Here is a 56,961-nt window from a genome sequence, read left to right as displayed (position 1 = left end):
GGACTGGCTTGGACCCAAACGACCTCGTAAAGCGCGACCCGGCGTGGCGGCGCGTCTACTCCTGCGACTTCCACGGAAGCCAGTCACCAAATTTGCTCCTGCGCTACACGCGCGGCGTCAGCATCTACGTGTGGGAGGGGTCGCTCAGCCGTCTCGCGCAGCTGGCTCAGGCGGCGATCCCCTTGCCTGAGGCGTTGTCCATGCTGCCGCGGGCGCGCGACCTCACCGGACGCGAGTAAGCCCGCTCGATGGGATTAGCTCGCGGGCAAGACGACGTTGTAGTTGCATTTGTCACGACTGTCACTGCGCTGGCGGCGTGTGGAGGCTCGCGGCGAGCATCGCGGTCGGCGGAGATGGACGGAGTCAGCTTCCCAATGGAATTTGCAAGGGCCACTTGAAGTCCTCCGCACCGGAAGGCGGGGCGTTTCGTCGTTCTACGACGAGCCCGAAACGGTCCCGAGAAGACTTCCCGCCCCCTGCATGAGTAGGCCCAAGACCAGGAACGCGACGCCCACGAGGGCGAGGCCGCCGCCGGTCAGAGCCTCCCGGAGAGACGCCTTCACTTTGTCCAGCTCGATACCGCTGAGCTGGTGGAGGTCCTCGGCGTGCCGCTTCGCGTCCGCCCCGGCGTTGTACGCGGCCATTTTGACTTCACGCTGCCACCGCTTGGGGTAGCTCTGCACTGCGTACTCCAGGAGCGCGACGCGCTCCTCCAGCGTCGGCTCGTGGTCGCGGGGGACGACGAGGTCTCCGACCTCTATCCCCACGCCGACGCCGGCGTTAGCGAAGGATGCCTTGGATTTCTGTGCCTCATCGAAGGCGGCTAGGTTGCGGCTGCGACCTCGGACCTCGCGGACAGTGATGCCGATACCGGCCAGCTCGAAGGTGATGCCCGCCACCTGGAGCCACACCGAAAGTGTCTGCATGAGCTCACCCTCTCGTGGCGCCCCTGCGGGCCCGTGCGTGCCGCGCCGTGCGTTCGCAGCCATGGACGGTACCTAACACAGTTCGACACGCCGCTATTGAGGGTGATGAGCAGGTCGAGACTCTCCTCCTGCCGCACCTCGCCGACGATGATGCGCGCGCGCTCCGGTCGAGCGGGCGGTGCGCCCGAGCGGGAGCGTCCCCAGCAGCAACGCGGCCTGCTTCTTCGTGGAGCAGCCCTGGGGGCAACGCAGTCCACCGCTCGGCGCTCTCGGGAAGGCGTCGCGGTTGTAGGGACATGGGAACGGGCCCTCCCTCCTGAGCTGGCCGCTTGCCGGACGGGTGTTGACCGAGCACGCCATCGACTCGACCTGTGAATCGCCGAAAAGCGCCGCGCGCCGGTGCGCGCGACGCGAATCATGGCGGCCTCGATGCGCGACAAACGGGGTTTCGCGACGGGCCAGGACGCGTGAAAGGGAGGACACCATCAGATCGGGTTGGTACTACCAGGCGGGGCAGGGCCGGCTCCGCTACCACGACGGCGAGGGCTGGACGGAGCAGTACCGCAGCGCGGATCGGCCGGAGGCAAACGTGGTGCCATCGCCGCCGGTCGTTGAGCCGACGGATCCCGCACCTACGGCTGGGCAACCGAGGAACCGGTCAGCAGCACTCACCAAGGTCGGAGCGGCCTGTGCCGCGTTGCTCATGACGAGCGGAGCCGGCGTTGCCGTCGGCGCCTACCTTGCCGACGGATCAGCGCCCGAGACGGTCGCCACAACGCGTCCTAACGGAGGGCTCGGCCCTACACCGACGACGGAGCAGGGCCCGACCGCCGCCGCAACCGGGCGGGTCGTAATCCCGTCGGCCCAAACGGCGGTGCGACCAAGCATCGCCGAGGCCCCCGCCCCGCCTGCCACGCCAACCCAGGGGCCCATGCCGACACCGGCAACCATGCCAGCGCGCGATCCGGATCCGCCAGAAGCCAGTTCGTTCGACCTTGAGTACGCCCGACTGGTCGTGCGGTACATCGTGGAGGACATCGCCACCGCCGATGCACGCATGGTTGATCCCAGCACCACCACGACCGCGACGATGACCTTCCTTGCCGAAGACATGGACAAACTGCAGGACGCTGGCATCCCGCCGGTCAGCGACCCCGCCCGCTATCTGGCTCGAGTGCAGGTTCTCGGCCAGTTCTATGCGAAGGCCGCAGTCCTCCTACCCGACGATGCCATCGGCGCTGTCGCCGCGTATATGGTGGCCCGGGAAGATACCTCGAAACTGCTCGCGGTGCTGAACCCGATCCTGGGTACCCACCACAAGCTGCCACCCTGGAAGTTCATGTAACGCGTCAACTCGCGTGGCCCCGGGTTGTCCGGACTAGCAGCGACTGGTCGACCCCAGAACACCTGCCGGTCGACACGGTCGCACAACGCGTGAGGTCAACGAGGCCCGCGCCCATGCGACCGTCCCTACCGTGGGTAAGAATGGGCTCCATGAGCCCAACAGCTGCTCTCCCGCCGGTCAGGGGCAGGCATAGGAACCGAGCGCTGGCGGCCGCCCGGCGTGCCCGCGCCGTCGAGCTGCGGACCCAGGGTTGGACCTACCAGGCCATCGCCGACGAGCTCGGATACGCCGGCCGTGCCCCGGTCTGGCGACTGGTCCAATCGGCCCTGCAGTCCCGCACCGCCGAGGCGGTGGACGGCCTGCGCCAGCAGGAGTTCACTCGGCTCGAAGCCCTGCTGGCCGCGTACTGGGATGCCGCGACGACGGGAGATCTCGGTGCCGCTCGTACCGTGCTCGACGTCATCCGAGGCGAAACACGACTGCTCGGCCTCGCACAACCGCGTCAGGAGCCCAACGACGCGCCACGCAAAGTCGTTGTTCCGCCACGACCCTGAGCCCGTTACCTGCTCAGCGTTACCGTTCGAGGCGGTGAAAGCCCGCGGCGCCTACCGCTGCCGGGCCCGCCGTCTCAGCCCCGAACAGGTTGAGGCTTCTCTACGACTCGCTACGGCTCTGAAACCACAATCAGTTCGGCTCGATCGACCAGCGGAGTCCGCCCCACTCTTGAGATCTCAAGGCGGACCGCCTTTCCTTCGGTCGAGACGCCCAATTCAGAAGCAAGCGCATGAACACCCAGCGCTTGGTCGTTCAAAGCGTCGATAAGTCCTGCGCCCGGCACCTTCTTGCCCAGTTCTCCAGCCTGGCGAGCCAGCCACAGACCCTTGCCCTGCTTGGCCAGCAGTGGCGCAAGGGGTGAGACTAGTGCTGCGGTGACGAGGGCCAGGGCCCCCGCACCGACGGTGACCGCAACCACGGTCCCGATTGCAGTGGCACCCGCACCAGTTGCGGTGCCCGCCGCTATCACCACACCTGGGGATGGCGTCCACCCCGATTGCTTGGAAACGGTCGAGCCCGGGACGCGTCCCGTCGCTCGTGCCGCATCCTCCGCGCGACGGTAGATGCCACGAAGGGCAGCGTCGTAGTGGTCAACGGCGCGGCGGGTCCAGTGAAGCGCGGCACCCGAGTCACCCTCACGCGCAGCCAACGCAGCGTTCACTGCAGCGGCGAAGCCACGGTGATGGTGGTAGAGCCGATCCTGAGACTCGGCGCGCCTGAACTCAGCAGCGGCCTCTTTGAGGGCACGCTCGCGGGCGCTATCGGAAGTGCTGGCCCGAGCGACCTCCAGAGCACTCCGAGCTGACTTGAAATCGTTCTCGAGGATCGCACGGATCTCCCCGTGAGTCTGAGCCAGCAGGCGATCAGCCTCTGTCGTGATCAACCCGCAGGCCCGGGCAACGGTCGTCCCTGTGCGGACAAGACCGAGGAAAGTCATGACTGGGTCCACGCCCTCATGATGCCAATAGGCCGCGGACTTCGCGTTTCGAACGGCGCGGGTTTTCGTCTACAAGGCGCATAGGTAGGCGGGTCAACAACGGGCGGGCGACGATCCCGACGAATACCGGTTCGAGTGCGACGACTGCGAGGGCACCGGCACGGTGCGCGTCCCGGTCGACGACGACGAGACCGTGTTCGAGGAGGGCACCTGCCCCGACTGTGGGGGAAGGGCTACTACGAGGGCGAGGGCAGACGTCGACGGCGACTACTGAGGACCTCAACTGTCGCGTCGTCGGCCGAACCAGCGCCGCTTGGGGGGGCGGAGGATGTCCATGTGAGAATCGGGCCGTCCTTGGTCACGTGCATCAGGTCGGAGATCGCGGCCCCCGTGCCGTCGGGCTTGGCTGACCGGAGGGCGTCAGCGTCGTGGTCGAGGGCAGCGGTCCAGGCCGCTTGGTCCTCGGCTGGCAGCGGGCCCTGCCCGATGACCTGCCTCGCGACCTGACTCATGTCGAGTGCCGCCTCCCACTGCTCCTCGTTCAAGGTCACCATGAACAACTCGGGCTCTTGCTGCACCCGAGGTGCGTCAAGCACGTGGTCAAGGACCGGGAGGGGACGAGTCTCCGCATTGGTCAGATCGCGACAGAGACTCCAAACGTCTCGCGTCGCCCTGTTGAAGACCCAAACCCTGTTGTCCGCCATGCGGCCCAGTCTGCCTCGGCGACACGTTCTGTGTCGCTCCAGAGGCGGGACGTGGACCCGATCCTCAATTCCCCTGACGAAAGAGCAGCCTGCGAGTTCGCTCGGGGTTCATGAGAACGTCGAGCAGGTAGAGATAGCCGAGGAGCCCGACATCGTGCGGGACGTGACCTGGTCTGGCGCGGTGCAGTCGCGCGGCATGGCGCAGCACCCCCGGCGGCCGCTGAGGCGTCAGCCTCGACCTCGACGACGAACGGCGCCACGACCGTCACCTGGGTGGGGGCGGCTGACCCCCAGGCGAAGGTGCGCTCGAAGGTTTCGCCGGTCGGGTGCAGCAAGGGCGAGAGTGATCTGCCGACGGCCTTCGAGAGCGAGGTCGTCGAACCGGCCGTGACCGGTTGGCCGTCGTCGTCGACCTTGCCGGGGAAGGCCAGCACCAGCGCCGTGGGCGCTGTCCCGTCACCGGTGAACCCGATCGCGATCATGTCCAGCGTCTGCTTGGCCTTGACCTTCCACCACACGTTGACCGGGTTCGGTGGGTAGGTATCGCCAGCGTCCTTGATGACCAGTCCTTCGATGCCGCCAGCCGTGAGCGTGTGGAACCACTCCTTGGCGAGGGCCAGGTCGTCGGTCTGCTGGCACAGCACGATGGGAGAGGCGATGCCGGCCAACGCTTGCTCGAGCACCGCTCGGCGCTCCCGCAAGGGCCGACCTCGCAGGTCCTCGGAGCCGGCGGCAAGCACGTCGAAGACCACGAGCTGCGCTGGCCGTCGGGAGGCGAGGGCGCGGATCGGCCGACCGGCCGTCATCCGGGCCTGCAGCCCCTCGAAGTCGAGCCGGCCGGCAGCTGGGTCCCACGCGATGACCTCACCGTCCAGCACGAGGTCGTCCGGCAGCCGCGACGTCAGCACCGGCGCCAGGTCCGGGAACAGTGGCGTGAGGTCGGTGCCGTTGCGCGATAAGATCCGTCCGCTACCGACGAGCGCGCGGTACCCGTCCCACTTCGGCTCCCACACCATCTTCTTGACTCCGGAGGGCGTGAGGTCATCGACGGCCCGCACTAACGCGACGGGCGCATGCAACGACACCACAGCCATGTCCTCCACTCTTCACCATCCCGCCCGGTCGAAGCAGTCGAGTCGCTCAAGAGGCGGACACCATGAAGGCGTCCGGCCGGGCCCGTCGTGTCCGCACGTCAGCGCAGGTCAGCGCCATGCGGACAGTGCGGGACGGCTTGGGACGCCTACGACGAAACGTCGAGTCGCATCCTTGACTGCCGCAGCCAGCGCGCCGCGATGTGCTACGCCCTCAAGGGGCTCGGCAAAGGCGTCCGGACCCGTCCCATGCCGTGTGCGCGTCGCTGACCTGCCCAAATGCCCGGACACCCCCGCGCGACCCGGACACCTTGCACGGTGTCCGGGTCGCGCTTGTTTGCGGCGATGCAGGGTCAGGGGTCGGGTGGGCTCTGGTGCTCATCCTCACTAGTTCGTGGGCTCGGTAGGTACCGCTCCCAAGCGTCCTCGAAGTCCTCCCGGTGGTAGACCCGCTTGCGCTTGTCGGGAGTGTGCCCCGTGCGGATGCCGTAGCGCGCGAGATGCTTCCCCAGCTTTGACGGGTTGAACTTCATGTCGAACCATGGGGCAGCAGCGTCCTCCTCCAAGGCAGTCACCAGATCCTGAGAGCCGATGAACGGGTGGCCAAGCTTGTCGAAGGCGCCACGGATGTCACCAAGCAGCTGCACCCCGAGCGACTGGGCCTGTTCGTCTTCTGCGGTCGCCAGGACGAAGTACGTGGCTGCGGCGCGGGCCCGCACGGGCCAGTCGCCCCCCACGCAGTCCGCGACCGCAAGCAGCGGCTCCCAGGTGTCCGCTGCCCGGTCGTCGACCCCCGGCGGCATCGTCGGCTCGGCACCTTCGAGCAGACCGACAGCCACTTCGCCCCAGTCGTGAAGCCTGTCCTTCAGCATCGCGAGCGCCGGGCCGTCGCGCTTCTGACGGAAGGTGGAGACGACCTCACTCTCCTTGCGCCGTCGCATGGCGAGAACGACCGCTCGGTCCTCGATCGTGTCGGGCATGTTCCCGATGCCCGCCACGAGGGCCATCGCGAATGTCGAAAATGTGGTCGGCGTATGGCTAGGCCCTTCGACGCGGCCGTACGTGAGGCCGCGCTGGTGTCCGGCGTTGAGCAGGCCCCGCAGGTCCTCGTTCTGCTCGGCCTTCATCCTGGTGCCGAACAAGACGTCCGCCTCGTCTAGCAGGATGGTTGGAGGGTGCTCGTTTCCCAAGGACCGGAAGATGAACGCGACGGACGCGTTCACCGTGCGTATGGGCTCGCGGACAAGGCCGTAGACGACCTCGACAAGGCGAGACTTGCCGGACCGCTTCTCCGCGGACCGGGCCACGAGTCGAGGCGCGTAGTCGAAGGCGGGCAGCACGTGCGTCGTAGCGACCCAGAGGGCGACCGCGACGTAAGCGTGCTCGGATGGCAGGACACAGTACGTGCGCAGGCACTCTTCGACCGACAGGAGCATCTCGGCTGGATCCTCTGAGGGCTCCTGCAGCCCGCGGAGATCTGGGACGGCACTCATGCTGACCTCGCCTTTTGCGCGCTGGCCACGGTCCGTCTCGCGGCCACCTCGGCCTCCCCTGCTCGCACGGCGGCGTTCACGAAGTCCTCGACTGTCTGTTCGAGAACCCCGAGGTCCAGCGCCCTGCGGCTGGCCCAGTAGAGGGCCGCGTTGCGGTTGCCGGGCGCCTGGGAGGCCACGAAGTCAACCAGGTGCCGCGCGGAGCCCGACGACGGTATGACTCTTGGCGCAGGCCTGCTGGGGACTAGCGGCCGCAGAACTTCGCGTAGCCAGCTCGGAAGCGTGGCTATGGGGCCGTTCTGCCACGCGTACGGCCTTCCGGTGACAGGGTGCACGCTCGGCGGGAGCACGCAGTGCCCGTTCGTCTTGAGGTCAATGCCCGGTGGGAGGCCATACCGGCTGAGCTGGCCGGCGGGGCGGTGGAAGTAGAGATGCCGCCCACCGTCTCCACGGCCCGAGAGGGTCGTCAAGGTCGCCGGAACCGGGCGGCCTTCTACCAGTTCGTCCCAGCCGCGGTCGCCCCCGTTGCGGGGGTCGATGTCCAACACGATGAGCGAACGCGGGACTGCACCTCCGATGTTGGCGGAGGGCCAACGGCGCCACCACTTCTCAATTTGGAGATGACAGCTGCTCGCGTCATGGCACCCGTGCCGAGTCAGGGGAGCCTTGCCCTGCAGGGGCATGACTTCCCAGCCGTTCGCAGCCAGGGCTTGCGCGGCAGTCAGGAGCCCCATGACAGTCTCCCCGCTGGCTCAGGCACGAGCCGGACCAAGGTCATCTCCGCCCACTCCCCGCGCGCTCGCGCTCGGGCGACTACGTTCTCGGCGCCCGCCAGGGTGGTGAAAACCCTTGTACGAGAGCGCGTGCCGCGAACGAGTACCGCGTAGCCCCTAAGCTCGGTACGCCGACTCTTGTGGTGACGGATGTCAGCTGTATCGTCAGACCTGAACATGGTTTCTACCTTCCTGTTCATTCCGGGCCGGCCTTGGCAGAGGTCGGCCCGGCTGTGGATGTGGATGACACTTACTTGCTCGACGGCGTGGATGCGGTGCGGTCACAAGCCGCCTGATGCTCGATCCATCTCTCGACCACGCTTCGCAGGTAGAGGACTCGTCTACCTGCCCGGAAGCTAGAGGGGCCCTGGCCGGTGTGACGCCACCACCTGAGAGTGGCTTCGGGAGTTTTCAGCAACTCGGCGACTTGGCCCAGGGTCATCAGTTCATCCATGTCTCAACGCCTTTCGATCATCGGCTCCGGTCGAAGCCTCTTGACCAACCTTGGGCGAGACTGACACTGTTGTCGAGCGATCACCGGTTAGTTGGCGGTTACATCCGCGGTTATCTGGTGGTTACTCGATGCATGGAGGTGGATGTGGACTTGTTCAGCGTGGGACTCTGGCGCTACCCGAAGGCGGACGCCCAACGCTTCGGCGATGACTGGTGGGTCGTGCTCCCGGGTCAGGCAACCTTGGCGTTACCCGAGGGGGTGATGAGGGACTACGAGGACGACAACGAGCCCGAACTTCTCGACGTGACACTGCACGAGGTCAGGTCCGACCTGGACATGCTGGAGTCGCTAGACAACGAGGAACAGGCCGCCGCGCACGCGGCCGTGCACTGCCGAAGGTTTGGGACGCCCGACCTGTGTGGGCCACACGGCCTCCCGGTCTGGCACGACCCTCCTCGCGCCCGGCCAGGCGGCGCTCCGCGAACGAGGGTGGTCAGTCCGTCGTGCATCTACGGAGAGGCGCCGGACGGCCATCTGGGCCTCAAGGTTGCGGCCGTGGTGAACTTCGTCAAGCACCTTCGCGGCCTGGAGCAGATCGCTGACCACCTCACGCTGCGACAGGACCCAACGCCGGCCTGGATGATCGACGAGGTCCTCAACGGTGACTTCATCGAGCCTCAATATGTCCGTAGGGTCCGCGGCTTGCAGCAGGCAAACGAGTTCACCCGGAATGAAACCCGGCGCCTCCTGACCCATGCCGTTGACCGCGCCATGGCATCTAGCCGGCTTGTCGCCACGGTGCGCTGGCCAGAAGAGCGGCGTCCTGAACTGGCGCTGGTGGCCGACACTGCATGTGCCCTATACGTGGCGGATCTTCTCGCCCACGTGGGCTCCACGGACCCAGACCGAACATACCTGTGCTCGGTGTGTGGCCAGCCCTACACACCGCGGCGCCGGCTCAAGCCGAACGAGGGGCGGTACTGCACGAGACCGGAGTGCCGAAACGAGCGCAACCGAATGAAGCAAGTTCGTCGACGAGCAAGAGAGGGGGCCACGGATGGCGAGCATCACGAAGAGACCTGATGGCCAATGGAGAGCTAGGTATCGGGACGTACATGGACGCGAGCACGCCAAGCACTTCGCCCGCAAGATCGACGGCCAGCGATGGCTTGATGAGATCACCGCGTCGACCGTCACCGGCCAGTATGTAGACCCCAAAGCGGGTCGGGTCACCTTCGACGCGTACTTCACCCGCTGGGCAGGCCGACAGGTCTGGGCCCCCATGACTGAAGTGCAAAATGACCTGGTCCGCCGCTCGGTGCCCTTCGGCACTGTGCGCATGGCCGACCTGCGCCGCTCGCATCTGGAGGAGTGGGTGAAGGCCATGTCTGCGACGGGCTACGCGGCAACGACGATCACGACCCGCGTGAACGTCGTTCGCGCTGCCCTGAAGGCGGCCGTTTCCGACCGAGTCATATCATCGGACCCCTCCCCTGGTCTTAGGTTGCCCCGCCGTAGGCGAGCTGAGGCTTCAATGAGCCTCCCCAGCGCTGAAGCCATCGCCGCCCTGCTGGCCGCTACCGACGATCGGATGCGGGCGTATATCGCCCTCTGCGCTTTCGCTGGCCTGCGTCTTGGCGAAGCCTCGGGCCTGAAGCTGTCTGATGTGAACTTCCTCGGGCGAACGCTCCGAGTTGAGCGCCAGGTCCAGCGCCGACGCGGCGGGTCTGCCGAAATTCGGCCGCCGAAGTACGGCTCAGAGCGCACCGTCTTCCTTCCTGATGAGCTGCTCCAGATGCTTACCGGTCATGTACAGGGCCACGGCACCTTGCCCGACGGCTGGCTGTTCCCCACAGCGGATGGTCGCCCCATCCCGCCAACCACAGTGAATGCCTGGTGGCACAGGACGTTGAAGACCGCTGGTGTCGAAGGCGTCCACATCCACGGTCTCCGACACTTCTACGCCAGCGGGCTGATCGCCGCCGGCTGTGACGTGGTGACAGTGCAGCGAGCGCTCGGACACAAGTCCGCGTCGGTCACGCTGAACACCTATGCACACCTCTGGCCCTCGGCAGAAGACCGGACCAGGGCTGCCGCATCGGGCTTGGCGGCGTCCGTGCTTGCGACTCGTGCGGACTCAACGCGGACCGGAGCAAGCTCATAGCCGTCTGACCTGCGGCGACGTCGTTCTGAGGTCGTTGATCCAGATCTCCTCGACCGTCGGGTCGTCGAAGTACTGCTGGAGCGGGCCGTAGCCGGCGACGACCGCGAGGATGGAGTGCACCGCGAGGCGCTGGTCACCCAGGGAGGGCAGGCCGCCGTGGAGCGAGCGCTCGTCGTAGTCCTGGACGGCGTCCTGGACGAGACGGCGTACGGCCTTGGCGTCGCTCGCGGGGTCGAGCCCCGAGCGGCGGATGAGCTCGCGGACCTCGCCCTCGACGTGGCGGACCGCTTCCTGTGTCGACATGCGTTCCCCTGAAACCCTGTGAGTTGCTTCGCGGCCATCCTGCCCGGAGTCTCCGGATCTGGCGCGTCCAAGCTAGGCGACCCGTGCGCGCAGCCGCTCCGGTCATCCACAGCCAAGGCCAGCGCGCCGGCCCGGCCCGGCGGCCTGGCGCTCGGCGGACCGGACACCGTAGCGCCCACGCCGAGTGCGTGGCCGGCGTCGTCCACAGCTGTGCATGACGGACCGGGCACCAGCCGCGGTAGCGGTGTCATGGGTGCCGACACGAGGAGGCACACGTGCACCTGACGGTCACCGTCATCGATCCCGAGCAGCTCGACGTGGCACCACGCCACGTCACGATCGAGGCTGCCGAGGGCACCCCTTTCGCCGAGGTGCGCGGTCCGCTCGTCGCGGCCGCCGGCTTCGGGCCGGCGTGCGAGCAGGGGTCGTTCAGCATCGAGGGGGTCGCCGTCTCCGACCACGACCGGGTCGGAGACCTCCCGCTCGTCCGCGGAGCGCTGATCACCGTCCGCAGGAACAACGGAACGGGCCCGAACCCGAGGCGGGAGAGCCGCGCGGTCGAGCTCCGGGTCGTCGGCGGCAACGGCGCCGGTCGGCTCATCCGTCTCGGCCGAGGGGAGCACGTGGTGGGGCGAGCCGCCTCGGCGCACGTCCGCCTCGACGACCCCGGCATCTCGCGGGCCCACGCCGTCATCGACGTGCGCGCCGAGGGCATCGTGGTGCGCGACCTCGGCACGACGAACCCCTCCCGGCTCGACGGGGTCCTGCTCCCACCGGAGGGCGCCACTCTCGGCGCGGGCCAGCACCTGCGCCTCGGCTCGACCACGCTTGCGCTGGGACCGGTCGAGGTCCGCGCAGGCCACCACGAGCTGTCCGGGGGCCAGGTTCGGATCCATCGCCGGCCCCGGTTCGTCGACACGCGACCTGCCGCCAGGGTCGCGTTCCCCACGGCGCCCACCCGGCCCGACCACGGCCGACTGCCGCTCCTGGCCTCGTTCGCGCCCTTGGCGCTGTCAGCAGTGCTGGCGCTGGCCCTCTCCTCTCCCGCGCTGCTCCTCTTCGCACTCATGTCGCCAGTGCTGCTGCTCGGCCAGTGGTGGAGCGACCGCCGGGCCGGGCGCACCTCGTACCGCCGCCAGGTCCGCGAGCACGCCGCCGCGCTCGAGCACGCACGACGCGCCGTCGAGGTGGCGGCGCGCGAGGACGTCCTGCGGCGGCGACGGGAGCATCCCGACCTCGGTCACGTGGAGGCGTCGGTGCGCCGGCGTGCCACCCGGCTCTGGGAGCGTCGGCCCGGCGATCCCGATCACCTCGTGGTGCGTCTCGGGTCGGCACGACAGCCTGCACGGGTCGAGCTCGAGGGCGAGGTCGTGGACGTCCTTCCAGAGGTGGAGGACGTGCCGGTCCTCGTCGACCTCGGCCGGTCGGGGGTGCTGGGCATCGCCGGACCCCGCGAGCACGCCCTCGCCCTGGTCGGGGGCCTTGCGGTGCAGCTCGCCGCCTGGCACACGCCGCGACAGCTCGCCCTGCACGTGCTGGCTGCTTCACCTCAGGCGGCTCGCGACTGGGAGTGGGCCGCCCAGCTGCCGCACGTGTCCGACGCCGACGAGGCGGCGCCGCGGATCACCGGCGACGCCCACGGCCTGACCCAGCACGTCGAGGCCCTTCGGCTCGTCGTCGAGAGCCGTCGAACGGCTCGCGACGGGCAGCGGTCGCCCGACAACCGCACCACGGACATCGTGGTCGTGCTCGACGGCGCCAGCGCGCTGCGTTCCGAACCGGGCGTCTCGGACCTGCTCACGGAGGGGCCCGGCTGTGGGCTCGCTTCATCTGCCTGGACGACGACCCGACCTCCTTGCCGACCGAGTCGCGGGTCACGGTCGAGGTCGACAGGACAGGGCTTCGTGCCACCGTCCGCGACGACTGCGGGGGTGTCGATGGGGTCGTGCCCGACCTGCCGTCCCTCGGCTGGCTCGAGACGGTGTGCGGCGCGATGGCGCCACTCGTGGATGCGACGCCGGATGCGGGGGTGGCCGCGTTGCCGCGCGAGGTGTCCTTCGTCGAGCTCCACCGTGAGGCAGGTGTGGACACCCTGAGCAGCACGGGTCTCGCCGCCTCGTGGGCTGGTGACCGAGGGCGCCCCGAGGCCCTGGTGGGCAGCGCCCCGCAAGGACCGTTCCGCATCGACCTCGCGACCGACGGACCACACGTGCTCGTCGGGGGCACCACGGGATCGGGCAAGTCCGAGCTGCTCCAGGCGCTTGTCACCGGTCTGGCCGTGTCGAACCGGCCCGACGACCTCGCCTTCGTGCTCGTCGACTACAAGGGCGGGTCCGCGTTCAGCGACTGCGCCCGCCTCCCGCACACGGTCGGTCTGGTGACGGATCTCGACGCCGTCCTCACCGCTCGGGCCCTCACCTCCCTCGATGCCGAGATGAAGCGCCGCGAGCGCCTGCTCGCCGAGGCCGGGGCCAAGGACCTCGACGGCTATCGCCGTGCCGCTTCCGTACGCCGGCAGCTGCCTTCGCTGGGGCGCCTGGTCATCGTCGTCGACGAGTTCAAGGCACTCGCCGACGAGTTCCCCGACTTCGTCAGCGGCCTCGTGCGGGTCGCGGCACTGGGGCGATCGCTGGGGCTGCACCTGGTCCTCGCGACCCAGCGACCGGCCGGCATCGTGTCCGCCGACATGCGGGCCAACATCTCGTTGCGCGTCGCCTTGCGGGTGCGCGACCGCAGCGACAGCACCGACGTCATCGACAGCCCCGACGCTGCGGGCCTCGACCCTCGGGCCCCCGGGCGGGCCTGCGTCAGGGCCGGCGACCATGCCCTGACGACGGTGCAGGCTGCTCATCTCGGCCGGCCGCTCCGTCACCTGAGCTCGTCACCCGAGCGCACGCGTGCGGTCCGTCGCGACCTGCTCGCCGAGGCGTGCTTTCCCCCTCCCGGCGACCGGACAGCGGGCAGCACCACCGCGACCGAGCTCGAGGCGGTCGTCGACGCCGTGATCGCGACGGCGCGCACACTCGACATCACGCCGGTACCTGCGCCGTGGCTGCCGCCGCTCCCGCTGACGCTGCCCGCCGCCGAGCTCGTCGACGACGCGGTCGGTGGCGACCTCCCCGGCTCGACCGGCGTGCCGATCGGGCTCGTCGACCTGCCCGCCGACCAACGCCGCGAGCAGTACGTCTGGCGGCTCGGTGACGGGCAGCACCTGGGCCTCGCGGGCGGCCCCCGCAGCGGGAGGTCGACGACGCTCGTCTCCTTGGCACTCGGCCTCGCGCAGCGGGTCTCGCCGGCAGACGTCCATGTCCACGTGCTCCAGGGCGTGGCCGGCCCGTGCTCGGCCCTGCACCATCTGCCACACGTCGGCACGGTCACCGACGCGACCGACCCGGCGGTATGCCGTCGGCTCATCGACCGCCTGGGCCGCCTCGTCGACGGTCACGAGGCGAGGCCTCGACACACGGTCGTGCTGGTCGACGGTTGGGAATCGCTCGAGGAAGCCCTCTCGGTGGTCGACCACGGCGCCACCGTCGACGCCCTCCACCGGCTGCTGCGCGACGGCGCGTCTGCCGGGGTGCAGTTCGTCGCGGCCGGCGGACGGGCCGTGGTCTCGGGTCGCCTCCCGGGTCTGCTCGCCCGACGGCTCGTCCTGCACCTGCCCGACCCGCTCGACCTCACGCTGGCCGGCGTGTCCCCGGCGCAGGCGGCAGCCGCTCGCCCCACAGGCCGAGCGGTCGACGTGCTCACCGGTCACGAGGTGCAGCTGGCCCACCCGGGCCCGGACCCGTCGCCGCGTGAGACGACGGACGCCGTCGTGCGGGCCGCCGACGGGATGGAACGGGGCGGCTCCGCATCGGCTCGCCCCTGGCGCATCAGGGCGCTGCCCGACCGCGTCGAGGCGGCCCCCTCGCTCGGTGGCAGGGACGACCTCGTCATCGGTGTCGGCGGCGACGAGTCGGGGCCGCTGTCTGTCCCGCTCAGCTCGGTCGACCGTCTGCTCGTCGCCGGACCGAGCCGCTCCGGGCGATCGTCTGCGCTGGTCACCATCGGCGAGGCGCTGCGCGCCCGCGGGCGGTCGGTGCTGACCGTCTGCCCGCGCCGGTCCCCGGTGTCGATCTGGGCCCTGACCCACGGGCTGCCCGCCCTGTCGCACCATGACGCCGCCGAGCTGGTGGCGGCCCGCAGGCTCGACCCCGACCTCTGCATCCTGGTCGACGACGCCGAGTCGGTCGATGGCAGCCCCGTCGAGCCCGCGCTCCTCGAGGCCGCTCGCCTCGTCGAGAACACCGACGGGTTCATCGCCGTCAGCGCAGACCTGGCCCGGGCCAACGCGGCCTTCCGGGGCCTCGTCCCCGAGATCTCGCGGACGGGGTGCGCCGTGCTGCTCCAGCCGGCGTCCCCCACCGACGGCGACGTCGTCGGTGCTCGCCTCGACGTGCCCGTCGGGCGCCGACCGGGTCGCGGCTACCTCGTGCTCGACGGGGTCGCCGAGCCCGTGCAGGTCGGCCTGGTCGGCGCGCTCGGTACGCCCAGCACGGCCAGCACGGTCAGCACGGTCAGCGCAGGCGGCTCCGACATCCCGGCAGCCGCCCTCGCATCGACGACACCCACCTAGCGACGCCAGGCCGGCCCCGCCACCACCGGCTCGGAGCGCGGAATGGCTCACCGGCGGTCGTCGCGCTCTGCCAGTGTGTGCCCAACACCCGGCTCGAGGAGGACCACCATGGCGCGCCGTGCCCGAGAGATCACCCTGCGCTTCCTCGCCGCCCCCACTGACGCCGGCTACTCGGGCACCGTGGGCGGCGGTCGCGTGCTCGAGTGGATCGACAAGGCCGGCTACGCGGCGGCCGCGGGGTGGAGCGGCACCTACAGCGTCACGGCATACGTCGGCAACGTGCGCTTCGCTCGACCGGTGGACGTCGGCGACCTCGTCGAGGCCACGGCGCGGGTGGTCCACACCGGCACCACGAGCATGCACATCCTCGTGACGGTCGCAGCCGGCAACCCGAAGGACGTCGACCTGCAGCCGACGACCGACTGCATCATGGTCTTCGTCGCAGTGGATGAGCACGGCAAGCCCACGCCGGTGCCGCAGCTCGTGGCCGAGGACGACCACGACCGCGAGTGGCAGGAGAGCGCGGTCACGCGCATCGGTCTGCGCAACGAGATCGCGGCCGCCATGGCCGCCCAGACCTACAGCGACGTCGGCACCGCGCCACGTGCCGTGCTGCGGTTCCTCGCTGCCCCCACCGACGTCAACTGGGGTGGCAAGGTGCACGGCGGCATCGTCATGCGCTGGATCGACGAGGCCGCCCACGTGCTCGCCACGCAGTGGACCGGCTCGGCGGCCAACGTCGCGGTCTACGCCGGCGGGGTGCGCTTCTACCGCCCGCTCCGCATCGGCCACGTCGTCGAGGTCGAGGCCCGGCTGCTGCTGACCGGCACCTCGAGCATGCACATCAGCGTGCACGTGCGGTCGGGCGACCCGGCCACGGGCGAGCTGGCGCTGACCACGCACTCGCTCATCGTCTTCGTGCCCCTCGACGGTGCGGGCAACGCTGTGCCGGCGAAGCCCTGGACTCCCGTCAGCGACGAGGACGTCGCCCTGCGCGACCACGCCCTGGCGCTGGTGGAGATGCGCAACCGGGTCGACGCCGAGCGCCACATCCCCTGACGACCTGGGGGCACCCCCGCGGCGATCGCCGACATCGTCGTGCCGAAGCCGCCGTGGCCGACCATCGTCGCGGCGAGCTGCATGACGTCGTCCTGGATCCGCTTGCAGCGCAATGCCACTCGCAACACCACGGCTGAGGACGGCCCCGTCGGGTATGCCGACGAGCGAGGCCGGGACGCACGTGAAGTTCGGTGCGCCGGCCATCCCCTGCGCACGGGCTGCGCAGGCGCGGGCGAACTGAACCCTCGGCGTGAAGTGACCGGTGCCCGCCGTCGTCGTGAAGAGCAGACACGTGGAGTTCACCGGATGGCCACCGGAGCAGCACCAGCGGGCGCCCCGGGCCCGCCTAGCGTCACGAGCGGTCGACGCGGTGCCGAACCCGCGTCCCTCGATCCACCTGCTGAAGGAGCACTCACATGACCCCCAGGCTTCTGCCCCTGGTCGCGACGCCACGCCACGGCTCGCGCAGCCGCATGACCTGTCACTACCGCTGCAACGACGCGTGCGACGCGCCGGTGCCCAACGAGTCCGACAACCCCGCCATGCGCGACCTCGTCCAGGGCGCCCTCGCGCGCCGGTCGGTCCTCCGGGGCGGCATCGGCGCCGGCGCCCTCGTCGTCGGCGGTCTCGCGGGTGGCGCCGCCGCGGCCCCGGCCGCGGCGGCGCCCGACACCACAGGCCCGGGCGCCGGAGCTTCCGCCGGCGGCTCGGCGGCTCGCTCGCGCGACGTCGGCCGCGCCGCCTTCACCCCGGTCGCGCCGAACCGCGCCGACGCGATCACCAACGCGCCCGAGTTCACGCACAACGTCGTGATCCGCTGGGGCGACCCGGTCGAGGCGGGCGCACCGCGCTTCGACGTGCACGCCCAGACCCCGGAGGCGCAGGCCGCGCAGTTCGGCTACAACAACGACTACGTCGGTGTGCTCCCGCTCAGCGGCCGCAGCGCCCTGCTCGTGACGAACCACGAGTACACCGACGAGAACCTGATGTTCCCCACCGGCGAGTACGACGACGCGACGGTCAAGAAGATCGCGATGGCCGCGCACGGCATGGCCGTCGTCACCATCGAGCGCGGCCGCGCCAAGGGCTCGTGGATCCGTGCGGACCACCGCCGCGCCAGGCACAACCGTCGCATCACCGTGCACACCGAGTTCGCCTTCCACGGCCCGGCCGCCGGCCACGAGCTGCTCCGCACGGCCGCCGACCCTTCCGGCACCCGCGTCAACGGCACATTCGGCAACTGCGCCGGCGGCACCACCCCCTGGGGCACGGTCCTGTCGGGCGAGGAGAACTTCAACGGCTACTTCGACGCCTCCGGCCCCGTCGACGCCGCGAACGCGACCTCCTTCAAGCGCTACGGCCTCGCGACCGCGGCCGCCACGAACCGCGGTTGGTCGACCGTCGACGAGCGCTTCGACCTCGCCAAGCACCCGCACGAGGCGTACCGCTTCGGCTGGGTCGTCGAGATCGACCCCTACGAGCCCCACTCGACACCGGTCAAGCAGACGATGCTCGGCCGTTTCAAGCACGAGGGCGCCAACGTCACGATCTCCAAGGACGGTCGCGCGGTCGCGTACATGGGTGACGACGAGCGCGGCGACTACCTCTACAAGTTCGTCTCGGCCGACCGCTTCCGCAAGGGTGAGTCGCGATCCGCCCGCACGCACAACAAGACGCTGCTGACCAAGGGCACGCTCTACGTCGCGAAGTTCACCGGCGACGGCACCGCCGACGGTGAGTTCGACGGCGCCGGCACCTGGGTGGCCCTCACGTCCGACACGACGTCGTTCGTCCCCGGCATGAGCGTCGCCGAGGTGCTCGTCAACACGCGCCTCGCCGCCGACACCGTCGGCCCGACGAAGATGGACCGCCCCGAGGACGTCGAGCCCAACCCGGTCAACGGCAAGATCTACGCCGCCCTGACGAACAACTCCGACCGCGGCGTCAAGTACCCGACGGACGAGACGAACCCGCTCGCCTCGAGCATGGTCCGGTCTGCCCTCGGCGCGCCGCTCACGAGCAAGTCGGGCAACCGCAACGGCTACGTGCTCGAGCTCACCGAGCGCCGGGACGACCACACCGCAACGACGTTCACCTGGGACCTCTTCCTCGTCTGCGGCGACCCCGAGGCCCCCGAAACCTACTTCGCGGGCTACGACAAGGCGAAGGTCAGCCCGATCAGCTGCCCGGACAACGTCGCGTTCGACGGCGTCGGCAACCTCTGGATCTCGACGGACGGCAACGTGCTCGGCTCCAACGACGGCCTCTTCCGCGTGCCCGTCACCGGCCCGCACCGCGGCAAGGTCGAGCAGTTCCTCACGGTGCCGTTCGGCGCCGAGACGTGCGGCCCGCTCGTCACCGAGGACCAGCTGTCCGTTTTCACCGCGGTCCAGCACCCCGGCGAGACCGACGGCGCCACGTTCGAGACCCCGTCGAGCACTTGGCCGCACACCGACGGCTTCCCGCGCCCGAGCGTCGTCGTCTCCTACCGCAGGTGAGCCACCGCTCCCGGTTCGCCTGACTGCGGAGGCCCGGCACCTCAGGGGGTGCCGGGTCTTCGCACGCCCGGGGCGTATGCCGCCTCGCTCAGCGGGTGCGCGTCGGCAGGTGGGTGCGCGGGGCCATGCGCGGTCCGCGCCGTGGCCGGTGGTGACCGGCCATCCCGAGCAGCTGCTGCACCCGGTAGCGGTGCCCGCGGTACGGCTCGAGCAGCTCGGCCAGACCGTCGTCGTCGACCGGCGAACCGGTGAGGGCCCAGCCGATGTCCTTGGCCACGTGGTAGTCGCCGAACGAGACCGAGTCGGGGTCGCCGAGCGCGCGCTGCGACACCTCGGCGCACGTCCAGACACCGATGCCCGGCAGGGCCCGGAGGCGCCGGTGCGCCTCGGCGACGGACGTTCGCGCGCCCTCCTCGAGCCGGCCGGCATACCCGGCGGCCCGGACGACGGTGCGGGAGCGTGCCCCGTCGACCGACGCCTGCAGCCACGCCCACGACGGGATCGCCGCCCATCCGGCCGGCGTCGGCGGAGCCATCAGCCCCGGGAACGGGCCCGGCGCCACCTCGCCGAAGCGCAGCACGAGGGCCCGGTAGCCGGCGAAGGCCTCCTGCCCGGTGACCTTCTGCTCGATGACGGCGGGAGCCAGCGCGTCGAAGACCAGACCCGAACGCGGCACGCGCCAGTGCGGGAACCGGCGCCACGCCTGCGCGACGAGGTCGTGGTGCGGGACGAACCCCGACGGGTCGTCCTCCTCGCCGAGGAGGGCCGGCACCGACTCGAGCAGCCAGGGGCCGCCCGGACCCCAGGCCCGGGCGTGGACCTCGGAGTCGCCGGGGTGGCACACGAGGTGGATGGTGCCCACGCCCTGCGGCGTCTGGACGGCCCGGGTCGCGGAGCCCTCGCGGCCGAAGCGCGACGTCGGGTCGCCGCCCCCGCGACGGAACGCACCGAGCTGGCCGCGCAGGGCGATCTCACGCTCGCTGCGCCAGACTCGGGTGACGGGGTCGGTCACGGGTGCGGGCACCACAACATCCTCGCTTACACTCGGCTCGGTCGTTGAACGCGACGACACCGGCGCCACAGACGGCCCGTCGGCACCCGCAACTCACTCCTGCACCGCCCGACCTCAGCCCCGCGCCGGCTGGCCGAGACCAGCAGACCGAGAGCCCACAGGAAGAGGAACGATGGCCCGCGAGACGAGCCGTGACCGCCGCGAGCGCGTCGCCCAGATGCAGGCAGCCCAGAAGAAGTCCGAGCGGCGCCGGCTGTTCATCGTGATCGGCGCCTGCATCGCCGTCATCGCCATCATCGGAGGCGCGGTCGCGTGGGCGATCGTCGGCGAGCAGAACAAGAAGGCCGAGGCCCTCCAGAGCATCAGCGGCGACGTCGCCGCGGCGTCCTGCGACCCGGTGACCGACGACGCGGCGAGCGGCTCCAGCGACCACGTCGGGCCGGGCACCAACAAGGCCGATGTGACGAAGATCCAGTACTCCACCGTGCCGCCGTCGAGCGGCCAGCACTTCGCCGTCCCGGCCGTCGACAAGCGCCGCGTCTACACGGTGGCCGACGCCCCCAGGATCGAGACGCTCGTGCACAACCTCGAGCACGGCTACACGATTCTCTGGTACGACCGCTCGGTCGAGAAGGAGCAGGCAGCCAGCTTCGAGGCCCTCGCCACCCGGATCAACGCGATCAAGGAGTCGGCGAACAAGTTCATCATCAGCCCCTGGGACCCCGCCTACGGCGCGTTCCCCGCGGGCAAGAAGTACGCCCTGTCGCACTGGTCGGCCGACTACGACCAGGCGAGCGGCAAGGTCGCGAACCAGAAGGGTCACCGCCAGCTGTGCGGCGGCCTCAACACGGCCGTCGTCGAGGACTTCGTCAAGGCGCACCCGTGGAGCTCGGCCCCCGAGCCCGGTGCTGCCTGACGGGTCCCGTCCGTCGTCGCAGCGCAGGCCCCCGGTCCCCGACCGGGGGCCTGCGGCGTACCACCGGTCCGGGAACACCCACGACCAGCACGTGGTTGTCGCCCACATGACCATCACCGGCGACTACGTCCCGAGCCCGAGCGACTGGGTGCGCAAGCAGGTCGAGGAGATCGAGCGCACCGGCACCACCGACTCCGTGCACATCATGAACCTCCCCGTCGTGCTGCTGACCATGCGCGGCAAGAAGAGCGGGAAGGTGCGCAAGGTGCCGCTCATGCGGGTCGAGCACGACGGAGACTTCGCCGCGGTCGCGAGCAAGGGCGGTGCGCCGGAGCACCCGAAGTGGTACCGCAACCTGCAGGCCCACCCCGACATCGACCTGCAGGCCGGCACCGAGACGTGGGCGGCGCGGGCCCGCGAGCTGTCCGGCGAGGAGCGCGAGCAGTGGTGGGAGCGGTGCGTCGCGGCCTACCCGCCGTACGCCGAGTACCAGACGAAGACCGACCGGCTCATCCCCGTCTTCGTCCTCGAGCGCGTCTGAGGCCTGCTCTCACACCGACAGGTCGTCGACCTGCTCGGTCTCTGACTGGCGCGCCCGGAGCAGGTGGTGCGACCGGGCGTACAGCCAGCCGCCGAGGGCGGCGAGCACGTCGACCACGGTGACGATGAAGCGCGACATGATCGCGACGGCAGCCGCGGCGGGCGTCGGGATCGCGGTCGAGAGGATCAGCGTCAGCAGGCCCTCGCGGGCACCCAGCCCCGCGGGCAGCACGACCGTGAGCATGCCGAGCGAGACCGACAGGGCGTAGCCGGTCATCGCCGCCGTCGTGAGATCGGGGTGTGCGCCGTCGCCGGCGACGGCCCGCGCGAGCAGCAGAGTGTGGACGCCGAAGGCGACCCAGACCAGGACGAAGATCACGACGGCGCGCAGCACGGCGCCTGCGGACAGGTCGTGCTCGAGCGGCTCTCGTCGCAGTGTCCTCAGCATCCTGGCGATGAGGGCGTTGAGCAGCCGCGGTACGCAGAGCACCACGAGGATCGGGATGCCGAGCAGCAGCCACCAGTCGAAGCCCGTCGACGTGCGCGTCAGCAGGTACGAGGCCGCCGGCAGCCCGACGAGGAAGCCCGTGGCGAGCGCGAGTCCCAGGGCGAGCAGCCCGGTGACGGCGGTGCGCCGGCGCGGCACCTTGAGCGAGCTCGCCATGTCGGCCTGCACGAGCACCGACCAGAGTGATCCCGGCAGGTACTTGCCGAGCTGGCCGACGAAGTAGACGCCGGACGCGGGCGCGAGGTGCAGGTCGGAGCCGAGGTCTCGCAGCAGCGTCTTCCAGCCGATCATCGTCAGCCACGTGCCGGCACCGGCCGCGAGGGTCGACCAGGCGAAGGTCGACCACGAGATCTTGTCGAGGTGGACCGACATGTCGGCCCAGTTGCGCACGACGGCGTAGACGACGGCGGCGAGGGTGATGACGGCGATGCCGACACGCAGGACGGTGAGGATCTTCTGTCGGGTCATGTCGTCACCATCATCGCAGTGTCCGCAGGCCTCTCAGCGCCGACGCAGGGTCAGGCGCACGAGGCCGTATGCCGCGTCGTCGGCCCGGGCGCGCGCCGCGGCGTCGCGCATGCGGGCGTTGACGTCCCCGTCGAGGTCGCCGATGAGCACGAAGCCGAGGTCGTGGGCGCGTGCCAGGATGCCGCGCACGTCGGCCGGGCCGACCGCCCCTTCGGCCGCTCGCGGGCCGATCGGGATCGTCACGACGAGCAGTCCGCCGGAGCGTAGCGCCCAAGACGCCTGCTCGAGCACGTGGTCCACGTCGCTTCCGTCGCAGCCGTCGGGGTGTATCCGCACGATGACGTCGAGCGAGCCGGTGTCGACGTCGAGCGCTGCGACGCTGGGGTGGCTGCCGGTGAAGTCGATCTCGACCGGAGCGAACCCGACCGCGCGTGCCCAGCGGGACAGGAGCGAGCGCGTGCCGCCCTCGTCGACGATGACGGCGCTGCGACGGCCGTCGTCGCGCACCCGCAGGATCGCTGCCAGCGCACCGAGCGCCGCCCACGCCGAGACGCTGTCGAGCGAGCGGGGCAGCCCGAGGATGCGGGCGAGGCGACGGGCGTCGTCGGCCTCGTCGGGCGCGCCGAGCACGTCGGTGGCGAGCACCCAGTCGGGCAGGTCGTCGGGCCGCAGCGCCACGAGGGGTCGACGGGCGACCACGGCCCGGGAGGCGGTGTGCCGCACCCTCCGGACGAGATCTGCAGCCCGGCCGCCGACGCGGAGGGCGGCTCTCCGGGCCGTCGAGGAGCGGCCTGCCGCTCCTCCCCCGTCGGTCTCGTCGGGCCCTTCGAGCCCGTCCAGCTCGTCGAGCCCGTCGTCCGGCGGGTCGCCGACGCTGTCGTCGGTCACTCCCGGCGTGACGGCATACGGGTCCGGCTCGCCGAGCAGGGCGGCCTCGTCGACCGAGAGCGCCTCGACGGTGCCGAGGTAGTGCGCCCACGGGCCGGAGAGGTCGGGCGTCTGGACGCCCTCGGCCAGCCGACGGCGTACGTCGGGGTCGCCGAGGCGCCGGAGCGCGCCGGCGAGCGCCCGCTCGTCCTCCGGGGGCACGAGGATGCCGTTGACGCCGTCGTCGACCTGCTGCGAGAAGGGCGAGATGTCGGAGGCGAGCACGGGCAGCCCGTGCGCGTGACCGAGGATGACGTTCTGCGAGGCGGTCGCCGAGCGGTACGGCAGGGCGAGCACGTCGTGGTCGGCGAGGAGCGAGGCGAGGGCGTCGGCCGGGACGTAGCCGTCGCGGATCTCGACGCGGCCCGCGAGCGCAGGGTCCGAGGCGAGCCGCCCGATGACACCGCGGTTGGCACCCCAGATCTCGCCGGCGATCGTCAGCGTCACCTCCGGCACCGTGCGCATGGCGCGCAGCAGGACGTCGATGCCCTTGTACTCGCGGATCAGTCCGAGGGCGAGCAGCCGGGTGGGACCGGTGCGCGGGTCGCGCGAGATCGGGTCGCCGCCGGGCAGGTGCGGGGGGAGGTCGGCGACCGAGACCCGGCGGGCACCCAGGTCGTGGGCCACGCGGGCCTGGTCGGTGCTGTGCACCAGCACCGAGTCGACACGGGCGAGGAGCAGCGACATCAGGCGGGCGTCGCCGGCGTGCGCCTCGTGCGGCAGCACGTTGTGGCACACCACGACAGACTGCGGCCGCGGCCGGGCCGCGCCGGGCACCGCCCCCGCCGCCCGCAGCAGGGCCAGGTGGGCAGGGACCACGGCCGGCATGACGTGCACCACGAGGATCGCGTCGACGTCGCGCAGCCGGCGACCCGCCCGCACCCACGTGTCGGGCCTGGCCCAGCTGAGCGCCCGGATGGTGCGCGGGAACGGCGGCACCTCCGGCACGCCGTCGGGCACGGTGGCGTCGGCATGGTGCAGCTTCGAGGGGTAGAGGTGCGCCCACGACACGAGCGTCACGTCGTGGCCGGCATCGGCCAGGTGGTGCGCGAGCATCGTGGTGTGGGCGGCGACCCCACCCTTGTGCGGGTGGCTCGGGCCGACGATCGCGATGCGCAGTGCAGCCGACCCCGTCGTTCCGACAGCCTCGTCCGAAGCCTGGCCGGCCCCCGGCTGGGAGCCCTGTGACAACGCATCCGTCATGGTCCCCCGACTCTAGTTCCACGCGTACGCCCTCGTGTGTGCTCCACGCCCATGTCGCGTGTCCGGTGGGGCACGCCGACCGCTCTACGCTGGACGCATGCAGAACGAGGACGTGTGGCTGGTGGTGCCGCTCTACGAGGAGGCCGCCGTCATCGCCGAGGTGGTGGGCGAGGCCCGCGCCGTCTTCCCCAAGATCGTCTGCGTCGACGACGGCTCCCGCGACGCGTCGGCCGACCGCGCCGAGCAGGCGGGCGCCGCCGTCGTGCGCCACCCGGTCAACCTCGGTCAGGGCGCCGCCCTGCAGACCGGCTTCGAGTACGCCCTGGGCGACCCGGCGATGCGCTACGTCGTCACCTACGACGCCGACGGCCAGCACCAGCTGCACGACGTCGAGGTCATGCTCGAGCGCATCCGCCGGGGCGACGTGAGCGTGGTCTTCGGCTCGCGCTTCCTCGACGAGCGCACCGACGCGTCCGCCCTCAAGAAGCTCGTCCTGCGCGCGGCGGTGGCCTACACCAACCTGACGACCGGGACCCGCCTGACCGATGCCCACAACGGGCTGCGCGTGCTGCACCGCGACATCGTCGAGCGGCTCGACATCACCCAGAACCGGATGGCCCACGCCTCCGAGATCGTCGCCCAGATCGGCTCGATGCGCTTCGACGGCGCCCGGGTCGCCTATGCGGAGGAACCCGTGCACATCCTCTACACCGACTACTCCAGGGCCAAGGGCCAGTCGCTCTGGAACGCGGTCAACATCCTCGCGGAGCTGATCTGGCGATGAGTCGACAGAGCGCCATCCAGATCCTGCTCATCGCAGCCGTGCTCGTCATCGCCTGGCGGCTGCTCATCGGCTCGGGGCAGCGCACCCAGGCCCTCCGCCGGCTGGGGCTGCTCTTCCTGCTCGGCCTCGTCATCTACTCGATCATCGACCCGAGCAAGACGTGGACCAACCTCGCCAACGCCCTGGGAATCGGCCGTGGGGCCGACCTCATCCTCTACGGGCTCGTCGTCGCCTTCCTCGGGTTCGTCGTGACGACCTACAAGCGGTTCCGGGCGATGGAGACCCGGTACACGCGCCTGGCCCGCCGCATCGCCCTCGACGAGGCACGGCCCGTGTCGGCACACGGTGGTTCGACAGGAACTCCTGACACACTGACCGGCGACGTTCCCCCGACCCCGAGCGTGAAGGCAGCCGATGCCGACTGATCCGACCACTCCCCGCCGCCCGGCGCGCGACGACGCCTACACCGTCGACACCCGTCGTCGCCCCAAGCGCAGCGGCGGCGGAGCCATCGCCTCCTCGCACGTCGACGACCGGCAGGCCGACGTCGTCGACACCCGTGGGCGCGGCGGAGCCCCGGGCGGCTCCGGCGGTCCCCGTGGGCCGCGCTACCGCTGGCGCAAGGGTCGCATCGCGCTCATCGTGCTGCTCGTGCTGCTCCTCGCCTGGGTCGGCTTCCTCATGTGGGTGCCCATGCAGGCGTGGGGCGCGGTCAACAAGGTCGACAACATCCCGTCCGGCGAGCGGCCCACCGACACGTCGGGCTACAACTACCTCCTCGTCGGATCCGACAGCCGTGAGGGCCTCACCCAGGCGCAGAAGAAGAAGTACGCGACGGGCAGCGCCGAGGGCAACCGCACCGACACGATCATGCTCGTGCACGTCTCCGAGAGCGGTGGCAAGCCGGTCATGGTCTCGCTGCCGCGCGACTCCTTCGTGCCCATCCCGGGCCACGGCTCCAACAAGATCAACGCGGCGTACGCCTTCGGTGGTCCCAAGCTGCTGACGAACACCGTCGAGCAGGTCACCGGCATCCACGTCGACGGCTACATAGAGATCGGCCTCGGCGGTTTCGCCGGCGTCGTCGACAGCGTCGGCGGCGTCGACCTGTGCGTCGCTCGCGACATGAAGGACAAGCTGGCCGGGATCGACCTCAAGAAGGGCTGCCAGACCCTCGACGGCGGCAACGCCCTCGGCTACGTCCGTTCCCGCCACGAGGACCCCCTCGGTGACATCGGCCGCGCCGCCCGACAGCGCCAGTTCCTCGGTGCGCTCATGAAGAAGGCCGTCACGCCCTCGACGATCCTCAACCCTTGGCGCTACAAGGGTTTCGCCGACGCCTCGGCCGCCGGCCTGGCGGTCGGTCGCGAGACCGGCATCATGGACGCCGTCCGCGTGCTGCAGGCGATGCGCTCCGTCAGCAACGACCAGGGCCTGTCGCTGACGGTGCCGACCTCCGACCTCTCCTACCGCACCAGCGGCGGGGCGCTCGCCATCAAGTGGGACACCGAGCGGGCCAAGGCCCTCTTCAAGTCGCTCAAGGACGACGAGCCGTTGACCCAGGCGCCGGCCGGCACCACGGTCGAGGGCGCGAAGAACAGCTGATGGCCGCTCCCCTGCTGCCGGCCGACGTGCTCGCCCGGATGCTCGCGGCCGACCCCGGCCGGCCCCGCCTCACCTGGTACGACGACGAACCGGGCCCCACCGCGGGCGAACGCATCGAGCTGAGCGCCCGGGTGCTGGCCAACTGGGTCTCCAAGGCCGCGAACCTGCTCCAGGACGACGCTGCCGCCGGTCCCGGCACCACCGTGGGCCTCGACCTGCCCGCACACTGGCGCTCGCTCTACTGGGCGCTCGCGGCGTGGTCGGTCGGGGCGACCGTCGTGGTCGACGCCGAGGCTGCCGGCGCCGACGTCCTCGTGACCGGGTCGCCGACCGCCGCGGCCGAGCACGGGGGCGACACGGTGCTCGTGGCCCTGCCGGCCCTCGCCCGCAGCCACCCCGAAGCGGGCAGCGCGCCCGGCGCGGTCGACGAGGCGCGTGAGCTGTCGACCCACGGCGACCTCTTCTCCCCCATGGCCGACCCCGAGCCGGGCGACGTCGCGCTGGTCGGCCCGGGCTCGCAACCCCGCGAGACGGCATACGGCGACGTCGTCGGCGGCGAGCCGTCCTGGGGCGCCGCCCCACGCGTCGTCGTCGGAGGCGCGCTCGAGCGGGTGCTCCGCCAGAGCCTCGCGGCATGGTCCGCCGACGGCTCGGTCGTGCTGGTGCGGGGCTCGCGCGACGACCTCGCCGACCGCTTCGCGTCGGAGGGCGTCACGCACGACGCGCGCGAGGACGCCTGAGCCACGAGCGACTACGCAGACAGCCGGTCGAAGAGCGACCACGTGCGTGAGGCGACGACCCCGGTGCTGGCCAGGCCAGCGCGTGCCTGCGCCGACTTGACGGCCTCACGCGTGGCGAGGTCGAAGACCCCGGTCTGGTCCACTCCGAGCAGGCGCTGCACCGCGACGACCTGCGGCCCTGTGTCGCCGGCGCGCAGCACGGTCGAGCGGTCAGCGACGAACGGGAAGTCGCGTGCCTCGAGCACGTCCCACAGCTCGGGCGTCACAACTCCGGTCTGCGGCATCGCGAGCGAACGCTGGAGCGAGACGACCTTGTCGCGCGTGACCGAGCCGAAGACGCCGTCGACCGCCAGGCCGCCCAGCGCCCGCTGCAGCACCCGCACCGCGGCGCCACGGGACCCGGTCGCGATCGTGAGGCTCTTGTACGCGGTGTAGCTGGTCGCGACGTCGACCCGCGCGATGCCGGGGCTGGCCTTCGACGTGCTGGCCTTGGGGGTGCTGGCGTAGGCGGTCATGGCGGTGTCCCTCCCTGAGGCGGTGCGGGTGGTGCGCAGCTCGGCAGTGGCGAAGGCGGGTGTCGCCGGGCCGGTCGGCTGGGTCAGCGCGACCGGGCGCGCCGATGCCGACCAGCCGTGCGTGAAGAGCGACTGCTGCGTGTGCGCGTCGGCGACGCCCGTCTGCGGCAGGCCGGCGAACTTCTGGTAGGCCGTGACCCTCGCTCGCGTGAGGGGGCCGAAGTACCCGGTGACGGGCAGCGCCCCCAGCCGGGTCTGGAGCGTGCTGACGGCCGCAGAGGTCGTGCCGAACCTCAGCGTCGCGTAGGCGGTCGTGCCCGGGGTGCCGGACGTGCCTGTCGTGCCGGGCTGGCCCGTCGCGGCAACGGCGCCGGTCCAGCCGCGCACCCACAGCCTCGCCTGGGTGACGGGGTCGGCGACGCCGGTCTGCGGCAGCCCGGCGTACTTCTGGTAGGCCGTGACCCTCGCGCGCGTCAGGGTGCCGTAGTAGCCCGTGGTCGGCAGCGAGCCGAGCTTGCCCTGGAGGGTGCGCACGGCGGCCGAGGTCATGCCGAACGACAGGGTCGGGTAGGCGGCCGTGACGCTCTTCCAGCCTCGCGTCGCGAGCAGCTCCTGCGTGCGCAGGTCGGCGACGCCGGTCCGGGGCAGCCCGACGAAAGCCTGGTACGCGATGACGCGGGCCTTGGTCTGGTCGCCGAAGAAGCCGGTGGTCGGCAGGTTGCCCAGCCGGGCCTGCAGCCGGCGCACCGCCTCCGAGCGCATGCCGGTGGAGAGCGACACAGGAGTGGTCGGCACGGGCGTCGTCGGTGCCGGTGCCGGCGGGGTGGCCGGCGTCGTCGGGAGCGTCGTCCCGGCCCGCGGCAGCGCGGTGAGGTAGCTGCGCGTCGGCACGCCGGTCCACCACGAGGTGCGACCGGCAGCACCGTCGTAGTTGAAGCTGAAGTGGATGTGGTCCGTGTGCGGCGAGACGCCTGAGTAGGGCGACCAGCCGCGCTCGGTCGCGTAGGCGCGCCACATCTTCCGGTTGTGGATGATGTACATGATCCCGAAGCGCCGGGCCATGGCGCCCTCGACCCCGTTGGCGTCGGGTGCCGTCAGCCACGTGAGCACCGACTGCGCGACTGCCTCCTGGGCCGGGTTGTTGACGTTGAGCATCCAGTCCCAGGCCCGACCGTCGTAGTGCTCCGAGGGTCCGCTGCCACAGGTGCGGCCGATGAGACCGGTCGAGCCCATCCCGTAGTGCGAGGTCATCAGGTGCGCGAACGCCAGGACCCCGGGACGGGCGACCGGGTCACAGACCGTCTGGCCCTGATAGGGCACGTACACGTCCAGGCCGATGGGGAGCGGACGGGTCGGAGGCGCCTGCACCGCCGCCGCGGGGGTTGCGGCCATCGGCATCGTGAGGGCCGGGAGGGCCAGGACGAGGCCCAGCGGGCGTCTGCGCAGGGCCATGGAGAACCTCTTGTCGTGAGGGGAAATGAGGAGGAATTACTTAACTCCCGCACCATTTAGACACTCCAGTCACACACCTCACAAGTTGGTTGGTCGAATTACAAGACTGTTCTTTTCGGGGCGAGGAAATGACACGAATGTCATTTCCTCGACCACGGCGGCTGGCCCACCCAGCGATCTCGAAGGACCGGTCGTGACCGGGCTCACGTGGGCGGGGACCACTCGTCGTCCGGTCGTGTGGGCCGACCCCACGCCACCGGCGCCGGGCGGCGCGGATAGAGTCCGACGCATGGACAAAGTCGTCTCCTCTCCCCAGGACGCCATCGCCGGCATCAGTGACGGAATGTCGCTGTCAGTCGGCGGTTTCGGCCTCTGCGGCATTCCCTCCGTTCTCATCGCAGCGATCCACGACGCCGGGATCAGCGACCTCGAGGCCGTCTCGAACAACTGCGGCGTCGACGACTGGGGCCTCGGGATCCTGCTGCGCGACAAGCGGATCCGACGCATGGTCAGCTCCTACGTCGGTGAGAACAAGGAGTTCGAGCGGCAGTACCTCTCCGGCGAGCTCGAGGTCGAGCTGACGCCGCAGGGCACGCTCGCCGAGCGCCTGCGCGCCGGCGGCTCGGGCATCGGCGCCTTCTTCACGATGACCGGCGTCGGCACCCAGATCGCCGAGGGCGGTCTGCCCTGGCGCTACGACGACGCCGGCGCCATCGCGGTCGCCTCGCCCCCGAAGCAGACCCAGGACTTCGAGTGGATGGGCGAGACGAGGACCTTCGTGCTCGAGCAGGCAATCACCACCGACTTCGGCCTCGTGCGCGCCGCGAAGGGCGACCGCCACGGCAACCTCGTCTTCAACCAGTCGGCCCGCAACTTCAACCCGCTCTGCGCCATGGCCGGGCGCGTCACCGTCGCCGAGGTCGAGGAGCTCGTCGAGCCCGGTGCGCTCGACCCCGACCAGATCCACCTGCCCGGCATCTTCGTCCAGCGTGTCCTGCCCCTCTCCGCCGAGCAGGCCGCCGAGAAGCGCATCGAGCGTCGCACCGTCCGCCCTCGCCCCGAGACCGCGGCCACGGGCGACCAGAGCAAGGAGGCCTGAGATGGCACTGACCCGTGAGCAGATGGCGGCCCGGGCCGCGGCCGAGCTCTCCGACGGCGCCTACGTCAACCTCGGCATCGGCCTGCCGACCCTCGTGCCCAACTACGTACCCGACGACGTCGAGATCGTGCTCCAGTCCGAGAACGGCATCCTCGGGGTCGGCGCCTACCCGTTGGACGGCGAGGAGGACCCCGACCTCATCAACGCCGGCAAGGAGACCGTGACCCTGCGCAAGGGCGCCGCGTTCTTCGACTCCGCCACGAGCTTCGGCATGATCCGCGGCGGCAAGGTCGACGCGGCCATCCTCGGTGCCATGCAGGTCTCGCAGGGCGGCGACATCGCCAACTGGATGATCCCCGGCAAGATGGTCAAGGGCATGGGCGGCGCGATGGACCTCGTCCACGGCGCCAAGAAGGTCATCGTCCTGATGGAGCACAACGCCAAGGACGGCTCCTACAAGATCGTCAAGGAGTGCTCGCTGCCCTACACCGGCCGCGGCGTCGTCCAGCGCATCATCACCGACCTCTGCGTGCTGGATGTCACCGAGTCCGGCCTCGTGCTGCGTGAGCTCGCACCCGGCGTCACCGAGGACGAGGTGCGCGAGAAGACCGAGCCCGAGATCACGGTCGACCTCACCGCCTGAGCACCGCCTGAGCCCCGTCCGAGCGCGCAGGACATCGCAGCGGGGCGCCGGTCCGGGTCTGGACCGGCGCCCCGCTGGCGTCGTCATCGGGCTGTCGTCACTGCCCGAGGCGGGTCGTCCACAGGTGGGTGCCGGCAGGGATCGCGGCACCGATGACGAACCGAGCGGTCACCGGCTCGATGAGGAGTGCACCGTCGCTCGCGCGTCGCACGAGCAGGTCGTGGCGGCCGTCGCCCGTGAGGTCTCCCACCGACTTGAGCTCGCTGAAGCCGCGCCAGTCGGTCGTGCCGATGACCTGGCTGGACTGCAGGGCCCCACCGCCGAGACCGGCGTAGAAGTAGAGGCGCCCGTCGCTCGACCGCACGCCCGCCACGTCGACGCGGCCGTCACCGTCGAAGTCCCCCGCCGTGATCTGGCTGAACATCTGCCACCCGGTCGTGATCTGCCGCGAGCCGGTGAAGCCACCCGCCCCGTTGCCGAGGTAGAGCACGAGGGTGCCGCTGGTGGTGCGCGCCAGCAGGTCGGTGTGGCCGTCGCCGCTGAGGTCGCCGGCGGGCACGAGCAGGTCGAACCCGCCCCAGCCCGTCCCGATTCGCACCGGTGCGCGGTCTAGCACGCCGGTGGCGCTGCCGGACCACAGCCACAGCGAGCCGTCACTGCGGCGCGCGACGACGTCGGCGATGTTGTCGGAGTCGAACGGACCGACACCCGTCAGCAGGCTCGTGCCCGAGAAGCCCGTCGTCGTGAGGGTCCTCAGGCTGAAGCCCTTGTTGCCGGAGTACGCGAGCGCTGCCGCCCCCGATCCGCTCGGGGTCAGTGCGTCACCGAGCGAGTCCGCCGTGAGGTCGCGCGGCAGCGTCCGGCTGGACACGGCAGGTGCGGACGTCACCGTCCACCAGGTGCTGCGCAGCCCCATGGCGCTGCGGAACGTGTCGCCGCCGACGGTCACCGAACCGGTCGACCCGGTGACCCGCACCGACACGACGCGCCCGCCCCAGTCACCGCCGCCGGAACGGCTGAGGACGGCCAGTGACGAGAGGGTGCCGGTGGTCGGGTAGGCAGCCTCGATGCGCGAGATCGCGAGGGTCCCGGTCCACGAGTGGGTGTTGCCCGTCACCGCGACCTCGTCGTAGGGGTCGGCCTTGGCCACCTGGTAGGGCAGGGACGACGCCACGGTCATGCCGCCGTTCGAGGCGCCGAACTCGGTGAGAGCGGGCGACCCGGCGTAGCGCACCACGGACCCGGCGGTGGCGGAGGTCGCCGCGGTCGAGCGCGAGTCGAGCCGCGCGGTGCGCAGGGTGCCCGCGGCATCGTAGTCGGCGATGCCTCGGTAGACCTGGCAGCTCGAGGAGTCGCACGTGTCGTAGGAGGCCGAGAGGGGGTGCGCACGGGCGTATGCCGCGTAGCTGCGTGCCGCGATCGCCTGCGCCTGCAGGGCTGCAGCAGGCCAGGACGGCGACATCTCGTTGGGCACGACGGCGCGCGCGTGCGCCTCGGCGGTGGTCGTGTTGACCGAGCGCGCGGCCGTGCCCCAGACGTGCGTGGTCACCGAACCGGCGTAGTCGCGCTGCAGGCCGGAGGGCAGCACGACGCGCAGCACCCCGGTGGAGGGCCGGGAGAGCACCAGCGGCGCCGTCTTCCACGCCTTCCAGTAGCCGCTCGACGTCCAGGTGGACCCCGTGCGCCACTGCAGCGTGAGGCCCCCGGCCTCGGGCACGATCCGCCAGGAGGTCGCCGCGCTGAGGACGCTCGTGGCCTTTCCGTCGAAGAACGTGAGTCCCGGCTGTGGCGACACCGTGGTGCCACCCGAGCCGAGGTCCGACAGGTAGGTGCGCAACAGGGGGTCACCCTGCGAGGCCAGCGTCGTGCCCGGGTAGTAGAAGGCCGTGATCTGCGTGCCCGTCAGGCCGGCGCGGGCGGCGCCGTAGGCGCCGTACTGTGACATGCCTCGACCGTGCCCGGAACCGTGGCCCGACAGCGAGAAGGACGTGCCCGCGGGGCGCGTGAAGGTCTCGACCACCGGGCTCGGCGACATCGCCGAGAAGGACTGCTGCCCGGCCGACCAGGTGCTCGCGGCGGAGCTTCGGATCGCGGCGAGCTGGGCGTATCCCGCGTCGCCGGGGCAGTCGGTCTGGCCGTAGTCGCGGTGCGCGCTGACCCGGCTCCTGGTGACCACGGTGCCGGCGGCGTACTTCGTGTTGCCCGCCGACGTGAAGGTGGTGCTGGTGGCCGGGTCGAAGCGGGCACGGTCGGCCAGCCAGGCGATGACCGCGGCGACCGACGACGTCGTGGCCGAGCTGAACGGCACGCTCTGGTGGTCGCCGATGACCGAGACCCCCACGGTCTCGGTGTTGAAGCCTGCCGTCTGGGCGCCCTGCACGAACGAGGTGAGGCTGCCGTAACGACCCTCGTAGACCGTGCCGAAGCGGTCCACAAGGAACTGGTAGCCGATGTCGCACCAACCGTTCGACTGGACGTGGTACGCGTAGATGCCCCGCACGAGCGATGCTGCCTGCGCCTGCGTGTAGGTGTTGGCGTTGACCGTGTGGTGCACGACGGCTCCCTTGACGCCGGTGATCGTCTCGGGCGTGCACGTCCTGATGCTCTCGTCGGCGCCCCACTCGGCGCGCGTGACGATGGTCGGCTGGCGAACGGCCGCCGCGGCCGAGGCCGCGCCCAACCCGAGCCGGCCGTCGGCGGACGAGGACCCGGCGTCGACGAGCGACGCGGTCAGCCCCGCCGGCGCCGCCGTGCCGTCCGTCGCCACCCTGACCTCCAGGCCGGTGGCACCGGCGGCGGTGATCGGCTGGGTGCCCTTGCGTGCCCCCTTGGCATCCGCGGAGCCGGCGTCGGGACCGTCGGCGTCGTCGACCGCGAACTCGAGCCACGGGCTCCATCCCGCACTCGTGCGGGTGCGTGCCTCGACCGTCATGCCGGCCGGCGTCGCACCGGTGAACGTCACACCGGCGACGTCGAACGGCGTCCCCGTGGTCGTGAGGGCTGCCACGACCCGTCTGTCGGCGCCCCGGGCGGCGGTCGACCTCGGCGCCGTCCCGGCCAGGGTCCGCTGCTGTGCCACCGGCACGCTGGGGACCGAGACGCGGACGAGCTTCGGCGTCACGGGGGCGGGTTCGGCGCTCACCTCGACAGTCGGGAGCACGACGGACGCACCGGTCAGGCCGAGCACGGCGACGAGCGTGAAGAGGCGATTTCTGGCAGCCAAAGGTCACTCCTTGTTACTGGAGTGACAAATGTCGCAAATGTCGAGGCGTTCGGCAAACAGATCGGAAAAAGTGTTCGCAACGTGACCTTGGCGGTCATTTTTTACGGGCCCTGAGTCAGCCTCGGGAAAGCAGCGCCACAACCTTTTCCGAAAGAGTCTGCACCGGAACCGGCTCGGGCAGAAAGGTGTCGAGAAGCGTGCGCTGGCGATGCGTCAGCGCCGTCTCGAGAGGAATGAGCTCGGGCGCCGTCACCCGCAGCCCCGGGGTGCCGTGCACCGCCGAGAGGTTGAGCAGGGCGGTGCTGTTGGAGCCGATGACCACGCGAGAGCCCACGACTTCGCGCGCGAGCTCAGCGGGGGCGACGCCGGGGACGACCTCGAAGCCGCCATAGCGTGCGAGGTCCTCGCTGGGGTGTGGCCGGAGCACCAGCCCGATGCCGGCGGCGGCACACTGCTCGCGCACCGCCTCGAGGTGGTCGAGGTAGCTCGCCTCCGACATCACCCCGAGGTCGGGCCAGGGCTGCGTCAGGTAGACGGCCCGCGCCCTCGACGGGGCGGTGCCCGAGAGCCGGCGGCGGAACTCGGCGGCCACGACCTCGCGCACGACCCACCGCGAGCCCTGTGGCTCGTAGAGCGACCAATGCAGGTCGGTGAGCACCGTGCCCGCCGCGCTGACCACACCGGCCCGCACCAGCGTGCGCAGGGCACCACCGCCTTGACGGAGGTACGCGTCACGCCGGCTGCGCAGGTTGCCGAAGGACCCGATGCCCTCGTCGACCACGACGACGCGCGGCCGCCGGCCGCGGCCGGCCAGGACCAGGCGGGTCCACGCGCGGGTGCCGGGCAGCCCGATGGACAGCAGCGTGAGGTCGACCTGTCGCGGCACCCGCCAGTGGTCCTCGCGCACGACGGTCTCCACCCGCAGCCGAGGGTCGTCCGGGAGGTACGCGCGAACCTCCGGCTCCCCCACCCGGGCGTGGCCGAAGCCGGCGCCGACATCGAGGACGACCACCTCCACCACGCCGTCGACCTGCTCCACGTGGTGACGCAGCCAGGAGGCGGCATACACGAGGTGGGTGACGCTGCGGACGCCGGTGAGGACGACCCGCGACGCGGGCGCGAGATCGGTCATGACCCTCAGACGATCGGCGGCCGGCCGGCGCGCGAGAGCTTCGCCACGGTCGACCACGTCATCGGCCGGCGGGCGCCGGCGTCCTCGCGAACGCCCTCGCGCAGCCCTCGGAACCACACGCCGAGCTTCTGGCGGTCACGCACCCGGGCCACCGTGATCGCCGACCAGACGGCGACGTAGAGCTCGGCCACGGGATGCGGGAGGTTGCGCTTGGCCACCCAGACGCGGTTGCGGGCGTTCATCCGGTAGTACACGGCGTGGCGCGTCGGCTGTGTCGCGGGATGGTTGACCACGACGTCGGGGCGGTAGCGCAGGCGCCAGCCGGCGTCGAGCAGGCGGTAGGCGAGGTCGATGCCCTCGTGGCCGTACCAGAAGTGCCCCGGCCAGCCGCCGACCTCCTCGAAGGCCGAGCGACGGATCGTGCACACGCCCTCCCAGAAGACGACGACGTCGCCGCTGGCTCCTCCGCCGCCCGTCTTGAGGTGCGGCACCCAGCGGCGGGGCGTGGGCAGCCCGGTCGGGTCGGCGCCCCGCGGCTGCACGACGGCGATCCGGTCGTCGACGGCATACTCGGCCGCGAGGCGGGCCAGCACGTCAGTGGTCGGCAAGAAGGCGTCGTCGTCGTAGAAGAAGAGGATGTCGCCGCGGGCCTCACGGGCACCGATGTTGCGTCCCTCGGGGATGCCGACGTTCTCCTCGAGGTGCACCGTGCGCACGGCCTCGGGGACACCCTCGGGGCGCCAGCCGTTGCCGACCAGCACGACGTCGAGCTCCACGCCCTGCTGCGCCAGCAGCGTGTCGAGCGCCTTCTCCAGCTCGCCCGGGCGGTTGCCCATCGACAGGACCACGGCGGCCACCTTGGTCAGCGCGGGCATCGATGCTCCTTGCAGGCGTCAGGCACCTCAGGGGTGCGGGAGTCGGGGGCGCGCCCGCTCCCGGACGGCATCGCTATTGTAGTCGGGTCATCCGGACGGCCCCGCGGCCGCCGGAGACCCACCACGAGAGGACCATGTGTGACCGCCCACCTGAGCGAAAAAGACATCCAGCGCGACGCCATCTCGGGGGCCCGGATCCTCGTCGGCGACATGCTGATGTGGTCCGACCTCGACTCGCTCGACGTCCCGCTCGCGGCCCGCGAGGTCGTCCGCGCCGCCATCGCGTCCCAGCGCCCTCGCCGCGTGCTGTTGGCCGGCCCGCGTGCCGGCCTGCTCGTCGACGCCGTCCCGACCGACGTGCCCGTCGACCTGCTCGTGCGCGCCCTCCCCGACGCCCGCGTCCTCGGTGACCGCGCCGGGCTGCACAAGTCGGCCGACCTCTACTGCGGCGGCCTCGACGTGTTCGAGCCCGCACACACCTACGACCTCGTCGTCGCGCTCGGCGGCCCCGAGCGGCTGCTCGGCCCCGACTCCGAGGGGCTCACCGACGCCCAGGCCGTGGCCCGTCTCTCGGCGCTGCTCGACGACGGCGGCCGCCTCGTGGTCGACCTCGCCAACGAGCTCGGCTTCACCGACCTCGTCTCGGCCGTGCCCGACGAGACCCTCGAGTCGGACGCGGGGTGGCACATCGGGGCGCAGGGCTTCGCCACGCGCCACCTCTTCGCCCGCGAGCGCGCCGCGATCCTCGAGGGCGAGGGCCTCCGGGTCGAGGCGACCTTCGCCGCGATGCCCTCGGTCGACCAGCACCGGGTCCTCGTGCACGATGCCGCCCTGGGCGACGGCGCGCTGCGCGACCAGGTCGGCTTCCACGCCGGCAAGGCCATGGACGAGCACTTCGCGACGACGCCGATGCTGCGCGAGCCCCGCAACGTGGTGGAACGCGCCGTGGAGGCCGGGATGCTCGACGAGCTGGCCCCCGGCTGGCTCGTCGTCGCGACCAAGGGCACGTCTGCGGACGAGGCCGGTGGGGTCGCGAAGGGCAGCGCCGAGAGCGGTGCGAAGAGCACGGCCAAGGGCGCCGCCCCGGCCGCGCCGGCCTACCCGGCGCTCGTCGTCGCCGAGGCCGACGCCGCGAGCCCGTGGAGCACCGTGGCCGTCATCGCCCCCGACGCCTCGCAGTCGGTGTCGTGGGCCGGCTCGCGCACCGACGCCGAGACGAGCGAGGGCACCGTGTCGCGCAGCCTGGCGCCCCTCGCTCCGGGCCGCTCGTTCGAGCTCGACCTCCGTCGTGCCTGCGCGACGCGACGCCACGCCGCCATCCGGTCGCGCGTGCGCCAGTACGCCGCGTGGCTCGCCGACGGCAAGGTGTGGACCACTCAGTCCGCTGAGCAGCGCTTCTTCGCGACGCCGGCCAACACCCTCGTCGACGGCGATCGGCTGCGCCTGGCCGACCCGTCGTGGCGACGCACCGGCGTCGTGTCCGCCGACGACGCCCTCGTTCGGGGCCTGCGTGACTTCGCGCGTCGACTGCTCGCCTCCGGCTCGGCGCACCCGTGGCGCGTCACCGTCACCCCCGACGAGCTCACCATCACGCTCGCCTCGATGGCCGGCCTGACGGTCACCGAGCCGATGATCGCCCGGGTGGCTCGCATCGAGGCCGAGGTCGCCTCCACCGTCGCAGGTCGCCCCGAGGAGAAGGGCGAGATGCTCGAGCACAACCTCGAGCTGGGACAGTTCGCCCGCGACCTGCCCGCTCCGGACGAGATCGGCTTCCGTGAGCTGCTGACGCACCACCGCGTCATCTCCCGTGAGCTGCGCGAGAAGCAGGGCCAGGTCAAGTGGCTGGAGGGCACCCTTCGCCACCGAGACCGCTACATCCGCACTCTCGAGCGGGTCATCGAGCGCTACGAGGACACGTTGACCTACCGCGCTGTCGAGGCCATGCGGGCACCGCGGCGCATCGCCACCGAGAAGGCCGTGGCGGCCGCCAAGTCGACGGCCCAGGACGCCCTGCCGCCCGGCGCGCTGAGCAAGGCACGCCAGCTGGCCGCTCGAGTGCTCAAGTAGCGCGGGACCGGTCGACGACGGTGGCCCACGAGAGTCCGTGGGCCACCACCACGTCGTCGACCCGGCGCACGAGCCAGTGCACCTCGACCCCACCCCGGCTCACCGGGCTCGCGGTCACCGGCGCCCGGTGGACGAGCATGACCATCGGCTCGTCCGCGAGCTTGGCGAGCACCTCGGTCGCGCACCACAGCGCCCAGAACCGGTCCGTGCCCCCCTCGAGGGCCTCGGACCAGCGCGCCCGCAGGCGCGGCGGAACCGGCTGCGTCGCGAGCTCGGCGTCGACGGCGTGGGCCTGCGCGGGCTCGTCGGTGGACGGCCGCGCAGGCAGCACCCAGCAGACCACCCGCCCGTCTGCGAGGTAGGAGTGGGCTCCTGCGACACACCGGTGGTCGGTGCGCTCCTCGATGACGAGCGGGTGGTCACGGACGGCCCTGGCGAGCCGGTCCGCGCGGGTGTCCATCAGATGCTGTTGCCGCCGTCGACGGTGATGACCTGACCGTTGATGTTGGTGTCCTGGAAGAGCAGCGTGTGCACGACCGGCACGATGTTGTCAGGCTCGACGAGACGCCCCGAAGGGGTGCGGCGGGTGATCGTGTCGAGCTGCGTCTGGCCGAGCACCGAGCTCATCTCGGAGGCGAAGAAGCCCGGGGCGACGCTGTTGACCAGGGCGCGCCCGTGCATCTCGCGCGCGAGGGTGCGCATGGCGCTGTCGAGCCCGCCCTTGGTGGCGGAGTAGGCGACGAGCCCGGAGTAGCCGCGCTGCGCGCAGACCGAGGTCACCATGACGATGCGGCCACGATTGCCCTTGGCCATGATCCGGCGCAGCACCGCACGGGCCAGCAGCAGCGGAGCGGTGAGGTTCGTCTCGATGATCTTGGCGATCTGCTCGGGCGAGGTGTGCACGTGGAGGCTGTCCTGGCCCATCGCGGCGTTGTTCACGAGCGCGTCGATGGGGCCGAGACGGCTCTCGGCGTCCTTGAGGAAGGCGTTGATGGCCTTGACGTCGGTGACGTCCACCGAGGCGGCGACGACGCGGTCGGGGTGAGCGGCGGCGACAGCCTCGAGCTCAGGGGTGACCGTGCGGGCGAACGCCGCGACCTTGGCTCCCTGCGCGAGGACGTCCTCGACGATGGCCAGGCCGAGACCGCGGGAGCCGCCCGAGACGACGACCACCGTTGCGGGGCCGATGGGTTCGGTCTTGTCAGACATCGCTCTTCAGGGTCTCCTTGATCGGGATCTGGTCCAGGAACCGCACCCGCCGGGGCACGGAGTAGTCGGGAAGGCGCGCGGCGCACCAGGCGGTGAGCTCGGCGTCGGTGACCTCGCCCGACAGCACGACCTCGGCCGTCACGATGCTGCCGACGATCGGGGCCTTGCGGCCGCGGACGGAGGCCCACGCCACCGCCGGGTGGGCCTGCAGGACGTCGCGCACCGCGGAGGCGGACGCCTTGGCGCCGCCGACGTTGATCTCGTCGGACGCGATGCGACCGGTGATGAGGACACGGCCGTCGACCACCTCGACCCGGTCGCCGGTGCGCAGCACCTTGTCGATGCCCTCGCCGCGCTTGGGTGAAGCGATGAGCAGCTCGCCGTCGTCGACGGTGAGGGTGGCCCGGCCGTCCATCTCGCGGCCCAGCCACTGCTCGGGGAACCCGGCTCGCCCGTCGTGGACGGCGATGGTCGCGCCGGCCTCGCTGGAGGCATAGATCCACGAGACCCGTGCCTTCGGGAACATCTCGGTGAGGCGGGTGAGGATGGCCTGGTCGACCGGCTCACCGCCGAGGGTCACCTGCTCGAGCGGCAGGGCGGCGACGCTGTCGGGGTCGCGGTAGAGCGCCTGGCGCCAGAAGGTGGGCGTGCCCGAGGCTGCGGTCACGCCGACCTCCAGCGCCCGCGCCGGCCAGGTGTCGAGCTCGTCGGGCTCGATGAAGAGGACGTCCTGCCCCGGGTGGGCGATGCTCAGCGTGACCACCTGCCACCACGCGTACGCGCCGTGGGCGTACGGGCACAGCCAGGTGCGTCGCGGCTGGTCGCCGGCGACGGTCGTGAGGGACGCGAGGGTGTGGGCGACCTGCTTGGGACGTCCGGTGCTGCCGCTCGTCAGCAGCCAGACACGGCCGGCGGTCGCGTCGCGCTCGGTCGTGGCAGGAGCGACATCGGCGCCGTCGACGAGGGACAGTCCGGCGCCGCGCAGGTCGTCGGCGAGGTCGGGTGTGACGCGGGTGCGCGAGGCCACCAGCACCTCGGTGCCACCGGTCGCGGCTGCCCACACCGCGCGGGCGGCGTCGTGGTTGTCACGGACGAGCACGGCCGCGGCGTCAGGAAGCTGCAGGCTCTCGAGCTCGTCCCAGCGGCCGTCGAAGCCGCGGGTGATGATCCGGTTGGCGGCGCCGGCGAGACCGCCAGCTCCCGCGCTCACGCGGCCTGGAGCTGCTCGAGGAAGTCGAGCACGTCGGAGATCGTGGCGATCTGGCGCAGCTCGGGAGCGTCGAAGTTCAGCTCGTCGCCGATCTCGTCCTCGACCCGGAGGGCCAGCTCGGAGAAGTCGAGCGAGCGGAAGCCGATCTCCTCGAGGTTCGCCGAGTCGTCTGCGGGCATCGACTTGCCCTGGGCCTGAAGGACCTCGGCCATCATCGTCCGGATCGCGTCACGGCTCAGTGCGCTCATGCTTGTATTCCGCCTTGGGCTGGGGGTTGGGGCGTCCGGTAGTCTAACAACGAATCCCCCACCGACCGCCGCGGCCCCATGGAGCCCGCGGCGTCCTCATGAGGAGGGCCAGATGCTCCGCCCCGCAACCGATGCCGACAGCGAGAACGTGCTCCGGTGGCGCAACCACCCGGAGGTCCGCGCCGTATCGCTGACCCAGCACGAGATCACCGACGAGGAGCACGCCGCGTTCTGGGCGGCCACGCGTGACAACGACGCCCGCGAGATCTGGATCTACGAACGCCACGACGTGCCGTCAGGTGTCGTCACCTACTTCGACATCGACCGCGACGCCGGCAGCGCGTGGTGGGGCTACTACCTCGACAACGACGGTCTCAAGGAGCGCGGCGAGCTGCTGCCCGCCTGGATCGAGATCCAGCGCCAGGCCAAACGGCTCGCGTTCGACGAGCTGGGCCTCTCGACCCTCGAGGGCGAGGTCCTCGAGGCCAACGAGGCCGTGCGCCGGTTCAACCGCCGAAATGGTTTCGAGGAGATCGAGCGTTACACCCAAGACATCGACGGCACCCCGACACCCGTCCTGCGGGTTCGAGCCACGAAGGACTGAACGACAATGAGCACCCCGGTCGAAACCCCTGCAACGACATCCCTGGACATCGGCGGCATCACCGTCGGCCCCGACGCACCGCCGTTCATCATCGCCGAGATGTCGGGCAACCACGACGGCAGCCTCGACAAGGCCCTCGAGATCGTGCGGATGGCCGCCAAGGCCGGCGCCCACGCGATCAAGCTCCAGACCTACACGGCCGACACGATCACCATCGACGTCGACAAGCCTGAGTTCCGCCTGTCCGAGGGGCACGAACTGTGGGGCTCGCGCCGCCTCTACGAGCTCTACGAGGAGGCACACACCCCGTGGGAGTGGCACCAGCCGATCTTCGACCTGGCCCGCGAGCTCGGCATCCTCGCCTTCTCGAGCCCCTTCGACCCCACGGCGGTCGAGTTCCTCGAGGGCCTCGAGGTCCCCGCCTACAAGATCGCCTCGTCCGAGATCGTCGACCTGCCGCTCATCCGGCTCGCCGCGCAGACCGGCAAGCCGCTCATCATCTCCACGGGCATGGCGTCCGTCGGCGAGATCGCGGCAGCCGTCGACGCCGCCCACTCCACCGGCAACCGGCAGGTCATGCTCCTCTCCTGCACGGTCAGCTACCCGGCTGACCCCGCCTCGTCCAACCTGCGCGGCATCCCGGTCATGCGCGAGGCGTTCGGCGTGCCCGTGGGCCTCTCCGACCACACCATGGGCATCGGCGCCGCCGTCGCCTCGGTCGCGTTCGGCTCGGTTCTCGTCGAGAAGCACGTGACGATGTCGCGCGAGGAGGGCGGGGTCGACTCCGCCTTCTCGCTCGAGCCCGACGAGCTCGCCGCCCTCGTGCGCGAGACCAAGGTCGCCTGGCAGGCGCTGGGCGAGCCGCGCATCGGCGCGCGCGAGGCGGAGCGCGAGGGCCTGCGCTTCCGCCGCTCGCTCTTCGTCGTCGAGGACGTCAAGGCCGGCGACCCCGTGACGGCGGCCAACGTCCGCTCGATCCGTCCCGCGAACGGCCTTGCGCCGGATGCGTTCTCGCTCGTCGAGTCCAAGCGGTTCACACGCGACGTCGAGCGCGGCACCCCCATGTCGTGGGATCTCGTCTGACGCGTCCAACCGGGTCCGGCCCGCCGGCCCACCACGACGAACAGCACGACGAAGGGCCCCGACCGCAGTGCGGTCGGGGCCCTTCGTCATCCGTGTCCGAGGCGCGTCAGCCCTGGTCGTCCAGGGCTGGGTCCTGGGCCGCGTCCGAGACCGGCACGGCGGGACGAGCCGGCTCCTTCTCCGTGCCACCGGTCGACGGGTCCGGCTTCGCAGTCGCCTTCGCCGACCCGGTCGCCTCGTGGTCGTGGTCGTGCTCGTCGTCGGCGGCATCGACGGTGGCGTCCATCGAGACGAGCTGGTCCGAGGGGTCACCGTCGCCCGGGGCGCGGTGGCTCTCGGAGCGGTGCCGGCGCCGTCGCCGGCGGTCGAAGGCCGACGGCTCCTCGTCGAGCGGGGGCGCGGGCGGCGGTGTGCCCGGCGCGGAGATCTCGGGCGCCCAGCCGAAGGCGTCGATGACCTCGGCCGGCGAGAGCATCTCGTCGGCGCCGAGCTCGCGGTTCGCAACCTGCGCCGCGTAGTCCATCGGCACCGAGAACTGGTGCATCTCCGGCCAGATGCGGCGTGGCTTGTTCACGCCGCCGAGCACCGCGTGGTCGGACTCCAGGGCCATCGGGTCGCCGTAGATGCCGACCTCGACGCCGGCCGAGGCGGCATACAGGATGGCGCTGCTCATCCGGTTGCTGACGACGCGCTTGTGCTGGCGCATCTCGTGCAGCTGGCGGTAGAGGAAGGCGACGTCGGTGTCCTGCCAGAGGTAGCCGCGCTGGCCGTGGGTGACGACGCGTACGCCGGCCTCCTCGTACTCGCGCCGCACCTTCGGGTTGTCGTACTCGTTCCAGTGGAGGCAGACCGTGATGGGGACGTCGCCCTCGGCCTCCTTCACCTCGTCGATGTAGGCCGTGTGGCTACCGAGGACCTGTTGGCCCTCCCACCCGTGGAACGGGTAGACGATCGTGCCGGTGCGGGGCTCGGTCGTGGCGAGCCACTCCTTCTGCCGCTCGAGCTCGAGCAGGTAGAGCCACGGGGCGGCGACGACCATGTAGTTGCGCAGACCCGCGGCCCAGCCGCGCCGGGCGCAGGCCTCGGACCAGACGAACTTGGGGTACTGCGGGGTGAAGACCGTGCCCACGGCGAAGCCGTCGTGCATGTTCCAGCCGTGCTGGAGGTAGCCCCAGATGCGCGGCGGGTGCTCGAGGCCGACGTAGCGGGCCATGATGTGGGCATGCCCGTAGAAGTGGTTGGCGTGGTGCATGGGCTCAGCTCCCGACGGCGGCGCGGACGGCGTCGATGACCTTGTCGACCTGGGCGTCGGTCAGCTCGGCGTGCATCGGCAGCGAGAGCTCCTCGGCGTAGAACTGCTCGGCGTTCGGGCACATCCCGCGCTTGAAGCCGAGGTCCTCGAACATCGGGTGCCAGTACACCGGGATGTAGTTGACTTGCACGCCCACGCCGTCGGCGCGCATCGCGTCGAACACCTCGCGGCGACGGCCCCCGAGGACTCGCAGCGGGTAGAGGTGCCAGATCGGGTCGACGTGCTCACGCTGCGTGGGCAGCCGGATGCCGTCGACGCCGGCCAGGCCCTCCTGGTAGCGCGCGAAGATCGCGGCGCGACGCTCCTTGAAGGCGCTCAGCCGCCGCAGCTGGCTGATGCCGAGTGCCGCGAGGACGTCGGGCAGGCGGTAGTTGAGGCCCCACTCGTGGACCTCCTGGTGCCACGGGCCCTCGTCGGGATAGCGCATCCGGGCCTGGTCGCGCACGAGCCCGATGAAGTGGAACTCGTGCGCGCGGCGACCGAGCTCCGCGTCGAGCGTCGCGACAGCGCCACCCTCGGCGGTCGTCATGTTCTTGGTGGGGAAGAACGAGAACGTCGTCAGGTCGGCGAGCGAGCCCACCGGGCGGCCCTTGTAGGTCGAGCCGATCGAGTGAGCGGCGTCCTCGACGACGAGCGCCCCGACCCGCCGCGCGGTCTCGGTGATCGCGTCGATCTCGATGGGGTGACCGGCGTAGTCGACGCCTGCGATGACCTTCGTGTCGTCGGTGACGGCGGCGTCGAGGGCCACGGGGTCGATGTTGGCCGTGTCGTCCTCGATGTCGACGAAGCGGATCTTCGCTCCGAGGGCGACCGCGCACGAGGCCGTCGCGACGAAGGTCATCGGGGTGGTGACGACCTCGTCGCCGGGACCGACGCCGGCAGCGGCATACGCGATGTGCAGGGCGGCGGTGCCGCTCGTCGCGCTGACGCAGCGGGTGGCCCCGGACAGCGCCGCCAGCTGCTCCTCGAACGCCGTCACGGTCGGGCCGGTGGTGAGCCAGTCACCCCTCAGCACCTGGGCGACGGCTTCTATGTCGTCCTCGTTGACCGACTGGCGTCCGTAGGGGATCACCTCAGATACCCGCCTCGAGCATCTTGCGGATGTCGTCGGCACCGATCCAGATGTCGTTCTTGTCGGACGCGCAGTGGAAGCCCTCGGGAACGGGCACGCCGTCGGTGCGCGGCACGTAGCCCCACGTCGCCAGCTCGGGCTCGAGCACGTAGTACTTGCCGTCCATGATCATGATGGCGCGGCGGCCCTCCTCGGGGCTGATCATCTCCTCGTGGAGCTTCTCGCCGGGGCGCAGGCCGATGTCGTGCATCTTGGCGCCGGGGGCGATCGCCTGCGCGAGGTCGGTGACCAGGTGCGAGGGGATGTGCGGCACGACGAGCTCGCCACCCTGCATGAGCTCGAACGTGTCGAGGACCATCTGCACGGCCTCGGGCAGCGTGATGAGGAAGCGCGTGCAGCGCAGGTCGGTGATCGGCAGCGACTCCCCCGCCTCGTGCAGGGCACGGAACTTGGGGATGATCGAGCCGCGAGACCCGGTGACGTTGCCGTAGCGCACCACGGCGAAGCGGGACGGGTACTGCGCGGCGTAGTGGTTGCCGAGGATGAAGAGCTTGTCGGCGGTCAGCTTGGTGGCGCCGTAGAGGTTGATCGGCGAGCTCGCCTTGTCGGTCGAGAGCGCGACGACCTTCTTGACGCCGGCGTCGATGCACGCCTCGATGACGTTCTGGCTGCCGAGGACGTTGGTCTTGACGAACTCGTGCGGGTTGTACTCGCCGGTGTCGACCTGCTTCAGGGCGGCAGCGTGCACGACGTAGTCGGTGCCGTGCATGGCGCGACGCAGGCGGTCGAGGTCGCGGACGTCACCGATGAACCAGCGCAGGCGGGGGTCGTCGTTGAACAGCTGACGGACCTCCCACTGCTTCAGCTCGTCACGGCTGTAGATGATGACCCTCTTGGGGTTGTGGTTGTCGAGCACCTCACGGATGAATGCCTTGCCGAAGGACCCGGTCCCACCTGTGACGAGGATCGACGACCCTTCGAGAATGCTCACCCTTTGACCTCCTGGTCATGTTCTTGACAGACGTGCTGCGCGTGCCGCTCAGAGGGCACCACGCACTGAGACGCTCGACCAGCGCCGACGGCGAGATTAACACCTTCGAGGTGCCGCCCGCCCCTCCCCGAGGCCCGGGCGAGGGGCTCGCGGCGGTCCCGACGGCGCCTGCGGCAGACTGGGCGCATGCCTGTGCACATCGCCCTGCGCTGCGACGCCAGGCCCGAGACGGGCACCGGCCACGTCGTACGCTGCCTGGCCCTGGGCGACGAGCTGGCCTCCCGGGGCGTGCACGTCAGCCTCCTCGGCGAGGTGACGGGGGTGCCTTGGCTGACCGACCAGATCGAGCGCCGTGGCCTGGCCGTGGTCGCAGCCCCCGACGACCCCGAGGCGCTCGCCACCCTCGCGCGGGACGCCAGGGTCGACGCCGTCGTGCTCGACGGCTACCACCTCGACCCCGGGTGCGGCCGGGCCCTCCACGCAGCCGGCATCACCGTGCTCTCGGTTCTCGACGACACCTTCGGGGGTGGCCAGGAAGCCGACCTCTACCTCGACCAGAACTTCGGCGCCACGCCCGCGCCCGGGGTCGATCCGGAGCGGCAGCTCCTCGGCCTCGACTACTCCCTCTTCCGCGACGAGGTGTTGCGGCACCGCCCCACCACCCCACGGCGTGCGCCCGGCGCCACCCCCCGCGTGCTTGCCGTGTTCGGGGGGTCCGACCCGTATGCCGCTGCGCCCGTCATCGTCCCGCTGCTGCTGGCGTCCGGCCGAGCCATGCACGTCGTCGCGGTGGCCGCTCGACCTGAGATCGCGACCGCGCTCGAGGCGCTGCCGACGGTAACGGGGCAGCACGTCGAGGTCGTCGCCCCGACGCCCGACCTCGCCGCGCTCGCCGCCACGTGCGACGTCGCCGTGACGGCCGCTGGCAGCTCGGTGTGGGAGTTCCTCTGCCTGGGTCTGCCCTCGATGCTCGTCTGCGTCGTCGACAACCAGAGCCCCGGCTACGAAGCCGTGACCCAGCGCGGGCTGGCCGAGCCCTTCGGCCACCTCTCCCAGCTGCGCGGCGACGAGGCGATGCGATCGGCCGCCGTGGCCGTCGCTGACAGGCTGCTGTCGGACCCCGAGCGCCAGGCGTCGCTGGCCGCTGCCGGGATGTCGCTCGTCGACGGCAAGGGGCGTGCTCGCGTGGCCGACGCGCTTGAGTACTATCGCTCCCTACGCCCCGAGCGATGAGGCCCAAATGAAGAGCGATGAGGCCCGGATGAACCGTGAGCGACCCCCCGCAACAGACCTGCCTACCTTCGGACCCACGTTCGATGCGATGTGCGCGGCTGCGGCGATCCACTGGCGGACGACCCTCCCCGAGGCCCCCGCGAGTGCCCCTGTGCTCGTCGTCGACCTGCTGATGCAGGACCTGCGACTCGCCCTGCGCACGCTGACCCTGGCAAATAGCCTGCGGCGCGTCGAGGCCTCGCGGCTGGTCGTCCTCGTGGGGCCCAACCGCTACTGGGAATCGCGCATCTGGGACGGCTACGAGCGCGAGCGCTGGCTGCAGCTGGCGCAGGCCTACGGAGCGGACGACGTCATCGACGTCTCCGCGCTGACCGACAGGGTTGAGGCAGGCGACTGCGACGTCGAGCTGCTCAACTCGACGTTCGCGGTGGCGCCTCCCCGCGACGAGAGCGGGCGCCGCCGGCTGGACGTGATCAGCGACTCCACTGCGGTGCGCCTGCTGCGCATCCCCCGGATGAGCGACGCCGTCGCGGACGACGACGTGCCCGGCATCCGTCGCTCGGTCGCGGCGGAGGACCGTCTCTACCGGACGCTCTTCGAGTCGCTGCCGGTCCGCGCCTTCGTCACGAGCCACGTGGACTACGGCCAGTGGGGGCTCGCGGTCGAGGCGGCCACCGGCCGAGGCGTGCCGGTCCTGCACGCCCAGGCGACGGGGGGCCTCAAGGCGTACGCCCTCTTCGACGGCGCCGACGGGCGCGTGCTCGGGTTCAGACGCTCGCTGTCGCTGCAGATCGCGCAGCAGTTCGACGCCCAGGTGTGGCGCCACCGCGACGTGCTCGCCGCGAGCGCCGAGCGGACCGCCTGGCGCTCGAAGGCCAACCTCGGCCGACCGTCCTGGTGGCGCGGCGGCGGCGAGATCTCCCGCCTCGACCTGCGCAGCAGCGACGAGCGCGCCGTCCTGCGCTCCCATGCCCTGGGGCGTCTGGGGCTCGACCCCGGCAAGCCCGTCGTCACGGTCTTCAACCACGCCGTGTCCGACGCCGTGCAGGGCAACCACGAGGCGTTCGCCGACCTCGCCACGTGGTTCGAGAAGACGGCCGAGCACGCCGCCGGCGCCACGGACGCGAACTGGCTCTTCCTCGACCACCCGAGCCAGGTCAACTACGACCGCACCGAGCACTTCGAGCAGCTCGCCGAGCAGTACGCGCACCACCGTCACATCGTCTTCCGTCCCAGCCTGGCGCTGAGCCGCAACTCGCTGTGGAGCGTCACCGACCTGGCTGTCACGGTGCGGGGCAGCGTGAGCGCGGAGTTCCCGGCCTACGGCATCCCTGCCCTGCAGGCGGGCTGGTCGGAGTGGAGCCACCTGGGCTTCAGCAGGCGGGCTGACACCGAGGCCGAGTACTTCGACGAGCTCGCGTCGTGCGTGCGTGGACTCGCTGCGGGCGAGCCGCTGATGACGGAGGAGCAGTCGCGGCGGGCCCGGCTGTGGCTCTGGCTCTACCGCAGCGGCGCCGACGTCACCACGCCACTGGTGCCCCACTGGGAGAACGGTCAGGGCACCGCGCTGCACCAGCTGGTCGCGACGGCGATGAACCACGTCGAGGACGACGCCGATCCGGCCTACGTGGCGGTGCGGCGCCTCTGGGAGCGGAAGGACCCCGTCCTCACGAGGATGGATCTCGGGCTCGGGTCACGCGAGCTGGCCGACTCGCACGCCCTGTCGGCGCTCAGCCGATCGCTCGGCGACGCGGTCGGGCTCGCGACGGCCCACGAGGACCGGACGCCGCGCAGCGGCAGCCGAGTGGTGTCAGGACGAGCCTCCACCCTCCGCATGGTCGAGGGCTTCGTGCGCGGCGAGGCCATCATCGGTCGTGCCAGTCAGCCCGAGGCGGTCCTCGTCGTCGACACCGCTCCCCTGGGCTCCACCGGGAGCATCGAGGTCGAGCTGGCCCTGGACTCGCAGAGTGCGACGTGGTGGTCCGACCGGTCGACGGTGCCCGGTGGCGACGCGGCACACTCGAGCCGCCGGCTGCGCGTCGGTCTGGAAGGGTCCCCGGGCACGCAGGTCGACCTCGCACCTCCCGGCAGCGGCGGCCCGCCGTCGACCGCGACGGTGGTCGTGGACGTACCGGCCACCTCGCACGGTCTCCTCGCGATCTGTGTGCACAGCAGCTCCGACACGCCGTACGGCTACATCTCACAGGGGGTCATCGGGCTGCGCGTCAACTCGTTGACCTTCCACCCGGCCCCGGCTCTCTAGCCGACCCAGTCCAGGAGGAACCGATGCCGCGCACCCGCGTCGTCATCCAGTCGCGTCTCAACTCGTCCCGCCTGCCGGGCAAGGCCATGCTGACGATCGCGGGGATGCCCCTCATCGAGCTGGTGGCGCGGCGCGCGAGCCGCAGCGGCCACGAGGTCGTCGTGGCCACGAGCGAGGAGCAGTACGACGAGCGCATCGCGGGGCACCTGTCCGCGGTGGGCATCCCCGTCGTGCGGGGCTCGCTCGACGACGTGCTGGGCCGGTTCGCCCAGGCCACGGCCGACCTCTCAGCCGACGACCGCGTCGTGCGTCTGACCGGCGACAACCCGGTGGCCGACGCCGACCTCGTCGACGAGCTGCTCACCGCGCTCGACAACAGCGACCACACCTACGGGCGGGTCGACATCGACCAGGTGCCCGAGGGTCTCGGGGCCGAGGCCTTCAGCGTGGCCGCCCTGCGTGAGGCCGCCGAGGCGGCCACCGAAGCGTACGACCGTGAGCACGTGACCCCATGGCTGCGGCGTACGTTCGGTGAGCTCCTCTTCGTGCCGCAGGGGTGCCCGGGCGACATCCACGCCTACCGGGCCACCGTCGACACCCTCGGCGACTACGTACGCGTGTCGTCCCTGTTCGACGACGTGGCCGATCCGGTCGGGCGTCCCTGGCTCGCCTTCATGGAAGACCTCGCTGCTCGGGTCGACGCCGCGGGGGCCCGCATCCCGTCCACGTCCTCGGCCGCGGGCCGGGTCTCGCGGGTGGTCCTGTCCGCTCGCGCGTTCGACGACGGCGAGGCCGGTGGCGACAAGCCGGCCGAGCGCGCCGAGCGGCTTCGGGCCCTGATCGCCGACGCCATCGAGCGCGGCGTGACGCACGTCGACGTCGGCCGGGCCGACGGCCGCAGCGAGGAGCTGCTGCGCAGCTGCGCCGAGCCGGCGCTCGTCAAGCGCTTCGGCCTGATCTCGCGGCTCTGGGCACCCGCGCTAGAGGACGCCTCCGCCACGTCCGCCCACGACCTCGCGGTGGAGGCGTCGGCGGAGCGCAGCTTCGCCAACCTCGGACGCCGTGGCGTCGACGCCATGGTCTTCCCCGACTCGGTCACGGCTTCACGCGGCTGGGCCCGGGCGCAGCGCTACCGGAGCGACGGCGTGGCACGGTCGATCGGGCTCGTGGCCCGCTCGGAGGCCGACCTCGCGTGGGCCGTCGCCACCGAGGACGTCGGTTTCGTCGAGGTGCACACCCCGTCGAGCGCCGCCGCCGACCGGATGCTCACCGAGCTCGCGGCCCGAGGCGCGACTCTCGTCGCCGGCGAACAGGCGCACGCCGGCTCGCCCGCGGAGTCGCGGGGCCTGCCGTCATGGGCAACCGCGGTGCTGGTCACCGCCCTCGAGCCGGGCGCCTTCGACGACGCAGTGGCGGCCGTCAACCGCTGATCAGCCCGACGAGCTGTTGTACTGCTCGAGGATGTCGTCCATCGACCCGTCGGCGACGAGGCGGCCGGACTGCAGGTAGAGGCCGCGGGTGCAGAAGCGGCGCAGGTCGGGCTCGGAGTGTGACACGAGGAAGAGGGTGCGGCCCTCTCCCAGGAGGTCCTCCATGCGGCGGTAGCACTTCTCGCGGAAGTCCTTGTCGCCGACCGCGAGCACCTCGTCGACGAGCACGATCGGCTCGTCGAGGGTCGTGATCAGGGCGAAGCCGAGACGGACCTGCATGCCCGAGCTGAAGTGCCGGAACGGCATGTCGAGACCGGCCCGCACCTGCGGACCGGCGAAGTCGACGATCTCGTCGAAGCGCTCGGTGATCTCGGCCTTGCTCAGCCCGTGGAGTCCCGCAGTGAGCAGGACGTTCTCGCGAGCGGAGAGCTCGCCCAGGAAGCCACCGGTGAGCTCGATGAGCGGGGCGACGCCACCGTTCACCGCCACCGTGCCCTCGTCGGGCAGCAGCACGCCGGCGATGGTCTTGAGCAGGGTGCTCTTGCCGCCACCGTTGGACCCGACGAGACCCACGGCCTCGCCGGGGCCGACGCTGAACGACACGTCCTTGAGGGCCCAGAAGGTCTCCTTGGGGGCGGTGTTCTGACGGCGCAGCACCATCTCGCGCAGCGACAGCTTGCGGCGCCGCGAGCGGTAGAACTCGACGCCGAGCCCCTCGACCTTGATGACGTCGGCGGTGCGCCTGGCGTCCCAGACGCGATCGGCCACGGGTGCCACGTCAGATCTCCTTCAGGACGGCACGCTCCATGCGTGCGAACGTGACGGCACCCCAGGCGAGGAGCGCGAGCGACATGAGCGCGCCCACGACGAGCGGGGCGATCTGGAGCTTCTGGGGAAAGAAGCCGGCCCGGTAGAGCTCGAGGATGCCGCTCATCGGGTTGAACCACAGCGCCGTCTGCAGCCAGTCGGGCGCCTTGTCGAGCGTGTAGATGATCGGGGTGCCGTAGAAGAGCATGCGCAACGCGATGCGGACGACGCGGATCGTGTCGTCGGCGAGCACGGTGGCGGGGGCGAGCAGCAGCCCGATGCCGGTCTGCAGGATGAACTGCAGGGCCAGGCCCAGCGGGAAGAGCACGATCCGCCAGTTGAGGCTCGTCTCGCCCCTGATCAGGTAGGCGAGGACGAACGCGAAGAGCACCGGCAGCGACAGCAGGAACTCGATGCCCTTGGCGATGACGACGCGGATCACCCAGAGCTCGCGCGGCAGGTTGGTCGACCTGACGAGCTTCGCCTCGGAGACGAGCGCGCGGGCGGTCTCGTTGATCGACGCGTTGAACCACTGCCACGGCAGCAGTCCGACGAGCAGGAAGAGGAAGTACGGCTTGTGGCCGGCGTCGCCGCGCTGGAAGATCACCGCGAAGACCATGAAGTAGATCAAGGCCATCGCCAGCGGGTCGATGACGGTCCACAGGTAGCCGAGCCAGCTCCGTGCGTAACGCACGCGAAGGTCGCGCCGGACCAGCGTCAGCAGGATGCCCCGCTGGCTCCAGATCCGCGAAAAGCGCTCCGCCATCAGAACTCGTCTCCTTCGGGGACCAGCTGGTCCGGCCTGCTGGTGAGGAAGCCCCAGCCCCAGCTCATGTGCATCGTCGCGAGCACCCCAGGCACCCGCACCGCCACCTTCGCACCCTCGCCACGTCCGATGACCACTCCCCCGACACCGACCCCGGCCGCATACGCAGCCGGGATGGCCCACAGCGGCCGCCAGACCAGGCCGCCGACCACGCCGGCGGCCACGGCAACTAGTGCCGTGGGCGGCGCCAGGTAGCGGGCGTTGATGGAACCCTTGTGGCGGGTGGCCACGACCCGGCGCCAACGGCCGTAGTCGCGGTACTGCCGGCCGAGGGCGCGCAGGCTCGGACGCGGGCGGTACTCCACCGTGAGGGCGGGGTCGAACCACACGACGCCGCCCGCCTGGCGGATGCGGTAGTTGAGCTCCCAGTCCTGCGCGCGGGTGAAGCGCGGGTCGTAGCCGCCGGCCTTCGTCAGCCACTCACGCCGGAAGACGCCGAGGTAGACGGTGTCGGCCGGTCCGGCCTCACCACCGGTGTGGAAGCGCGCCCCGCCGACGCCGAGCGGGGACGTCATGGCGGTGGCCACGGCCTTCTCGAAATCGGTGACGCCGGTGGCGTGCATGACTCCGCCGACGTTGGCCGCGCCCGTCTCACCCAGCACGCGGACCGCGCGCTCGATGTAGCCGTCGCTGAGGAAGCCGTGTCCGTCCACGCGAACGATGACGTCGTGATCGGCAGCGGCCACGGCGAGGTTCAGTGCCTCGGGGGTGCGGCCGGAAGGATTCTCGACGACGGTGATCCGCGGATCGCGCTCGGCAAGTCGGCGGGCGACGCCGAGCGTGTCGTCGTGGCCGGGGCCGACGGCGAGCACGACCTGGATCTGCCCGGGGTAGTCCTGGGCGACGACCGCAGCGACAGCATCCTCCAGGTGCCTCTCCTCGTTGAGCAGCGGCATGATGACGCTGACCGGAGGTGTTGGGTCCACGCGTTCGGATCCTTCTCGTTCGGGTCGGGAGTTGGAGCAGGCGTTCGCGACCCGCACCGGGCCGGGCCAGCCTACCGCCCCGAGAACCTACCCCCGGCAAGGTCGGAGGTCGCTGGGAGCCGGGTGGGGGCCGGCCGTGAGGCGCACGCGGGATGCACCTTCACGGCGGCTGTTCCGATCCCTCGCTTCCTCACTTGAGAAGCTGGCGCGCCATCACGACGCGCTGGACCTGGTTGGTGCCCTCGTAGATCTGGGTGATCTTGGCGTCGCGCATCATCCGCTCGAGCGGGAAGTCGCGGGTGTAGCCGGCGCCACCGAGCAGCTGGACGGCGTCGGTCGTGATCTTCATGGCTGCGTCGGAGGCGTAGCACTTGGCAGCGGCGCCGAAGAACGAGAGGTCCTTGTCGCCGCGCTCGGACTTGGCTGCCGCCACGTAGACCATCTGGCGGGCGGCCTCGAGCTCCATCGCCATGTCGGCGAGCATGAACTGGATTCCCTGGAAGTCCGCGATGTGCTTGCCGAACTGCTTGCGCTCCTTGACGTAGGCCAGAGCCTGGTCGAGCGCGCCCTGGGCGATGCCGACCGCCTGCGCGCCGATGGTGACGCGCGTGTGGTCGAGGGTGCGCAACGCGATCTTCAAGCCGTCGCCGACCTGGCCGACGACCCGGTCACCAGGGATGCGGACGTTGTCGAAGTGCAGCTCGCGCGTCGGGCTGCCCTTGATGCCGAGCTTGCGCTCCTTCTCACCGAAGGTGAAGCCCTCGTCGGACTTCTCGACGACGAACGCCGTCACGTTGCCCCCGCGAGGACCGTCGGGGTCGGTGACGGCGAGGACCGTGTAGTACTCCGAGACACCGGCGTTCGTGATCCACGACTTCTGGCCGTTCAGCACCCAGCCGTCACCGTCCTGGCGGGCGCGGCACTTCATCGAGGCCGTGTCGGAGCCGGCCTCGCGCTCGGACAGTCCGTAGGAGAAGGTGGTCTCGCCCTTGGCCAGCGGCGGCAGGTAGCGCGCCTTGACGTCGTCGCTGCCGTCGAGGATGAGGGGTAGCGACCCGAGCTTGTTGACGGCCGGAATGAGTGAGGCGGACGCGTCGACGCGGGCGATCTCCTCGATGACGATGCACGTCGCTAGGGCGTCGGCGCCCATGCCGTCGTACTGCTCGGGCACGTGCGGTGCGAAGAAGTGGGAGGCGACGAGGGCGTCGTGCGCCTCCTGCGGGTAGCGCGCCTCCTCGTCGACGGCGGCGGCGTACGGGGCGATCTTGTCCTCGGCGATCGCACGGATCGCCTCGCGCAGGGCCTCGTGGTCCTCACTGGTGCGGAACAGGTCGAAGTCGGCATTCGTGCTCACGGCGAGATCCTACTCGCCAGTTCGGATTAGTAGGACGTCCTAGTGATCGACGCCACGGAGCTGCGCGGACGCGTCGGCGAGATGCTCAGAAGGGCGGCGGTTCGGGGTCAGGTGGCGGCCCGTTGTCGAGTGGCGGGTCGAGGCCTTCGCGCCAGTTCTTGGGGTAGGTCGTGTACGTCCGGCCGGTGAGGGTGGTCCACTCCAGGCCGTCGCCGGCGACTTGGGTGCTGGTCCAGATGCCGTCGGTCTTGACGTTGTGGTGGAGCCGGTGCTTGGCGAAGAGATTCCTCGCGGACGTCTCGCCCTGCGGCCAGGGCGTCTCGTGGTCGAGGTCGCACCGGGTGGCAGGGACCTGGCAGTCGGGGCCGCGGCAGGTGCCGTCGACGGCCTGGACGTGCTCGACCATCGCCTTGGTCGGTCGGTAGGCCTTGCCGGGTCTGGTGATCGCGCGCCCGTCGCGCAGGTCGACCGGCAGGGTCTGCCAGACCGAGCCGGGGCGGGTCATGATCTCGCGGGCGTGGGCGGCGGTGACCCAGCCGTGCCCGGGCAGCTCGCACGCCGCGTCGCTCTGGCCGGTGGCGACCTCGAACGGCACGACCAGCCACACCCGCGCCGCGGCATCTCCCGTGGACTCGCCAGGGACCGCCTTGTCGCTCGTGGGGTGGAGCAGGGCTTCGGTGGCCAGGTCGCAGCGCAGCTGGTCGAGGGTCCGCGGGTCCCCGCCGCCTCGGGCGGCGCGAGCCTGCGTGTCGAGACGGTCCAGGATCGCCGCGACCGTGCCCGCGTCGGCCGTGAGGGTCAGGCAGCCCATCCCGTCACCGACCATCCGCCCGAACACGCCACGCCGCGACCGCGCCTGCGCCCGCCGCTCGTTCGCACCCCGCGCGTCGACCGAGGCGACCGCCCGCGTCAGCCGGGCCGTGAACGTCCGCTGCCCCACCGGGCGCCCGTCCCGCGACGGCGCCAGCACCGCCTCCTCCACAGCCGCGACATCCGCATCCGAGAGCCGCACCGTCTCGGACGCGACCTGCACCGCCCGGTACAACGACGTGCCTCCGGCCCGCAACGCGGCCAGGACCCGCCGGTGCCGCCGCGGGGCCGTCGCCAACGTCAACCGACGACCGACCTCGCCGGCACCCACCCCGGTCGCCAGCGCGATCTCCTCCGCGACGACCCGCTCGGGCGAGACCAACGCCGCCATCCGCACGGCACTGCCACCCCGGGGCAGCGCGGCGACCTGCAGGGCCTGGATCGAGTGCAACACCCCGTACGCAGCCAGCAGGTCCGTCTCGACCCGCGCCTTCGCCACCTCGAGCGCCTCGATCTCGCCCATGACCCGCTCGCTCGCCCGCAACAGCCCCTCGGTCTTCGCGACAGAGCGAGACCGCTCGTCCTGCTCACACCGGTGAGCGGTGCCAGCCGGGGCGTACTCCACCTCACCCGCGAAGCGACCCAGCCGCACCGAAAAGACCGGCCTCAGCGGCGCACCCAACGCCTCCGGCCCTCGCGCCCAGGTCACGTCGATCACCCGCGGCGAACCGCCACCGAGCAGGCCGAAGGAGGCTCGTGACGACGCGACGTACGGCATACGACCCCTCCTCTCGACCTGACAACGACCACCTCCAGTAGAACACGTGTTCTGCATATCTGCTTAGGTGAAGTACGATTTGTGGATGACGGCGAATCCGGTTCGGGGAGTGGATTACCCGTCCACGTACCAGCAGCTGCTGGAGTGGTTCCCGGACAACCAGTCCTGCCTGGAGT

49 protein-coding genes (1 of these 49 only partly in view) are annotated in these 56,961 nt (G+C 70.9%); 23 read left to right on the top strand and 26 right to left on the bottom strand.

Features of this window, described 5'->3' with window-relative positions:
- Positions 1-239 carry the end of a hypothetical protein gene (locus tag AB4091_RS20970; protein ID WP_442294671.1) on the top strand. It extends 1,072 nt beyond the left edge of the window, so only the last 239 of its 1,311 coding nucleotides appear in the window; its start codon lies off the left edge, out of view; the stop codon is at positions 237-239.
- Between the two features lie 195 nt (positions 240-434).
- Here AB4091_RS20970 and AB4091_RS20965 read toward each other — a convergent pair whose 3' ends face one another.
- Positions 435-926 carry a hypothetical protein gene (locus AB4091_RS20965; RefSeq protein WP_442294669.1) on the bottom strand — a complete coding sequence of 164 codons (492 nt, stop codon included), beginning with the start codon at positions 924-926 and terminating at the stop codon, positions 435-437.
- A 931-nt stretch (positions 927-1,857) separates the two neighbouring features.
- On the opposite strand from AB4091_RS20965, the gene AB4091_RS20960 reads away from it, so the two are divergent.
- The gene (locus AB4091_RS20960) at positions 1,858-2,271 is read left to right on the top strand and encodes a hypothetical protein (protein ID WP_442294667.1); all 414 of its coding nucleotides are present in this window, start codon (positions 1,858-1,860) and stop codon (positions 2,269-2,271) included.
- 149 nt (positions 2,272-2,420) lie between these two features.
- Positions 2,421-2,825, top strand: coding sequence for a hypothetical protein (locus AB4091_RS20955; protein WP_442294665.1), 405 nt, complete (start codon positions 2,421-2,423; stop codon positions 2,823-2,825).
- A 110-nt stretch (positions 2,826-2,935) separates the two neighbouring features.
- Here the strand turns inward: AB4091_RS20955 and AB4091_RS20950 are convergent, their stop codons facing one another.
- From AB4091_RS20950 to AB4091_RS20930, 5 genes are all read right to left on the bottom strand, one after another.
- Positions 2,936-3,775, bottom strand: a complete 840-nt coding sequence (locus AB4091_RS20950) for a hypothetical protein (RefSeq protein WP_442294663.1) — start codon at positions 3,773-3,775, stop codon at positions 2,936-2,938.
- Positions 3,776-4,397: 622 nt separating this feature from the next.
- Positions 4,398-5,561 (bottom strand): ATP-dependent DNA ligase, encoded by a 1,164-nt coding sequence (locus AB4091_RS20945; RefSeq protein ID WP_442294661.1) that lies wholly within the window; start codon positions 5,559-5,561, stop codon positions 4,398-4,400.
- 350 nt (positions 5,562-5,911) lie between these two features.
- Positions 5,912-7,051, bottom strand: coding sequence for a DUF3631 domain-containing protein (locus tag AB4091_RS20940; RefSeq protein WP_442294659.1), 1,140 nt, complete (start codon positions 7,049-7,051; stop codon positions 5,912-5,914).
- Positions 7,048-7,785 (bottom strand): bifunctional DNA primase/polymerase, encoded by a 738-nt coding sequence (locus AB4091_RS20935; RefSeq protein ID WP_442294657.1) that lies wholly within the window; start codon positions 7,783-7,785, stop codon positions 7,048-7,050. Before AB4091_RS20935 ends, AB4091_RS20940 begins: the two co-directional genes overlap by 4 nt.
- 289 nt (positions 7,786-8,074) lie before the next feature.
- Entirely contained in the window at positions 8,075-8,266 is a 192-nt protein-coding gene (locus AB4091_RS20930) for a helix-turn-helix transcriptional regulator (RefSeq protein WP_442294677.1), read from the bottom strand.
- Between the two features lie 81 nt (positions 8,267-8,347).
- On the opposite strand from AB4091_RS20930, the gene AB4091_RS20925 reads away from it, so the two are divergent.
- Both AB4091_RS20925 and AB4091_RS20920 read left to right on the top strand, forming a co-directional pair.
- The gene (locus AB4091_RS20925) at positions 8,348-9,361 is read left to right on the top strand and encodes a hypothetical protein (RefSeq protein ID WP_442294655.1); all 1,014 of its coding nucleotides are present in this window, start codon (positions 8,348-8,350) and stop codon (positions 9,359-9,361) included.
- Complete coding sequence (locus AB4091_RS20920; protein WP_442294653.1) at positions 9,336-10,442, top strand: tyrosine-type recombinase/integrase; 1,107 nt, start codon at positions 9,336-9,338, stop codon at positions 10,440-10,442. The genes AB4091_RS20925 and AB4091_RS20920 overlap by 26 nt, the downstream gene beginning before the upstream one ends.
- Here the strand turns inward: AB4091_RS20920 and AB4091_RS20915 are convergent.
- Positions 10,437-10,745: a hypothetical protein gene (locus tag AB4091_RS20915; protein WP_442294651.1), complete on the bottom strand. Its 309-nt coding sequence runs from the start codon at positions 10,743-10,745 to the stop codon at positions 10,437-10,439. The two genes, AB4091_RS20920 and AB4091_RS20915, sit on opposite strands and share 6 nt — an antisense overlap.
- 275 nt (positions 10,746-11,020) lie before the next feature.
- On the opposite strand from AB4091_RS20915, the gene AB4091_RS20910 reads away from it, so the two are divergent.
- From AB4091_RS20910 to AB4091_RS20895, 4 genes are all read left to right on the top strand, one after another.
- Positions 11,021-12,841: an FHA domain-containing protein gene (locus AB4091_RS20910; RefSeq protein ID WP_442294649.1), complete on the top strand. Its 1,821-nt coding sequence runs from the start codon at positions 11,021-11,023 to the stop codon at positions 12,839-12,841.
- The gene (locus AB4091_RS20905) at positions 12,739-15,363 is read left to right on the top strand and encodes an FtsK/SpoIIIE domain-containing protein (RefSeq protein ID WP_442294675.1); all 2,625 of its coding nucleotides are present in this window, start codon (positions 12,739-12,741) and stop codon (positions 15,361-15,363) included. The genes AB4091_RS20910 and AB4091_RS20905 overlap by 103 nt, the downstream gene beginning before the upstream one ends.
- Before the next feature lie 108 nt (positions 15,364-15,471).
- On the top strand, positions 15,472-16,422 hold the full coding sequence (locus tag AB4091_RS20900; RefSeq protein ID WP_442294647.1) for an acyl-CoA thioesterase: 951 nt from the start codon (positions 15,472-15,474) through the stop codon (positions 16,420-16,422).
- Between the two features lie 416 nt (positions 16,423-16,838).
- Entirely contained in the window at positions 16,839-18,920 is a 2,082-nt protein-coding gene (locus AB4091_RS20895) for a PhoX family protein (RefSeq protein ID WP_442294645.1), read from the top strand.
- A gap of 88 nt (positions 18,921-19,008) precedes the next feature.
- Here the strand turns inward: AB4091_RS20895 and AB4091_RS20890 are convergent, their stop codons facing one another.
- Positions 19,009-19,944 carry a DNA-3-methyladenine glycosylase family protein gene (locus tag AB4091_RS20890; protein WP_442294643.1) on the bottom strand — a complete coding sequence of 312 codons (936 nt, stop codon included), beginning with the start codon at positions 19,942-19,944 and terminating at the stop codon, positions 19,009-19,011.
- Between the two features lie 160 nt (positions 19,945-20,104).
- Here AB4091_RS20890 and AB4091_RS20885 point away from each other — a divergent pair, with 160 nt between their 5' ends.
- The gene (locus AB4091_RS20885; protein WP_442294641.1) at positions 20,105-20,848 is read left to right on the top strand and encodes a DUF3105 domain-containing protein; all 744 of its coding nucleotides are present in this window, start codon (positions 20,105-20,107) and stop codon (positions 20,846-20,848) included.
- Between the two features lie 106 nt (positions 20,849-20,954).
- On the top strand, positions 20,955-21,389 hold the full coding sequence (locus AB4091_RS20880) for a nitroreductase family deazaflavin-dependent oxidoreductase (RefSeq protein WP_442294673.1): 435 nt from the start codon (positions 20,955-20,957) through the stop codon (positions 21,387-21,389).
- Positions 21,390-21,398: 9 nt separating this feature from the next.
- Here AB4091_RS20880 and AB4091_RS20875 read toward each other — a convergent pair whose 3' ends face one another.
- Both AB4091_RS20875 and AB4091_RS20870 read right to left on the bottom strand, forming a co-directional pair.
- Positions 21,399-22,364, bottom strand: coding sequence for a lysylphosphatidylglycerol synthase domain-containing protein (locus AB4091_RS20875; RefSeq protein ID WP_442294639.1), 966 nt, complete (start codon positions 22,362-22,364; stop codon positions 21,399-21,401).
- A gap of 33 nt (positions 22,365-22,397) precedes the next feature.
- Positions 22,398-24,494, bottom strand: a complete 2,097-nt coding sequence (locus tag AB4091_RS20870; RefSeq protein WP_442294637.1) for a glycosyltransferase — start codon at positions 24,492-24,494, stop codon at positions 22,398-22,400.
- Between the two features lie 97 nt (positions 24,495-24,591).
- Here AB4091_RS20870 and AB4091_RS20865 point away from each other — a divergent pair, with 97 nt between their 5' ends.
- From AB4091_RS20865 to AB4091_RS20850, 4 genes are read left to right on the top strand one after another with little or no spacing between them, the layout of a single operon-like run.
- Positions 24,592-25,278 carry a glycosyltransferase family 2 protein gene (locus AB4091_RS20865; RefSeq protein ID WP_442294635.1) on the top strand — a complete coding sequence of 229 codons (687 nt, stop codon included), beginning with the start codon at positions 24,592-24,594 and terminating at the stop codon, positions 25,276-25,278.
- On the top strand, positions 25,275-25,703 hold the full coding sequence (locus AB4091_RS20860; protein WP_442294633.1) for a DUF2304 domain-containing protein: 429 nt from the start codon (positions 25,275-25,277) through the stop codon (positions 25,701-25,703). Before AB4091_RS20865 ends, AB4091_RS20860 begins: the two co-directional genes overlap by 4 nt.
- A complete protein-coding gene (locus tag AB4091_RS20855; protein ID WP_442294631.1) occupies positions 25,693-26,883 on the top strand; it encodes an LCP family protein in 1,191 nt (396 codons plus the stop codon). Before AB4091_RS20860 ends, AB4091_RS20855 begins: the two co-directional genes overlap by 11 nt.
- Positions 26,883-27,623: a TIGR03089 family protein gene (locus AB4091_RS20850; protein WP_442294629.1), complete on the top strand. Its 741-nt coding sequence runs from the start codon at positions 26,883-26,885 to the stop codon at positions 27,621-27,623. The genes AB4091_RS20855 and AB4091_RS20850 overlap by 1 nt, the downstream gene beginning before the upstream one ends.
- 11 nt (positions 27,624-27,634) lie before the next feature.
- Here the strand turns inward: AB4091_RS20850 and AB4091_RS20845 are convergent, their stop codons facing one another.
- Positions 27,635-29,590, bottom strand: a complete 1,956-nt coding sequence (locus AB4091_RS20845) for a peptidoglycan-binding domain-containing protein (protein WP_442294627.1) — start codon at positions 29,588-29,590, stop codon at positions 27,635-27,637.
- Between the two features lie 289 nt (positions 29,591-29,879).
- Here AB4091_RS20845 and AB4091_RS20840 point away from each other — a divergent pair, with 289 nt between their 5' ends.
- Complete coding sequence (locus tag AB4091_RS20840; protein WP_442294625.1) at positions 29,880-30,689, top strand: CoA transferase subunit A; 810 nt, start codon at positions 29,880-29,882, stop codon at positions 30,687-30,689.
- A gap of 1 nt (position 30,690) precedes the next feature.
- A complete protein-coding gene (locus AB4091_RS20835; protein WP_442294623.1) occupies positions 30,691-31,332 on the top strand; it encodes a CoA transferase subunit B in 642 nt (213 codons plus the stop codon).
- 97 nt (positions 31,333-31,429) lie between these two features.
- Here the strand turns inward: AB4091_RS20835 and AB4091_RS20830 are convergent, their stop codons facing one another.
- The 3 genes from AB4091_RS20830 to AB4091_RS20820 form a co-directional block, all read right to left on the bottom strand.
- The gene (locus tag AB4091_RS20830) at positions 31,430-34,555 is read right to left on the bottom strand and encodes a SpoIID/LytB domain-containing protein (RefSeq protein WP_442294621.1); all 3,126 of its coding nucleotides are present in this window, start codon (positions 34,553-34,555) and stop codon (positions 31,430-31,432) included.
- A 115-nt stretch (positions 34,556-34,670) separates the two neighbouring features.
- Positions 34,671-35,687: a hypothetical protein gene (locus tag AB4091_RS20825; protein WP_442294619.1), complete on the bottom strand. Its 1,017-nt coding sequence runs from the start codon at positions 35,685-35,687 to the stop codon at positions 34,671-34,673.
- A gap of 5 nt (positions 35,688-35,692) precedes the next feature.
- Positions 35,693-36,562, bottom strand: a complete 870-nt coding sequence (locus AB4091_RS20820; RefSeq protein ID WP_442294617.1) for a glycosyltransferase family 2 protein — start codon at positions 36,560-36,562, stop codon at positions 35,693-35,695.
- Between the two features lie 138 nt (positions 36,563-36,700).
- Here AB4091_RS20820 and AB4091_RS20815 point away from each other — a divergent pair, with 138 nt between their 5' ends.
- Positions 36,701-38,629 (top strand): hypothetical protein, encoded by a 1,929-nt coding sequence (locus tag AB4091_RS20815; protein WP_442294615.1) that lies wholly within the window; start codon positions 36,701-36,703, stop codon positions 38,627-38,629.
- On the opposite strand, the gene AB4091_RS20810 is transcribed toward AB4091_RS20815, so the two are convergent.
- Genes AB4091_RS20810 through AB4091_RS20795 form a run of 4 tightly spaced genes read right to left on the bottom strand, consistent with a single transcriptional unit; the run spans position 38,622 to position 41,296 of the window.
- Complete coding sequence (locus AB4091_RS20810) at positions 38,622-39,089, bottom strand: hypothetical protein (protein ID WP_442294613.1); 468 nt, start codon at positions 39,087-39,089, stop codon at positions 38,622-38,624. The genes AB4091_RS20815 and AB4091_RS20810 overlap by 8 nt on opposite strands.
- Complete coding sequence (locus AB4091_RS20805; protein WP_442294611.1) at positions 39,089-39,838, bottom strand: SDR family NAD(P)-dependent oxidoreductase; 750 nt, start codon at positions 39,836-39,838, stop codon at positions 39,089-39,091. Before AB4091_RS20805 ends, AB4091_RS20810 begins: the two co-directional genes overlap by 1 nt.
- Positions 39,831-41,048, bottom strand: a complete 1,218-nt coding sequence (locus tag AB4091_RS20800) for an AMP-binding protein (RefSeq protein WP_442294609.1) — start codon at positions 41,046-41,048, stop codon at positions 39,831-39,833. The genes AB4091_RS20805 and AB4091_RS20800 overlap by 8 nt, the downstream gene beginning before the upstream one ends.
- Positions 41,045-41,296, bottom strand: coding sequence for an acyl carrier protein (locus AB4091_RS20795; protein WP_045192194.1), 252 nt, complete (start codon positions 41,294-41,296; stop codon positions 41,045-41,047). Before AB4091_RS20795 ends, AB4091_RS20800 begins: the two co-directional genes overlap by 4 nt.
- Before the next feature lie 112 nt (positions 41,297-41,408).
- Between AB4091_RS20795 and pseH the strand changes: the two genes are divergently transcribed.
- On the top strand, positions 41,409-41,900 hold the full coding sequence (gene pseH / locus AB4091_RS20790) for a UDP-4-amino-4,6-dideoxy-N-acetyl-beta-L-altrosamine N-acetyltransferase (protein ID WP_442294607.1): 492 nt from the start codon (positions 41,409-41,411) through the stop codon (positions 41,898-41,900).
- A gap of 6 nt (positions 41,901-41,906) precedes the next feature.
- Positions 41,907-42,983: a pseudaminic acid synthase gene (pseI, locus tag AB4091_RS20785; RefSeq protein ID WP_442294605.1), complete on the top strand. Its 1,077-nt coding sequence runs from the start codon at positions 41,907-41,909 to the stop codon at positions 42,981-42,983.
- Positions 42,984-43,089: 106 nt separating this feature from the next.
- Here pseI and AB4091_RS20780 read toward each other — a convergent pair whose 3' ends face one another.
- From AB4091_RS20780 to pseB, 3 genes are read right to left on the bottom strand one after another with little or no spacing between them, the layout of a single operon-like run.
- Complete coding sequence (locus tag AB4091_RS20780; protein WP_442294603.1) at positions 43,090-44,235, bottom strand: hypothetical protein; 1,146 nt, start codon at positions 44,233-44,235, stop codon at positions 43,090-43,092.
- Positions 44,236-44,239: 4 nt separating this feature from the next.
- Positions 44,240-45,367, bottom strand: coding sequence for a UDP-4-amino-4,6-dideoxy-N-acetyl-beta-L-altrosamine transaminase (pseC, locus tag AB4091_RS20775; RefSeq protein WP_442294601.1), 1,128 nt, complete (start codon positions 45,365-45,367; stop codon positions 44,240-44,242).
- 1 nt (position 45,368) lies between these two features.
- Positions 45,369-46,358, bottom strand: a complete 990-nt coding sequence (gene pseB / locus AB4091_RS20770) for a UDP-N-acetylglucosamine 4,6-dehydratase (inverting) (RefSeq protein WP_442294599.1) — start codon at positions 46,356-46,358, stop codon at positions 45,369-45,371.
- A gap of 186 nt (positions 46,359-46,544) precedes the next feature.
- Here pseB and AB4091_RS20765 point away from each other — a divergent pair, with 186 nt between their 5' ends.
- From AB4091_RS20765 to AB4091_RS20755, 3 genes are read left to right on the top strand one after another with little or no spacing between them, the layout of a single operon-like run.
- A complete protein-coding gene (locus AB4091_RS20765) occupies positions 46,545-47,591 on the top strand; it encodes a PseG/SpsG family protein (protein WP_442294597.1) in 1,047 nt (348 codons plus the stop codon).
- A 7-nt stretch (positions 47,592-47,598) separates the two neighbouring features.
- Complete coding sequence (locus tag AB4091_RS20760; RefSeq protein WP_442294595.1) at positions 47,599-49,854, top strand: hypothetical protein; 2,256 nt, start codon at positions 47,599-47,601, stop codon at positions 49,852-49,854.
- 23 nt (positions 49,855-49,877) lie between these two features.
- The gene (locus tag AB4091_RS20755; RefSeq protein WP_442294593.1) at positions 49,878-51,284 is read left to right on the top strand and encodes a cytidylyltransferase domain-containing protein; all 1,407 of its coding nucleotides are present in this window, start codon (positions 49,878-49,880) and stop codon (positions 51,282-51,284) included.
- Here the strand turns inward: AB4091_RS20755 and AB4091_RS20750 are convergent, their stop codons facing one another.
- The 5 genes from AB4091_RS20750 to AB4091_RS20730 all read right to left on the bottom strand — a co-directional run bounded on the left by AB4091_RS20750 (position 51,285) and on the right by AB4091_RS20730 (position 56,785).
- Positions 51,285-52,061, bottom strand: coding sequence for an ABC transporter ATP-binding protein (locus AB4091_RS20750; protein WP_442294591.1), 777 nt, complete (start codon positions 52,059-52,061; stop codon positions 51,285-51,287). It abuts the gene before it with no gap.
- A 1-nt stretch (position 52,062) separates the two neighbouring features.
- Positions 52,063-52,857: an ABC transporter permease gene (locus AB4091_RS20745; protein ID WP_442294589.1), complete on the bottom strand. Its 795-nt coding sequence runs from the start codon at positions 52,855-52,857 to the stop codon at positions 52,063-52,065.
- Positions 52,857-53,843 (bottom strand): glycosyltransferase family 2 protein, encoded by a 987-nt coding sequence (locus tag AB4091_RS20740; RefSeq protein ID WP_442294587.1) that lies wholly within the window; start codon positions 53,841-53,843, stop codon positions 52,857-52,859. The genes AB4091_RS20745 and AB4091_RS20740 overlap by 1 nt, the downstream gene beginning before the upstream one ends.
- A gap of 190 nt (positions 53,844-54,033) precedes the next feature.
- Positions 54,034-55,197 carry an acyl-CoA dehydrogenase family protein gene (locus tag AB4091_RS20735; protein ID WP_442294585.1) on the bottom strand — a complete coding sequence of 388 codons (1,164 nt, stop codon included), beginning with the start codon at positions 55,195-55,197 and terminating at the stop codon, positions 54,034-54,036.
- Positions 55,198-55,282: 85 nt separating this feature from the next.
- Positions 55,283-56,785, bottom strand: a complete 1,503-nt coding sequence (locus AB4091_RS20730) for an HNH endonuclease signature motif containing protein (RefSeq protein ID WP_442294583.1) — start codon at positions 56,783-56,785, stop codon at positions 55,283-55,285.
- Positions 56,786-56,961 lie beyond the last annotated feature (176 nt).

The organism is Terrabacter sp. 2RAF25 (assembly GCF_052115265.1).
Lineage (GTDB): Bacteria > Actinomycetota > Actinomycetes > Actinomycetales > Dermatophilaceae > Terrabacter.
The sequence above is the reverse complement of the archived record's forward strand: the minus strand, read 5'-3'. Positions and strand labels throughout refer to the sequence as shown.

What these genes read in the sequence shown, in the direction of transcription:
- AB4091_RS20920 (WP_442294653.1), top strand. Translation starts at nt 9,336, where the DNA reads ATGGCGAGCATCACGAAGAGACCTGATGGCCAATGGAGAGCTAGGTAT.
- AB4091_RS20820 (WP_442294617.1), bottom strand. Translation starts at nt 36,562, where the DNA reads ATGCCCGCGCTGACCAAGGTGGCCGCCGTGGTCCTGTCGATGGGCAAC.
- pseI (WP_442294605.1), top strand. Translation starts at nt 41,907, where the DNA reads ATGAGCACCCCGGTCGAAACCCCTGCAACGACATCCCTGGACATCGGC.
- AB4091_RS20880 (WP_442294673.1), top strand. Translation starts at nt 20,955, where the DNA reads ATGACCATCACCGGCGACTACGTCCCGAGCCCGAGCGACTGGGTGCGC.
- AB4091_RS20870 (WP_442294637.1), bottom strand. Translation starts at nt 24,494, where the DNA reads ATGACGGATGCGTTGTCACAGGGCTCCCAGCCGGGGGCCGGCCAGGCT.
- AB4091_RS20855 (WP_442294631.1), top strand. Translation starts at nt 25,693, where the DNA reads ATGCCGACTGATCCGACCACTCCCCGCCGCCCGGCGCGCGACGACGCC.
- AB4091_RS20730 (WP_442294583.1), bottom strand. Translation starts at nt 56,785, where the DNA reads ATGCCGTACGTCGCGTCGTCACGAGCCTCCTTCGGCCTGCTCGGTGGC.
- AB4091_RS20760 (WP_442294595.1), top strand. Translation starts at nt 47,599, where the DNA reads ATGAAGAGCGATGAGGCCCGGATGAACCGTGAGCGACCCCCCGCAACA.
- AB4091_RS20940 (WP_442294659.1), bottom strand. Translation starts at nt 7,051, where the DNA reads ATGAGTGCCGTCCCAGATCTCCGCGGGCTGCAGGAGCCCTCAGAGGAT.
- AB4091_RS20900 (WP_442294647.1), top strand. Translation starts at nt 15,472, where the DNA reads ATGGCGCGCCGTGCCCGAGAGATCACCCTGCGCTTCCTCGCCGCCCCC.
- AB4091_RS20860 (WP_442294633.1), top strand. Translation starts at nt 25,275, where the DNA reads ATGAGTCGACAGAGCGCCATCCAGATCCTGCTCATCGCAGCCGTGCTC.
- AB4091_RS20865 (WP_442294635.1), top strand. Translation starts at nt 24,592, where the DNA reads ATGCAGAACGAGGACGTGTGGCTGGTGGTGCCGCTCTACGAGGAGGCC.
- AB4091_RS20885 (WP_442294641.1), top strand. Translation starts at nt 20,105, where the DNA reads ATGGCCCGCGAGACGAGCCGTGACCGCCGCGAGCGCGTCGCCCAGATG.
- AB4091_RS20755 (WP_442294593.1), top strand. Translation starts at nt 49,878, where the DNA reads ATGCCGCGCACCCGCGTCGTCATCCAGTCGCGTCTCAACTCGTCCCGC.
- AB4091_RS20780 (WP_442294603.1), bottom strand. Translation starts at nt 44,235, where the DNA reads ATGCACCACGCCAACCACTTCTACGGGCATGCCCACATCATGGCCCGC.
- AB4091_RS20895 (WP_442294645.1), top strand. Translation starts at nt 16,839, where the DNA reads ATGACCCCCAGGCTTCTGCCCCTGGTCGCGACGCCACGCCACGGCTCG.
- AB4091_RS20875 (WP_442294639.1), bottom strand. Translation starts at nt 22,364, where the DNA reads ATGACCCGACAGAAGATCCTCACCGTCCTGCGTGTCGGCATCGCCGTC.
- AB4091_RS20805 (WP_442294611.1), bottom strand. Translation starts at nt 39,838, where the DNA reads ATGTCTGACAAGACCGAACCCATCGGCCCCGCAACGGTGGTCGTCGTC.
- AB4091_RS20840 (WP_442294625.1), top strand. Translation starts at nt 29,880, where the DNA reads ATGGACAAAGTCGTCTCCTCTCCCCAGGACGCCATCGCCGGCATCAGT.
- AB4091_RS20745 (WP_442294589.1), bottom strand. Translation starts at nt 52,857, where the DNA reads ATGGCGGAGCGCTTTTCGCGGATCTGGAGCCAGCGGGGCATCCTGCTG.
- AB4091_RS20845 (WP_442294627.1), bottom strand. Translation starts at nt 29,590, where the DNA reads ATGGCCCTGCGCAGACGCCCGCTGGGCCTCGTCCTGGCCCTCCCGGCC.
- AB4091_RS20795 (WP_045192194.1), bottom strand. Translation starts at nt 41,296, where the DNA reads ATGAGCGCACTGAGCCGTGACGCGATCCGGACGATGATGGCCGAGGTC.
- AB4091_RS20915 (WP_442294651.1), bottom strand. Translation starts at nt 10,745, where the DNA reads ATGTCGACACAGGAAGCGGTCCGCCACGTCGAGGGCGAGGTCCGCGAG.
- AB4091_RS20825 (WP_442294619.1), bottom strand. Translation starts at nt 35,687, where the DNA reads ATGACCGATCTCGCGCCCGCGTCGCGGGTCGTCCTCACCGGCGTCCGC.
- AB4091_RS20810 (WP_442294613.1), bottom strand. Translation starts at nt 39,089, where the DNA reads ATGGACACCCGCGCGGACCGGCTCGCCAGGGCCGTCCGTGACCACCCG.
- AB4091_RS20955 (WP_442294665.1), top strand. Translation starts at nt 2,421, where the DNA reads ATGAGCCCAACAGCTGCTCTCCCGCCGGTCAGGGGCAGGCATAGGAAC.
- AB4091_RS20945 (WP_442294661.1), bottom strand. Translation starts at nt 5,561, where the DNA reads ATGGCTGTGGTGTCGTTGCATGCGCCCGTCGCGTTAGTGCGGGCCGTC.
- AB4091_RS20935 (WP_442294657.1), bottom strand. Translation starts at nt 7,785, where the DNA reads ATGGGGCTCCTGACTGCCGCGCAAGCCCTGGCTGCGAACGGCTGGGAA.
- AB4091_RS20905 (WP_442294675.1), top strand. Translation starts at nt 12,739, where the DNA reads ATGGCGCCACTCGTGGATGCGACGCCGGATGCGGGGGTGGCCGCGTTG.
- AB4091_RS20930 (WP_442294677.1), bottom strand. Translation starts at nt 8,266, where the DNA reads ATGACCCTGGGCCAAGTCGCCGAGTTGCTGAAAACTCCCGAAGCCACT.
- pseH (WP_442294607.1), top strand. Translation starts at nt 41,409, where the DNA reads ATGCTCCGCCCCGCAACCGATGCCGACAGCGAGAACGTGCTCCGGTGG.
- AB4091_RS20765 (WP_442294597.1), top strand. Translation starts at nt 46,545, where the DNA reads ATGCCTGTGCACATCGCCCTGCGCTGCGACGCCAGGCCCGAGACGGGC.
- AB4091_RS20960 (WP_442294667.1), top strand. Translation starts at nt 1,858, where the DNA reads ATGCCGACACCGGCAACCATGCCAGCGCGCGATCCGGATCCGCCAGAA.
- AB4091_RS20965 (WP_442294669.1), bottom strand. Translation starts at nt 926, where the DNA reads ATGCAGACACTTTCGGTGTGGCTCCAGGTGGCGGGCATCACCTTCGAG.
- AB4091_RS20850 (WP_442294629.1), top strand. Translation starts at nt 26,883, where the DNA reads ATGGCCGCTCCCCTGCTGCCGGCCGACGTGCTCGCCCGGATGCTCGCG.
- AB4091_RS20835 (WP_442294623.1), top strand. Translation starts at nt 30,691, where the DNA reads ATGGCACTGACCCGTGAGCAGATGGCGGCCCGGGCCGCGGCCGAGCTC.